The sequence below is a fragment of the Streptomyces sp. STAM6 genome (genome assembly GCF_054963715.1).
Genome location: NZ_JBUEFZ010000033.1, coordinates 1 through 57,671 on the forward strand (window position 1 = coordinate 1; position 57,671 = coordinate 57,671).

A 57,671-nucleotide genomic window follows, 5' to 3' on the forward strand; every position below is an offset into this window, starting at 1 on the left:
ACAGGCGCCCCGGAGCCGAACGAGCCCTCAAAAAAAGGGGGGAAAGGCTGATGCCGTATGTTCCGCGGGGGCCGATTGCCGTCGCCGAGCTCGATCTCGACGGCCTCGACGGGCCCGTTCTTTCGTTCCGGCCGGTGAGCCGGTCGGATTCCGGCGGGGTCGAGGGCGATGTCTATGCCCTCGTGCGTTTCCGCGGCCGTCCGGTCGGCACGGTGCTGGGCCGGGTGGCTCCGGGCGCCGATCCGGCCGCCGCGGTCACCGCGTTGGCCCGTGAGCGGCTCGCAGGCCGGCCCGAGCCCGAGCCGGAGACGCACGGCGACCCGCCTCGGACTTCCGTCGTCGTGGCCACCCGTGAGCGGGCGGGGCTGCTGGCCCGGGCCCTGGACTCCCTCGTGGATCAGGATCACCCCGACTACGAGATCGTCGTCGTGGACAACGCGCCGAGTACCCGCGCCACGCAGGAGTTGGTGGCGCGGAAGTACGCGGACCGCGTGCGGTACGTACGCGAACCCGTGCCGGGGCTCGCGGCCGCGCACAACCGGGGGGTGGCCGCCGCCGACGGCGCGGTCGTCGCCTTCACGGACGACGACGTGGTCGCCGATCCGCACTGGCTGACCGCCCTGAGCGCGCCGTTCGCCGACGACCCGCGGCTCGGCTGCGTCACGGGTCTGATCCTTCCGGCGCAGCTGCGTACGCCCGCGCAGATTCTTCTGGAGAGCCACGGCGGTTTCGCCAAGGGTTTCGCACCGCGACGGTACGACCCGGATCGCCCGCCCGCGGACGAGCCGCTCTTCCCGTTCACCGCGGGTTCCTTCGGTTCGGGCGCCAACATGGCTTTCCGGACCGGCGCCTTGAGGGCGGCGGGCGGCTTCGACCCGGCGACCGGTACCGGCACACCCGCGCGGGGCGGCGACGACCTGTACGCGTTCGTCAGCGTGCTCGCCGCCGGGCACCGGCTGCTCTACACCCCCGACGCCCTGGTGTGGCACCACCACCGCGAGACCTGGCAGGACCTGCGCGATCAGGCCTACGGGTACGGCGCGGGTCTCACGGCGTACCTGACCGCTCTGGTCGCCCGCCGCCCGGCCCTGCTGCCCGCGCTCCTCGCGCGTCTTCCGCGGGGCCTCGCGCACGCCCGTGCGATGACCGCGCGGCGGGGCGGCTCGGACCCGGGTGTTCCCGGCGAGCACGGCGGCCGGAGCCATCCGTGGCCGCGCAGCCTGTCGCGGCTGGAGCGGCGCGGCATGCTCTACGGGCCGATCGGCTACGTCCGCGCCCGTCTGCGCGTCAGGGGACTGATGGAGGAGGCGAGATGAGCCCGCGCATACCCGTCCTGCTGTACCACGCCGTGATGGACGATCCGCCGGCCTGGATCGCCGAGTTCACGGTCGCTCCCCGGGAGTTCGGGGCGCAACTGGACGCCATCGTGGCCAGCGGCCGTACGCCCGTGACGGTTTCGGCGCTCGTGCGCGGTCTGGCGGGGCGGGACACGCTGCCGCCCCGCCCGGTCGTCCTCACCTTCGACGACGGTTTCGCCGATCTGCCCGGGCCGACGGCGGAGGCGCTCGCCTCCCGGAATCTGCCCGCCACCGCGTACCTGACGACCGGGGCGATCACGCCGGGCCGGTCGAGTCTGCTGCCGCCCGCCCCGATGATGGCGCTCGCGCAGGCACCGCTGCTGGAGCGGTACGGCATGGAGGTGGGCGCGCACACCGTCACCCACCCGCAGCTGGACACCCTTCCGGCCGGCGAGGTCCGCCGTGAGCTGCGCGAGGCCAAGGCGGTCCTGGAGGACGTCCTCGGTCACGAGGTGGCGCACCTGGCCTATCCGCACGGATACAACAGCCGGGCGGTGCGCCGGGCCGCCCGGGCCGCCGGTTACGCGTCGGCCGTCGCCGTGCGGCACGCGCTCAGCTCGGAGTCCGACGAGGCGTTCCGCATCGCGCGGCTCATCCTGCGCCGTACGCACACCGTCGCCGACGTGGAGGACTGGATGGCCGGCCGGGGCGCGAAGGCCGCTCCCTATCCCGACTCGCCGGTGACGGTCGGCTGGCGGGTGTACCGGAGAGCCAGAGCGAGATTGCGGGGCCCGGAGTTCGCCGGCTGAGGAACCGGCGAACCCGGTCGAGAGCCGTACAAATCCCAAGCAGGTTCCTATACTTCGCTGAAGCGACCACATGTCGTGGGGGGAGTCGCACCGTGCAGCAGCAACGCCGGGCACCACGAGCGCACCACCCACCGGACGGCGACCGCGGGGTTTCCGGCCCGGGAGGCCCACGCCCCGGGGCGCCGGCCACGCCGGCCGCCGACGGGCGGGCCGACGGGGATCCGCTCGTCCCGGCCGGTGCGCCGCCGCCTGCCAGACCCCGCCGCCGGGCGCCGGGGCCGCGGTCGTTCTTCAGTGTGCTGCTCCTGCTCGTCGCCGCCGCGCTGTGGCTGTACGCGCTGCCGCGGACCGACTTCCGCGACATCGGGGACTTCGGGCTGCTCGACCGCTTCCCGGTGGCGTTCTACGCCGCTCTGGCCGTCCTCACGGCCGGGTTCCTGGTCGCCCTGCGGCGTGCCGGGACGGCCCCCTGGTGGCCCGCCACCTACACGGTGGCCATGCTGGTGGCGCTGAAGGCGCCGCCGGCCGTGCTGTACGACTCGGTGCGTTACGCCTGGGCGTCCAAGCACGACGCGGTGATCAGCCGGCTGATCACCGAGGGAACGGTCCATCCGTACACCGAGCTGTCGGGCGGCATGTCCGCCTATGACCAGTGGCCCGGCTTCTTCTCCCTGAACGCCGCGCTCGTACGGTCCTTCGGCGTGGAGACGGCCGCCTCGTTCATCAACTGGGCGCCCGTGGCGCTCGGGTTGCTGACGCTCCCTGTGCTGATGCTGATCTACCGCACGTTCAGCGACGACTGGCGCCTGGTGTGGACCGGGGTGTGGATCTTCCAGCTGGCCAACTGGGTCGGCCAGGACTACCTCTCGCCGCAGGGCTTCTCCTACCTGCTCTACCTGACGGTGTTCGCGGTCGTCGTGCGGCACTTCGTCCGCCCCGGCTCCGCCGGCCGGCTGCGCGACCGGGCCCGTCTCGATCCGGCCGCGGCGACCGTGCCCCCGCCCACCGGCGCCCGCCAGCGCGCCGTCTGCGTACTGATCGTCGCCCCCCTGATCGGCACGATCAACGCCTCCCACCAGCTCACGCCCGTGATGTTGTGCGCGACGCTGTTCGCGCTCTGCCTCACCCGCCGCTACCGCAACATCGGTCTGCTCGTCGTCACCGGTGTCATCATGCTGATCTGGGACCTCACGATGGGCCGTGTGCTGTTCCTGGAGACGATGAGCACCCTGCGCGAGTCGGCGGGCGACCTGCTCGGCAACTCCCGCGCCGGATACGCCGGGGAACCCACCGGGCCCGGGCCCGAGCTCGTCGGCAACGCCAACATCCTCATGGTGCTGGCGCTGGCCGTCCTCGCCGGCACGGCGGTCCTGCTGCGCCGCAGGCTGGTGCGCAGCGCCCTGCCGCTGCTGCTGGCGGCCGCCGCCCCGGTGCCGATGTTCGCCGTCAACGACTACGGCGGCGAAATGCTCTTCCGGGTCTATCTGTTCGGTCTGCCCGGCACCGCGTTCTTCGCCGCGGCCGCGCTGGTCCCCGCCGCCGGGGCGGTGGGCCGCGCCGCCAGGGCCGCCCGCCGGATCACGGTGGTCGCCCTGCCCGTGGCCCTGGCGGCGCTGCTGGCGGGCTTCCTGCCCTCGTACTACGGCAAGGAAGGCATGCACTACGCGCCGCCCGCCGAGGTCGCCCTGGTGCGGCGGGCCTACGACCGGGCGCCCGACGGGGCCCTGATCCTGGCCGCCACCGGGTCGTTCCCCGGCGCCTACACCCGCTACGACCACTACGAGCGCTGGTTCTTCACCGAGCAGGACGTGCCCGAGAACCTGAAGATGCTCAAGGACCCGGCCGGCTACCTCGCCCGGGGCATCCCGGAAGGACGCCCGGCCTTCGTGATCCTCACCCCCACCCAGGGCGAGGCGGTCATCGGCGAGGGCTATCTGCCGCCCGGCAGCTTCGACACCCTCAAGGCCGACCTCACACGCTCGCCGCTGTTCGGCGTCGTGGAGGAGAGCGACCACGGCCTCGTCCTGGAGTACCGCCCCCGGTGACACGACAACCACCCTCACGGTGACGAGGAGGTCGCCATGCAGCCGACCCGTACGCAGCTCAGAATCGCCACGGCGGTCTCCGGATGGCTGGCGCTCGCCGCCACCGCGCTCCCCGGCGGCTCACCGCTGCGCTGGATCCCGGTGCTCGTCTTCGTCACGCTCGGCCCCGGCCTCGCGCTGCTCCACCCCCAGCCGGAGGGACTGCGCCCGGGCGCCCGGCTGGAGGCGCTCGCCCTGGCCGCGCCGGTCAGCCTGTCCCTGGCGACGCTCACCGCCACATCGCTCTTCCTCGTCCAGGGGTTCTCCGTGACGGTGTTCCTGGTGTCGCTCGCCACCTTCGCGACCATCGTCTCCGCGCTGCCCGGAGTGCCGCTGCCGGCGGCGACACGCGGGGCGGCCGGACGTGCTCAACGTGGCGGGGAGCGATGACGGGACGGCACGCCGGGGGAACGCGCAAGGCGACCTGGACAGCGCTCGCCCTGGCCGTCGTGGGCGCCCTGCTCATCGGCCTCGGCATCTGGACGGCCACCCGGTCCGGCGACGACGCGCGCCCCACCGGCGTCGGACTGCCCGAGAACGCCGCCTCCGGCGGCGCCCCCGAAGGGCCCTGCGCCCCCGACGCCCTGCTGGAGCCGCCGTGCGGCGCCTGGTGGGGCGCCTACGTGCCGTACGCCGCGAACGGCTCCCTCAAGGACGCGGTGCACGCCTTCGAGAAGAAGATCGGCCGCAGGCTCGATCTGGTCTACAACTACCACGACATGTCGAACACCGAGCTCGACGGACAACTCCTCACCCCGGACGAACAGGAGCTCGGCCGCGACCGGCTGCTGATGCTGGCCTGGGAGTCCACCGTCTGGACCCGGCCCCACCACGCCGGCTGGACCGAACGGCAGCTCGGCTGGAAGAACATCGCCTCGGGCGCGTACGACGAGGAGATCATCGATCCGCAGGCCCGCCGCATCAAGGCGTACGGCAAGCGCGTCTTCTTCTCCTTCGACCAGGAGACCGACTTCCGCATCAAGGAAGGCGCGGGCACCCCCGAGGAATTCGTCGCCGCCTATCGTCACATCCACGACCGCTTCGAGAAGCTCGGCGTGGACAACGTGGTGTGGGTGTGGACGGTCTCCGGCTACCTCGGCCACGCGCAGCAGATGAAGGAGCTCTATCCCGGCGACGACTACGTCGACTGGATCGGCATGGACCAGTACAACTACTACCTCTGCCACAAGTCGACCAACTGGCTCGACTTCGACCGCAGCCAGCGGCCGTCCTACGCATGGCTGCGCGCCCACATCTCCGCCGACAAGCCGATCATGCTCGCCGAGTTCGCCACCGCGCCCGACCCGGAGCGGCCCGGTCGCCAGCGCGACTGGTACGCCCGTATCCCGGCCGTCGCACCGACCCTCCCGAAGGTCCGGGCGCTGGTCCACTGGAACCGGCCGGTCCCGGGGGAGGGCTGCGACCTCACCGTCAACGCGGGCCCGGGCCTGGAGGGCTACCGCCTCGCCGGCCGGGACGACTACTTCCAGCAGCCCGTCCCCTCCTTCTGAAGGCCCGGTCGTCCTCCGGGGCACCTGCCACGTGCGTCGACGGTCGCCCCCTACCTTCGGCCGGGGGAGCCCCACGCCGGCCCACGCGCCCGGGCACGGCGGGACATCGGCCCCGCCACCGCCACCGCCGCCACCAGGCAGAGGAGCAGGAACACGGGCACGGCGGCCCCGGCGAAGGCGTCCTGCGCCGCCCAGCCGGTCACCGCCAGCACCCATACGGCGCCCGCCACGAGCCGGCCGTCCACGCCCAGCGCGTGCAGCGCCACCGCCGCGAGGCCCAGGCAGAGGACCTGTAGCACCAGGGGCATCGCGGCCAGCACCCCGGCGGGGTTCGTCAGGCCCGCCACCTCCGCGAGGAACCGCGCCGGCGCGGCCGTTCCAGGACCGCCGGCGGGGGCCGGGCGGATGCCCAGCAGCAGCGGCGCCGAGTGCAGGGCGGCCACGCTGACCAGCACGGCGGCGCCGATGAGCGCGGGCCGCAGCCGCTGCAGGGACACCGCCGCGCCGAAGACGACGATCAGCAGGATGCCCGCCGTGAGCGTCACGGGAGGCAGCGCGTCCAGCAGTTCGGCCCCGGTCAGCCGGTCGCGCCCCAGGGTCTCCGCACGGGCGAGCGGAATCCAGAACAGCCCCGCCGCGAGCGCCATCAGCAGCCAGAGCCAGCCGGTCAGCCACCGTTCGTCGCCCACGGTCCGGTCGTCGACGGACTCCCGCACGAACACGGGGAGTCCGAACGCGGGAGTCGCCGTGTCGTGCCCACCGCGCAGATACGTGGTCTGGCGCGCCCAGTCCGTGCCGTGGTCCCGTTCCGCGCGGGCCGCCTCCGCCCGCCGCTCGGCGGCCCGGCGGGCCCAGCTCGTGCCGTACTCGACCCGCTTGGCCCGGCGCCGGCCGAGGAGCCGCGCCGTCCGGGACGGCTTCGGTTCGCGGCCCGCCAGCGCGCCGCGCAGCCCCGGCACCGACAGCAGGCCCATCAGGGTCATGGACAGCAGCATCGCCAGACCGGCGCCGGAGATCCCGGCCGGGGTCATCAGGGCTGCCGCGCTGCCGAGGACCAGGACGCACATGGCGCCCTGCACGACGGCGAGCACACCGGTGCGGCCCTGGACGCGCAGCACCCCGATGTACAGCTCGACGGCGACGCGGGGCAGGGCGGCCGCGGCCAGCAGCCGCAGCACCGTCGTGCCGTGCTCGGCGTAGCTGGGGCCGAACGGCGTGAGGATCTGCGGGGCGAACACCACCAGCACGAGCACCACCGGCACCAGCAGCAGTGCCATCCGGCGCAGCGCGCCGCGTACGCCCTCCGCGAGGCTCTCGGGGCTGTGGGAGGCGTGTGCGGTGAGCGAGGAGGCCATGTTGATGGCCATGAACTCCATCGTGCCGCCGACCGTGTACGCGGTGTAGAAGTAGCCGTTGTGGGCGGCGTCGAAGCGGACCGCGACCATCACCGGCAGCAGATTGATCATCGCCAGGCTGAACAGCGCCCCGACGGAGTCCCCGGCGAGGAACCGGCCCATCTCCCGCAGCGGCGGCGGCTCGCGGTCCCGGTCGGCGGCGGCCTGCCGGGGGATGAGCCGGCGGAAGATCAGCCAGCCGAGCGGCAGCACCGACAGCGCGATGGCGGCCGCCCACGAGACGAAGATGCCGAGGACCGGCAGGGCGGTGGCGAACGCCACCAGCAGCAGCAGCTTGGCCGTGGAGAACACGGCGTTGCCGACGGGCACCCACACCGCGGTGCGCAGCCCGGTCAGGACTCCGTCCTGGAGGGTGAGCAGCGCCCATGCGACACAGGCCGCGACGAAGAACACCCCGGCGGTGAGCCCGTGCAGCGGCGCGTACGAGGGGCCCCACAGGTCCAGGGTGAACAGGAACGCCGCGGCGGCCACGCAGACGACGGCCGAGCTGACGGCATAGGCCCGCCACACCAGGGGGCCGGTGGCCCGGCCCGCGCGGGGCACGTACCGCACGACCGCGCCGATCATCGTGGTGGCGGTGATCGAGGCGAGCAGCCGCATCGCGGCGATGGCGGCCGAGCCCTGGCCGACCGCCTCCTCGGAGTAGTAGCGGGCGGCGACCAGCCAGAAGCCCAGGCCGAGCGCGGCCGAGACGCCGGTGGAGAGCATCAGCGCGTAGGCGTTGCGGAACATCGAGTCGCCGCCCCCGCCGCGCGGCTCCTCGCTCACCGTGACGTCGTCCGGCGTGCCGGACCGCACGGTCGTATCAGCCACCGTTCCCGCCCTGCGGCGGCGCGGGCCGGGCGCCCGAGGCGCGCAGGACGCCGAGGATCGTGTCCGCCCGCAGGGGGTCGGCGGGCAGGGCGTGCCGGGCGAACCAGCGCGCGGGCTCGGGGGAGGGCGACGGGTCGCCGAACGGCTCGCCCGCGTAGTCGTCGAGGGGCGGGTCGTAGAGGTAGCCGGTGGTGACCCTGGCGCGGGCCAGGGCGGCGACGGCCGCGTCCCGGTCGGCGACCAGCAGGGGCACGCGGAACAGTGGCCGGCCGGTGGCGCCCGGGTCGCCCCACGGCGACGCCTGGAGCTTCTCGGCGCCGGCGCGGTGCGCGGCGAGGGTGGTGTCCAGGCGCCGCAGGAGCCGCTCGGTCCGCCGCAGCCGGGGCCGCCCCGGGGTGATCCGGTAGTCGTGCATGTCCACCCGTACCCACGAGTGGAAGGGTACGAGCCCGGGTGCGGCGGCCACCGCCTGTTTCAGTTCACCGGGCCGCAGCGGCATCCGGATCTCCTCGCGCTCCTCCTGTCCGAGCATCCGCAGCGTGGCGCGGGCGGCCCGTACCAGGCGCAGGCCGCGCACGGCCGCCTCGGCGTACGGCCGTGTGAGGTAGGCCAGTTCGGAGGTGAGCCTGGGCGGGTGCAGCAACGCGTCCCGGACACGGGCCAGTTCGGTCCGGAGGGCGGGGTCCCGGACGGTGAGGAAACCGCCGGTCTTGGCGCCCGTGTGCTTGGAGAGACTGAAGACGGACGCGTCCCCGAAGGTGCCGACGGGCCGGCCGGCGACCTCGCCGCCGATCGCGTGCGCCGCGTCCTCCAGCAGCGGAATGCCCAACTCGTCGCATTTGGCGGCGAGTTGGGGAGCGGGATCGGGATTCCCGTACAGATTGGTGGTGAGTACGGCGGACAGGCCGCGCCATGTCGCGTCGGGCACGGCGGCCATGTCGATCGACGCGTCCCGGGCGTTGAGCGGCGCCTGTACGGGGCGCAGGCCGGCGGCGAGCACCACGAAGAAGATGACATCGTCGTTGACGGGCGACATGAGCACCCGGCCCCCGGGCGGGCACCAGTGGCGCAGCGCCACATACAGTCCGAGCCGGCACGACGGTACGTACAGGCACTGTCTGCCGAGGCGCGCGCCCATCAGCTCTTCCAGAGCCACGTAAACCATGTGATTCCCCCCTGAGCCCCGGGCCAATGTCGCCCAATCCGGACGACCCCGTCAAGAAGGCGGAAGGGCCCATCCCTTGACGGAATGGGCCCTTCCGGAGCGTCCTTCGCACAGGCGGCGACGGTGGCTCACTCCTCCAGGGTCAGACCCTTGCGGAGCTTGCCCAGGGTGCGCGCGAGCAGCCGGGAAACGTGCATCTGCGAGATGTTGAGCTCCTCGCCGATCTCCGACTGGGTGAGCCCGGCGACGAAGCGCAGGGAGAGGATCTGCCGGTCGCGCGCCGGGAGCGAGGCGATCAGCGGCTTGAGGGACTCGATGTACTCGATGCCCTCCAGGCCGTGGTCCTCGTAGCCGATGCGGTCGGCCAACGCGCCCTCGGTGTCGTCCTCCTCGGGCTGGGCGTCGAGCGAGCTGGCGGTGTACGCGTTGCTCGCCGCCATGCCCTCGACGACCTCGTCCTTGGTGATGCCCAGTTTCTCGGCGAGTTCACCGACGGTCGGCGAGCGGTCCAGCTGCTGGGCCAGCTCGTCGCCCGCCTTGGCGAGGTCGAGGCGGAGCTCCTGCAGCCGCCGCGGCACGCGCACGGACCAGGAGGTGTCGCGGAAGAAGCGCTTGATCTCCCCGACGATGGTTGGCATCGCGAAAGTGGGGAACTCGACGCCGCGGGAGAGTTCGAAGCGGTCGATGGCCTTGATCAGGCCGATGGTTCCGACCTGGATGATGTCTTCCATCGGTTCGCTGCGGGAGCGGAACCGGGAGGCCGCGAACTTGACCAGGGCGAGGTTGAGCTCGACGAGCGTGTTGCGGACGTACGCGTATTCGTGGGTGCCCTCCTCGAGGGCCTCCAGGCGGGCGAAGAGCGTCTTGGACAGGGCCCTCGCGTCGAGTGGTTCGACCTCGGCGTACGGGGGGATCTCGGGCAGGTCGCCGAGCTGTTCGAGCTGCTCGGCCCGCGCGATGCGGTTGTTCGGGTCGATCTCGTGGGGCGCAGTTGCCGACGTCGCGCGGGGGGTGCGCGTCTCGTCGAGCCGGGGTGACATGGTCTCCTCCATCGTTCTCGGCATATGGCCGCCGATGCCCATACAAATGGCTGCGGTGTGCGGCGCCTCCAAGCCGGCCGTGTTGGTGTGTCCCTCTAGCCCTACCCGTTCCGCACGGATCGTTGCAAGTGTCAATTGTCTCATAGGTCCGGTTTGTGGGGGAGTCCGGCTACCCGTGGAGCGTTAATTGGGCGTAGTGTTCTACCGACTCAACGGCATCGGCGAAGAGGGGCGGCATGGACCGCGGGACGGTCGGCAGCGCGAATCAGGGCCGACTTCGGGTCGGGGTCCGGACGGAGGGCCGCAGCGAGGTTCTCACTCCGGTGGGTGAGCTCGATCACCACACGGCCGATTTGCTGCGCGAGCCGCTGGACGCGGCTCTCGATCAGGGGCGTTCACGCCTCGTGGTCGACTGCTCGCAGCTCGCTTTCTGCGACTCCACCGGGCTCAATGTGCTGCTCGGGGCCCGACTGCGGGCCGAGGCGGCAGGGGGAGGGGTTCACTTGGCCGGAATGCAGCCCGTCGTGGCCAGGGTCTTCGAGATCACCGGCGCGGACGCGGTCTTCACCGTCCACGACTCCCTGGAAGCGGCACTGACCGACTGACGGACCCGGACCCCTCCGCAGGGGGCTGACCGCCCCTGTCATGAGCGAGGGCGGACAAAGCGGGTGTCGTCCCCGGAGGTCCGGGCAGAAGAACCCCGCGGCACTGCTCAGAGAACCCATGCACTCTCTGTGTCGAAGTAATGGCGAACTGGTGAATCGGTGAGGTGAAGCGCTGATGGGCACCACCCAGCAGCATCCGCCGAGCGATCTCGGCCCCGAGCCCGAAGGCTCGGCCGCCGGCGTCGGCGCCCCCGCTGCGGCGTCCGCTGCGCGCCCCACCGCGTCGGCCGCGCCCGGCGCGGACGGCTCACGCCCTGTCGGAGGGGCGCACGCGGCCTCGGCGGGCGGCACGCGGGAACCGCATGTGCGGCGGCTGTCCCTGGGGAGCGCCAGCGGGATCGTTCCTCTTGCCCGTGACTTCACCCGGCAGGCCCTCTACGACTGGGGCTGGCTGCCCGCCGCCAGCGCCGACCGGCGTGCCGCCGCGGAGGACGTCCTGCTGGTCGTCTCCGAGCTCGTCACCAACGCCTGTCTGCACGCGGAGGGCCCCGAGGAACTCCGCGTCTCGCTCACCTCGAAGGTGCTGCGGCTGGAGGTCGAGGACCGAGGGACCGGGCAGCCTGCGCCGCGCACCCCGCACAGGGCCGGACGCCCCGGCGGGCACGGCATGTTCATCGTCCAGCGCCTCTGCCTGGACTGGGGCGTCCAGCGGTCCGCCGACATGCCCGGCAAGACCGTCTGGGCGGAGCTCGCGGCCCCGGCGTAGCGGTCACGCGAGTCCCGCGGGGCTTTTGAAGCTGTTGTGGAGCACGGCGATAGGCCGTGCTCTTTGTCTTCCCTCGGCAAGGTCCCCGGCGTACCTTGAGCGCCCAATCTGATGTGCCGTCAGTAACTGGACGGCTTCCGGTGAGGTGATCTCGAGGTGTCGAACCAGAAGCGGACAGCTCTCGCGCTGACGGCCGCGGTCGCCTGGACGGCGGTCCTGACGTCCGCCCCCGTCGCCCGGGCCGCCGTCGTGGACGTCGACTACGCGTGCCGGACGCCGATCGGCCCCAAGGGCGCCGTCTCGCCGATCGACATCACGAGCGTGAAGAGCGGCGGCGCTCACCGGCTCACCATGACCTTCCGGAAGGGCGTCTCCTCCAGCCCGGTGGAGCTCGGCAAGGGCGCCATGAACCCCAGCGCCGTGATCGAGGTGGGTGGCGCGGACAGCGGAACGGTCACCGTCTCCGGACCGTCCAACGAGGCCGCGATACCCGCCAACACCCCCATCAAGATCAGCGACTTGTCGGGGACGTACACCCCGAGGAAGAGCGGGAAGGTCACCTTCACCGCCGGGGTCCTCACCATCAAGGCGCTCGGCACGACCACCACGTGCACGCCCAGGAACAACCCGAAGCCGTCACTGGAACTCGACGTCACCGGCAGCGCCTCCCAGGCGGCCCCCTCGGGCGGGGAACTCCCCAGGACCGGCCCGCTCGACTCGGCCGTGGCGCTCGGCACGCTCGGCGGCACGGTACTGCTCGTCGGAGCGGCCGGGGTGCTCTGGCTGACGCGCCGGGCGTAGGCGCAGGCCGTGCGTGACCGCGCCGTGGCCGCCCTCACGGTCCTGCTCTGCGCCCTCACGGCGCCCGCCGCTGCCGTCGTCCCCGCAGGCGGTCCCGGCACCGGCGCGGAGTGGACGGCGGAGCCCGCGGCCGGCGGCGGCAGACCGCGGCTCTACCTGGAAGGGCCGCCCGGCACGGTCCTGGAGGACCGCGTGTCGCTGACCAATCCCGGCGCCCGCCCGCTCACCCTCCGGCTGCGAGCCGACGGGCCCTGGATCGCGTTCGCGTCGGACCGCGTCACCGTCCCGCCCCGCACCCGCGCCGACGTGCCGTTCTCGGTGACCGTGCCGCCGGACGCGCCGCCCGGTGACCGGCCCGGCGCCCTCCGGGTGAGCGCCGCCGGGCGGGAAGTCGCCGTGCCCCTCCGGCTGCGCGTCGGCGGCCCCCGGCTCGGCGCCCTCACCGTCGAGGACGTCCACGTCGCCGCGGAGGCCGTCCACTACACGCTGGTCAACCGTGGCAACACCGTGTTGCGGCCACGGCTCGCGGTACGCGCGAACGGGCTTTTCGGCAAGGTCCTGCACCGTGCCCCTCGGGTGCTGCCGCAGCAACTGTGGCCCGGGCAGCGGCTGGAGCTCACCGAACCGTGGCCCGGCCGCGACCGGCCCGCCCTGGACCGGGTCACTGTCCGGCTGATCGTCACGGCCGACGGCGCCGCGCAGGCGGGGGCCGGCACGACCGCGGCCGTCGTCCCCGGGCCGCGGGAGCTGACCACCGCCGGGGCGGCGCTGCTCGCGGCGACCGGGGCGGTGGCGTGGTGGCGTCTGCGTCGCCGGGGCCGGTGCGCGACCGCCACGACCGCCGCGTCGACGAACCTGCCCTCCGGCGGCACGAACGCGCCCGCGTCGCCGACGGCCGCCCCCGCACAGGGACGCCGACCGGAACACGGAACGGAGCTGCCGGGGACGCGGTTGGGGGCCGGTGGGGGCGGGCTGCCACCTGTCGCCGGCAAGGCCGGGCCGGAGCGGCGGACGCGGGGACTTGAGGCGGAGAGGGGCGGGCCGGGGCGACGCGGGCCGGCACCTGCGGCAGGGGGGAGCGGGCCGGGGCGGGGCACTCAGGGGCCTGCGGCAGGCGGGAGCGGGTCCGGGCGGCGCGGGCCTGTGCCCGAGGCGGACCGGGGCAGCGCGGGGCGGCAGGGGCCGGGGGCCGAGACGGGTGGGAGCGGGTCGGTAGGGCCCGCACAGCGACGCCGGGCGACGGGAGTGGTCGAGTGAGCGGCACGGGCGGACGCGGGCGGCACGGGCGGGAGCGCGGACGCGGCTTCGGCCTCCCGGCGTGGGCGGCCGCGCTGACGGCCTGTGTACTGGCGCTCCTTCCCGCACTGCCACCGCCGGCCGGCACCGGCGCCGCCGCGGCGGAGAAGAAGCCCACCGTCGCGCTGTCGCGGCAACAGGCGGGAAAGGGCGGGGACATCACCGTCAGCGGTACCGGCTGGCGGCCCGGCGCCCTGCTGATGCTGCTCATCTGCGGGCGGTCCACACCCGCCACGGGCGTCATCGGCGGCACGAACTCCTGCGCCAACTCCGAGGGCCGTGCCGTCACCACGGACGCCCGGGGCGCCTTCAGCAAGCGGGTCCCGGTCGCCGAGCCGCCCACCCCCTGTCCCTGCGTGGTGCACGTGGCGACCGTGACCGGTGAACAGGCCACCGCCGACGCCCCGTTCACGGTGGCCGGCCACCCGGTGGCACCGCTGCCGGAGCGCACCGGCGACGGCCGGCTCGCCGTCCTCGCCGCCCTCCGGCTCGACGGGTCGAGCGGCCTCCTCGTCTGGTTCGGCGCCCCGCCCGAGCGCCGGCTCGTCCTCACCGTCGGCAATCTCGGCACCGCCCCGGTGAAGGACCCGGTCTTCCACGTGGGCACCGCTCACGGCGTCTACGCGCCGCAGTGGGAGGAGCGGCAGTGGCGCGGCACCGTCGCACCGGGCGGCAAGGCGCAGGTGGAACTCCCCGTCCAGCTCGCGGCCGGAGCCCACGGCGACTACCAGGTCTCCGTCAGATACGGCGGGAAGGTCCTGGCCGAGCAGCCGTGGGGCGTCGGGCGGCCCTGGGGCGTGACCCTCTTCTGGGTGCTGCTGGCCGTGGTCGTGCCGGCCGCGGTGTTCCGGATCGGCATGGCGGTCGTCGACCGCGTCCGGCCGGGGCGCCACCGTGCCGCGCCCGCGGCGGGCGCCGAGCCCGCGGCCGGGGCCGCGCCCGCCGCCGTCCCCGGACCGGCCGCCACCCCCACGGCGCTGCCGTGGTTCACCCCGGACTCCGCACCGTCAGAGAACCGACCGACGACGAAGGGACATTCGTGAGCACGCAACGGAGGATGAGCGCGGCCGGTGTCGCGCTGATGCTCGGCGGCGCGGGGATCCTGCTGGGCGCGGGACCCGCACAGGCCGCCGAGGTGTCGTACAGGACGGAGTGCATCCCGCCGCCCATCTCCGGTCTGCCGCCGGTGCAGGGCACCACCAAGGTGCGGATCACCGCCCCGGCGGAGGCGAAGGTCGGTGACGAGATCGAGGTGGTGTGGAAGACGGTCGAGGCCGCGTCGAAGAACCCCGACGTCCTCGACCTGGACAAGGACACCGTCAAGCCGACCGGCACGATCAGGGTGGCGGGTGCGCAGACCGCCGATCTCGCGATGGAGGGTCCCCGGCAGAATCCGCCGATCCCCAAGAACAGCCCGATGGTGCTGCCCGACATGAAGGGCAGACTGAAGCTGACGGCGGCCGGGGAGATCACCCTCACCCCCGGTGCGTACGCGATCAACGTCTCGAAGCCGATCTCCACGGACACGAAGTGCGCGCCCAAGGAGACGGTCCGGCCCGGCGCGACGATCAAGGTGACGGCGGACGGCGGCACCTCGGGCGGCACGACGGCCTCCGGCGGCACCACGACGTCCGGCGGCACGTCCTCCGGCGGCACCACGACGTCGGGCGGCACGACCACCACGGGCGGCGGCAGCGGGGGCACCACCACCTCGGGCGGCACGTCCTCCGGCGGCACCACGACCTCCGGCACCTCGTCCGGCGGCACCACGACCTCCGGTGGTACGACATCCGGCGGTACGACCGGTGGCGGAGGCGGGCAGACCGACTTCGAGGGCAAAGAGGTCAGCGTCCACTACTCCTGCAAGACGCCCATCGGCGACAAGGAGGCCACCTCACCGGTACGGATCAACGCCAGGAAGACCGGCGGCGGCTACGACCTCACCGTGAAGTTCTCCACGTCCGTCATGAACAGCCCGGCCGACATCCCCAAGGACTCCGTGAAGCCGTCCATGGAGGTCGGGCTCGGCGGCGCGGACAAGGGCTTCGTACACGTCGAGGGCCCCCTGAACAAGGAGCCCATCAAGTCGGGGGCGCCGATCGCGATCCCTGATCTCACCGGCACCTACAAGCCGGGTGCCACCGGGAAGACGACGCTCAGCCCGGGCGTCCTCACGGTCAAGGCGCTCGGCACGACGACGACCTGCACGCCGCCCGCCGGCGTGGCGGTCTCCCTGGAGCTCGACACCTCCGCGCAGCCGGGCGGCGCCGCCGGCGGTACGTCCTCCGGCGACAGCGGCGGGGCGAGCGGCGGGGCGGGCGGCACGTCCTCCGGCGGGGCCGGGGGAGGCCTCGCCGACACGGGCGCCGAGGACAGCGGTGCCCTGCGGGCCCTCGCCCTGGTCGCCGGCACGGTGATCCTGCTGGGCGGCGCGGTCTTCACGTTCACGCCCTGGCACCGGCTCCGGTGACGGCGGAGGGCCGCCGCACCGGAGACGGTGCGGCGGCCCTCCGGGGGTACGCGCGGGGCGGACGGCTGTCAGCGCACGGTGCCCATCAGCGCGTTGACCTTCTTGCGGTACGCGTAGATCGCGACACCGGCGATCACGGCGGCGACCGCCTCGAAGGCGACCACGCCGACGCCGTCCAGCTTCACCTCGGCCAGGCCGAGCAGACCGGTGACGCAGTCACCGGCGGTGACGGCCAGGAACCAGACGCCCATCATCTGGGAGGCGTACTTCTGCGGGGCCATCTTGGTGGTGACCGACAGACCGACCGGCGACAGGCACAGCTCGGCGACGGTGTGCATCAGGAAGATGAGCACCAGCCACCCCATGGTGACCTTGGTGTCGGTCCCCGCGGTCTGGCTCAGCGGCACGCAGAACACGAAGAACGAGGCGCCGACGATGACCAGGCCGATCGAGAACTTCACGATGGTGCTGGGCTCGCGGTTCCGACGGGCCAGGGCCATCCACATCCAGGCGAACACGGGGGCCAGGAGCACCACGAAGAACGGGTTCAGCGACTGGAACAGGACGTTCGGCATCTCCCAGCCGAACAGGCTGCGCTCGGAGTTCTTGTCGCCGAAGAGCGACAGGGTCGAACCGCCCTGGTCGTAGATCATCCAGAACACGGCGGCGGCCACGAAGAACCAGATGTAGGCGCTCATCTTGGTCTGCTCTTCGGACGACAGGTCCTTGTCCCGCTTGATCCGCGCGAGGACGGCGACGGGGATGACCAGGCCGGCGATCGTGATCGGGTACAGCGCCCACTTGATGGTGAACATGTCCATCGCGACCACGGCGCCGTAGAAGACGGCGGTGACGAGGAGGCCGATGACGACCTTGGTGAGGACCTTGTTGCGCTCGGTGGCCGTGAGCGGGTTCGGGACGACGCTGCTCCGCGGGTTCAGCGTGCGGCCGGCCAGCAGGAACACCAGCAGTCCGAGACCCATGCCGACCGCGGCGAGCAGGAAGCCGAGGTGCCAGTTGACGAGCTCGCCGACCATGCCGATGCCGACCGGCGCGAGGAGGGCGCCCAGGTTGATGCCGATGTAGAAGACCGTGAAGCCGCTGTCCCGGCGGGAGTCGTCCGCACCCTGGTAGAGGTGGCCGACCATCGTGGAGATGTTGGCCTTGAGCAGACCGGAGCCGACGGCGACCAGCAGCAGGCCGGTGAAGAACGCGATCTGGCCCGGCAGCGCCAGCGACACATGGCCTGCCATGATCACGGCACCGGCGATGGCGACGGTCTTGCGGGCGCCCCAGACGCGGTCGCCGAACCAGCCGCCCGGCATGGCCATCAGATAGACCATGGCCACGTACACGGAGTAGATCGCCGTCGCCGTGGTGGCCTTGAAGGCGAGGCCGCCGCCCTGGCTTCCGATCGCGGCGTCCGTACCGCCGGAGACCAGGTACAGGACGAGGAGCGCACGCATGCCGTAGTAGGAGAAACGCTCCCACATCTCGGTCATGAACAGCGTGGCCAGGCCGATCGGGTGGCCGAGGAACGTCTTCTCGTGAGCCGGGCTCGCCGAGGCGTTCGTCAGGCTGGAAGCCATGTCGATCCTTGTTGTGTCGGGACGCGCTCTGCTTCGTGAGCCGTCACGCGCCCGGTGGGGGGTGGCCGGCACCGGCACGAGTTCCGCCCCCCACCCACGCCCGAGGGGGTTCGCTCCGGGGTGACGGAGACGAGAGGGCAGTGCGCACCGAGACACCCCGGAGCGCGACATCGCGCCACGGGGGCCGACCCACGGTCATTCGCTGACGCGGGGCCGGCGGGCCGGCCTCGCGCAGAAAAGGGACCCTCGGTGCTTGAAGCAACCAAAGGGTCCCGCGTAGTACATCAGGCGTCTTGCCACCATACGACACGCCAGGGTCGCATATGGAAGGACTTGAGATATGGATCACAGGTTTTGCAGGAACCGGTGGCCCACTTTCGAAGGTGTTACCCAGGATGTCATCCCATACGCGCAGGCTTTGACGATCATCGGTCGATCGCACGACGAGCCGCTGCCCCCGCGGACTACCATCACCCCATGACCCGTGTACTGCTCGCCGAGGACGACGCATCCATCTCGGAACCGCTGGCCCGCGCCCTGCGGCGGGAGGGGTACGAGGTCGAGGTGCGGGAGGACGGACCCGCCGCGCTCGACACCGGACTGCAGGGCGCGGTGGACCTGGTCGTGCTCGACCTCGGGCTGCCCGGGATGGACGGCCTCGAAGTGGCCCGGCGGCTGCGCGCCGAGGGGCACACGGTGCCGATCCTGGTCCTGACGGCCCGTGCCGACGAGGTCGACACCGTTGTCGGGCTCGACGCGGGTGCCGACGACTACGTCACCAAGCCGTTCCGCCTCGCCGAGCTGCTCGCCCGCGTCCGGGCGCTGCTGCGGCGTGGCGCCGCCGAGCCCGCCCCGCAGCCCGCCACCCACGGCGTGCGCATCGACGTCGAGTCGCACCGTGCCTGGATGGGCGAGGAGGAGCTCCAGCTCACCGCCAAGGAATTCGACCTGCTGCGGGTCCTCGTCCGGGACGCCGGCCGGGTCGTCACCCGCGACCAGCTGATGCGCGAGGTCTGGGACACCACGTGGTGGTCCTCGACCAAGACGCTCGACATGCACATCTCGTGGCTCCGCAAGAAGCTCGGTGACGACGCGGCGAACCCGCGCTACATCGCCACCGTCCGCGGTGTGGGCTTCCGCTTCGAGAAGAGCTGACGGAGCCGTGTCACCCGCCCGGAGGGCACCGTGCGCCGCCGACTGATCAACTCCACGCTCGCCGTGGTGCTCGTCGTCATCGCGGTCTTCGGGGTCTCCCTCGTCATCGTCGAGACGCGCACCATCAGCAGCACCGCACAGGAGAGCGTGGACACCGAGGCGGTGCGCCTGGCGAGCATCGTCGACAGCCGGCTCGTCGGCGGGGAACCGGTCAACCCGGACATCCTCGCCGAGCAGAGCGGCGCCAAGCGGTACGCGGTGATCCGGATTCCCGGCCGGCCCCCCATCGAGGTGGGCGAACGTCCGCAGGGCAGCGTCATCCGCGGCACCGCCGACGGCGAGCGCGGTGAGACCGTGACCGTGGAGGAGCCGCGCTCCGCCGTCACCGCCGAGGTCGGCCGCACCCTGCTGATCATCGGCGCCGTGGCGCTGCTCGCGGTGGTGGCGGCCGTCCTCCTCGCCGTCCGCCAGGCCAACCGGCTCGCCTCGCCGCTCACGGACCTCGCCGAGACCGCCGAACGCCTCGGCTCCGGCGACCCGAGGCCGCGGCACAAGCGGTACGCCGTGCCCGAGCTGGACCGGGTCGCCGACGTCCTGGACGCCTCGGCGGAGCGGATCGCCCGCATGCTCACCGCCGAGCGGCGCCTCGCCGCCGACGCGTCCCACCAGCTCCGTACACCACTGACCGCGCTGTCCATGCGGCTGGAGGAGATCTCCGCCACCGACGACCTGGCGACCGTCAAGGAGGAGGCGACGATCGCGCTCACCCAGGTCGAGCGGCTCACCGACGTCGTCCAGCGGCTGCTGACCAACTCGCGCGACCCCCGCACCGGCTCCGCCATCGCCTTCGACCTCGACGAGGTCGTCAAGCAGCAGATCGAGGAGTGGCGGCCCGCCTACCGCAGCGCCGGCCGGGCCGTCGTGCGCTCCGGGAAGGTCGGCATGCGGGCGGTGGGCACCCCGGGGGCGGTCGCCCAGGTACTGGCGGCGCTGATCGAGAACTCACTGATGCACGGCGGCGGCACGGTCGCCCTGCGCACCCGGGTCACCGGCAACCAGGCCGTCGTGGAGGTCACGGACGAGGGCCCCGGCGTCCCCGCGGACCTGGGCGCCCGGATCTTCGAGCGCACCATCAGCGGCCGCAACTCCACCGGCATCGGACTGGCCGTGGCCCGGGACCTGGCCGAGGCGGACGGCGGACGGCTGGAGCTGCTCCAGCCGCAGCCGCCGGTCTTCGCGCTGTTCCTCAGCCGGGAGGCCGGGAGCCGCAGGGACAAGGACGACGAGCCGCCCACGGTCCGCTAGGGGGCGTGTTTCGGAGGTCCCGTCCGGCCGCGGGCGTCCGGCACGCACGCACCAGACGCCCGTGGCCCCGCCCTCCGGGCGGACGACGCTGTTGTCGACAACCCCTAGCGGGCGCCCTGGCCGGCCGACGCGGTCGTCGACTCGTGCCGGCGCTGCTCCAGGAACGACTCCGCCGCCGGTACGGTCTCGCGGAGCGGCAGCGCCCGGAAGACCCAGGTGCGGTACGACCAGAAGCGGAACAGGGTCGCCACCCCGATGCCGAAGAACTTGAAGAAGTTGCTCTGCAGCGGGGAGTCCCAGTCGAAGCCGTACGTCGCGGCGTACAGCACACCGTTCTCGATCACCAGCCCGGCCAGGCTGAACAGCAGGAAGAGCGACAGCTCCCTGGTCCGGCCGCTCTTGTCGCGGTCCCGGTAGGTGAAGTAGCGGAAGCCGACGTAGTTGAAAGCGATCGCCACCACGGTGGCCAGCAGGCTGGCCCGGACCACGGGGATCTCCGTGGTGTGGCGCACGAGGTTGAAGACCGCCATGTTGACCAGCAGTCCGAGGCCGCCGACGACGCCGAACTTGGCGACCTCCCGGACGAGCTGGTCCAGCCGCACCCGTAGGCCCTGTCCGGCCGGCCCCGCGGGGGCCGCGGGCCCCGGCGCCGCACCTCGCCCAGCGCCCTGATCCGGCCTGCTCGACCGCGCGGGGCCTGGTGCGCCTCGTTCACTCATGGTGATCTTTCAGCCCCGTCCGGTCGATACGGTCAACCCAGCCATGCTAACCACCACCCGTGCGTGGCGCGCGGGCACGAGAGGAGTGGTGTAAGCAGCACCGTGACGGGTCTCCGCGGGCGCCGGATACTCTTGGAGGGTGACGTTCCCGGTAGTCGGCATGGTCGGTGGCGGTCAGCTCGCCCGTATGACCCACGAGGCGGGCATCCCCCTCGGCATCAAGTTCAAGCTCCTCAGTGACACACCTCAGGATTCCGCGGCCCAGGTGGTGAGCGATGTCGTCATCGGCGACTACCGCGACCTGGACACGCTGCGTGACTTCGCGCGTGGCTGCGACGTGATCACTTTCGATCACGAGCACGTCCCGACCGAGCACCTGAGGGCCCTGGAGGCTGACGGCATCCCCGTCCGCCCGGGGCCCGACGCTTTGGTCCACGCCCAGGACAAGGGCGTGATGCGGGCGAAGCTCGACGAGATCGGCGCTCCGTCCCCGCGCCACCGCATCGTCGCGGACCCCGCCGACGCGGCGGCCTTCGCCGCCGAGGTCGGCGGCTTCCCGATCATCCTCAAGACCGTGCGCGGCGGGTACGACGGCAAGGGCGTGTGGTTCGTGCGCTCCGAGGACGAGGCCCGCGACCCGTTCCTGGCGGGCGTCCCGGTCCTCGCCGAGGAGAAGGTCGACTTCGTGCGCGAGCTCGCGGCGAACATCGTCCGCTCGCCGCACGGCCAGGCCGTGGCCTACCCGGTCGTGGAGTCGCGGCAGGTCGACGGCGTCTGCGACACCGTGATCGCCCCGGCGCCCGACCTGCCGGACGAGCTGGCGGGCCAGGCCCAGGAGCTGGCGCTGCGGATCGCCCAGGCGCTCGGCGTCGTCGGCCACCTCGCCGTGGAACTCTTCCAGACAACCGACGGCCGCATCCTCGTCAACGAGCTCGCCATGCGCCCCCACAACTCGGGCCACTGGACCCAGGACGGTGCGATCACCTCGCAGTTCGCCAACCACGTCCGCGCCGTGCTCGACCTGCCGCTCGGCGACCCCCGCCCGCGCGCCACGTGGACGGTCATGTGCAACGTCCTGGGCGGCGACTATCCCGACATGTACGCGGCGTATCTCCATTGCATGGCCCGCGACCCGCAGCTGAAGATCCATATGTACGGCAAGGACGTGAAGCCGGGCCGCAAGGTCGGGCACGTCAACACCTACGGCGACGACCTGGACGACGCGCTGGAGCGCGCGCGCCACGCCGCCGGCTATCTGCGAGGAACGATCGTTGAGTAATCCACTCGTGGGCATCGTCATGGGCTCGGACTCCGACTGGCCCGTCATGGAGGCCGCGGCCCAGGCCCTCGACGAGTTCGAGATCCCGTACGAGGTCGATGTCGTCTCCGCCCACCGCATGCCGCGCGAGATGGTCGCCTACGGCGAGCAGGCCGCCGACCGCGGTCTGAAGGCGATCATCGCCGGCGCCGGCGGCGCGGCCCACCTCCCGGGCATGCTGGCGTCCGTGACGCCGCTGCCGGTCATCGGCGTTCCCGTCCCGCTGAAGTACCTCGACGGCATGGACTCGCTGCTGTCGATCGTCCAGATGCCGGCGGGCGTCCCCGTCGCCACGGTCTCCGTCGGCGGCGCGCGCAACGCCGGCCTGCTGGCCGCGCGCATCCTGGCCTCCTTCGACGCCGACCTGCTCGCGCGCATGCAGGAGTTCCAGCAGGAGCTGAACGACCAGGCCACGGAGAAGGGCAAGCGGCTGCGCGCCAAGGTCGAGGGCTCGGCGGCGTTCGGTTTCGCCAAGTGACGGCGGCCGGTTACGGCGAGGAGGCCCGCGAACTGCTGGCCTCCTTCCCCGTGGTGGACGGCCACAACGACCTGCCGTGGGGACTGCGCGAGAAGGCGGGCTACGACCTGGACCGCCTCGACATCGCGGTGGACCGGACCGGAACGCTGCACACCGACATCCCCCGGCTCAGGGCGGGCGGCGTCGGCGCCCAGTTCTGGTCGGTGTACGTCCGCAGCGACATGGCCGGTGACGACGCGGTCAGCGCCACCCTGGAGCAGATCGACTGCGTCGACCGGCTGCTCGCCCGTTACCCCGCGGACCTGGCGCCCGCGCTGACCGCGGACGACGTGGAGAGGGCACGGTCCGAGGGCCGTATCGCCTCCCTCAAGGGCGCCGAGGGCGGCCACTCCATCAACAACAGCCTCGCCACCCTGCGCGCCCTCTACGCGCTGGGCGTGCGGTACATGACCCTCACGCACAACGACAACATCGCGTGGGCGGACTCGGCGACCGACGAGCCGGGCGTCGGCGGCCTGTCGCCGTTCGGCCACGAGGTCGTCCGGGAGATGAACCGCCTCGGCATGCTGGTGGACCTCTCGCACGTGGCGGCGACCACCATGCGGGACGCGCTGGACACCTCCGATGCGCCGGTGGTCTTCTCGCACTCCTCGGCGCGCGCGGTCTGCGACCACCCGCGCAACATCCCCGACGACGTGCTGGAACGCCTCCCCGCGAACGGCGGGGTGGCCATGGCCACCTTCGTCCCGAAGTTCATCCTCCCCGCGGCGGTGGACTGGACCCGGCGGGCCGACGAGAACATGCGGGCGCACGGCCTGCACCACCTCGACACCACGCCGGCGGCGATGCGCGTCCACGCGGAGTTCGAGGCCGGGAACCCGCGACCGATCGCGACCGCGGCCACGGTCGCCGACCACCTCGACCACATGCGCGACGTCGCGGGCATGGACCACATCGGCATCGGCGGCGACTTCGACGGCACGGCCTTCACCCCCTCGGGGCTGGACGACGTGTCGGGCTACCCGAACCTGATCGCGGAACTGCTCGCGCGCAAGTGGTCGCACCCCGACATCGCGAAGCTCACCTGGTCCAACGCGGTCCGGGTGCTGCGCGACGCCGAGTCGGTGGCGAGGGGTCTCTCCTCCCGCGCCCCGTCGATCGCGACGCTCGCCGCGCTGGACGGCTAGGCCCGGGGCAGCGGTGACCGGGGCGCATGCTCCCCCGGTCACCCGAACGCAGTACGTCACCGTGAGGTGACCGGCGGTGCGTGCGACCGTGGGCGTGCCGGCTCACAGCCGCCGTCCCGAGTGGAGCTCACCCCATGGCAGACCTGCAGGATCACCCGTACGCCACCCCCTCCGCCGTCGGTGAGCTCGACGATCCGCCGAGCACCGCCGAGGCACCCGCCGCCTCCGAGACCGACATCGAGCGGGCCCGCGTACTTCTCGCCGCCCAGCTCGTGGTCGACGGCCACAACACCCTCGCCCAGGAACTCGACCGGACGCACTGGCACGACCTGGAGCACGGGGCCAGCGGCCTCGACACCGACATACCCCGCATCCGGGCGGGCGGCGTCGGCGCCCAGTTCTGGTCCCTGCACCTGGCGCCGGAGCACGCGGCGGCCACCCCCGACCGCCTCATCGCCGGCACGCTGGACCGGATCGACGCGGTACGGACCCTGATCGCGGCCTGCCCGGAGGCGCTGCGCCTCGCGCTGAGCGCCGCCGAGATGACCGCGGCCCGCGACTGCGGCCGGATCGCGTCCCTCCTCGGCCCCGTCTCGGGCACCGCCCTCGGCGACTCGCTCGGCACCCTGCGCGCCTACCACGCGCTCGGCGTGCGCAGCGTCGGCGTGGCCGGCGCCGGCTGGACGGCCGGCCCCTCGGGACTCACCCCCTTCGGGGAGGAGGTCGTCCGGGAGATGAACCGCCTGGGCATGCTCGTCGACCTCTCCGGGGCCTCCGCCGACACCATGCGCAGGGTCCTGGAGATCAGCAAGGCCCCGGTGATCCTCTCCCGGTCGGCCGCGCAGGCCCTCACCCCGCACCCGGCCAACGTCCCCGACGACGTACTCCGACTCCTGCACGCCAACGAAGGCGTCTGCATGGTCAGCTTCGCGCCCGACCAGGTCGCCCGCACCGGCCCGGCCACCCTGCGGCACGTCGCCGACCACGTGGAGCACGTCCGCGCGATCGCCGGAGCGGAGTGTGTGGGCGTCTCGGGTTCGTACGGCACCGCGACGCACGCCCCGCACACGGTCGGTCTGGAGGACGCTTCGTGCTATCCGAACCTGATCGCCGAACTGCTGCACCGTGACTGGCCCGAGACCGATATCGCCGCCCTGACCTGGGGCAACGCGGCACGCGTCGTACGCGAGGCGGAATACGTCGCACGCTGACCAGGGGAACACCCGGCGGCCACTCCCGGCACAGACGGAACGGATGCCCCGCCGGACGGCGTACACCCGGAAGCCCGCCTCCACCGCTGTCGTCGGCGTCCAGCGGGCGGGCGGCCGGCTCCAGCACTCGGGCCTGCGCGGCGTCCAGGTCGCCGACCGCGTCTCCGGCGGGCGCAGCCCGGCGACCCGCCGGAAGGCGAGCCGCTCCGTCAGGCGCGGGGGCGCCCCATCGCGCGGTACGTCCAGCCGGCCGCCCGCCAGGCGGCGGGGTCCAGCGCGTTGCGGCCGTCCAGGATGACGCGGGACGCCACGGCCTCGCCCAGCGCATGCGGGTCCAGCTCGCGGAACTCGCGCCACTCCGTCAGGTGCAGCACCACGTCGGCGCCGCGCACGGCCTCCAGCGCGCTGTCCGCGTAGGCGAGCGTGGGGAAGAGGCGGCGGGCGTTGTCCATGCCCTTGGGGTCGTAGACCGTGACCTGGCCGCCCTGGAGGTGGATCTGGCCGGCGACGTTCAGCGCGGGGGAGTCCCGCACGTCGTCCGAGTCCGGCTTGAACGCCGCGCCGAGCACCGCGACCCGCTTGCCGAGGAACGTCCCGTCCCCGAGGGCCTCACGCGTCATGCCGACCATCTGGCCGCGCCGCCGCATGTTGATGGAGTCGATCTCGCGCAGGAACGTCAGCGCCTGGTCGGCGCCCAGCTCGCCGGCGCGCGCCATGAAGGCCCGGATGTCCTTGGGCAGGCAGCCACCGCCGAAGCCGATGCCGGCCCGCAGGAACTTGTTCCCGATCCGGTCGTCGTAACCGATGGCCTCGGCGAGCCTGACCACGTCGCCCCCCGCGGCCTCGCAGACCTCCGCCATCGCGTTGATGAACGAGATCTTGGTGGCCAGGAACGAGTTGGCGGACGTCTTCACCAGCTCCGCGGTCGGGAAGTCCGTCACGACGAACGGCGAGCCCTCCTCCACCGGTGTGGCGTACACCTCGCGCAGCAGCTTCTCCGCCGCCGCGCTCTCCACGCCGACGACGACCCGGTCGGGGTGCAGCGTGTCCTGGACGGCGAAGCCCTCGCGCAGGAACTCAGGGTTCCAGGCGAGCTCCGCGTCGGCGCCGACCGGCGCCCGGTCGGCGAGGAGCCGGGCGAGCCGCTCCGCGCTGCCGACCGGGACGGTGGACTTGCCGACGACCAGGGTGGGCCGCTTCAGGTGCGGGGCCAGCGAGCCGAAGGCGGCGTCCACGTAACTCATGTCACAGGCGTACTCGCCGTGCTTCTGCGGAGTGTTCACACAGACGAAGTGGACGTCACCGAAGTCGGCGACCTCCTCCCACGAGGTGGTGAAGCGCAGCCGCCCGGTGGAGCCCTCGATCCCCGCGACGTGCCGCAGCAGCAGCTCCTCCAGGCCCGGCTCGTACATCGGGACGCGGCCCGCGGACAGCATCTCGATCTTCTCCGGCACGACATCGAGGCCGAGGACCTCGAAGCCCAGCTCCGCCATGGCCGCCGCATGGGTGGCGCCGAGATATCCGGTGCCGATCACGGTGATCTTGAGGGCCATGCGGTGCTCCATTGACGTATGGGTGGGAGTGCCCGACGAGCATAGTCGGGCCACCGCGCGGGCACCTTGTTCGCTGTCAGCAAGCTCACGTATGCCTGGCACCGCCCCGCCCACTAAAATTTGGGTTACTTAACGGTAGTTAGCAGCAGCTCAGGGGAGTGAGAGATAGTGGCGGGAACGCCTGACTTCGATCTGTACCGCCCGTCCGAAGAGCACGACATGCTCCGGGACACCGTCCGCTCGCTCGCCGAGGCCAAGATCCTTCCGTTCGCCGCCGCGGTGGACGAGGAGGCCCGCTTCCCGCAGGAGGCGCTGGACGCCCTGGTCGCCTCCGACCTGCACGCCGTGCACGTCCCCGAGAACTACGGCGGCGCCGGCGCCGACGCGCTCGCCACCGTGATCGTCATCGAGGAGGTGGCCCGCGTCTGCGCGTCGTCCTCCCTGATCCCGGCCGTGAACAAGCTGGGCTCGCTGCCGGTCATCCTCTCCGGCTCCGAGGAGCTGAAGAAGAAGTACCTGGGCCCGCTCGCCAAGGGCGACGGCATGTTCTCCTACTGCCTCTCCGAGCCGGACGCCGGCTCCGACGCCGCGGGCATGAAGACCAAGGCCGTCCGTGACGGCGACCACTACGTCCTCAACGGCGTGAAGCGCTGGATCACCAACGCCGGCGTCTCCGAGTACTACACGGTCATGGCCGTCACCGACCCGGAGAAGCGCTCCCGGGGCATCTCGGCCTTCGTGGTCGAGAAGGGCGACGAGGGCGTCTCCTTCGGCGCCCCGGAGAAGAAGCTCGGCATCAAGGGCTCCCCGACCCGCGAGGTCTACCTCGACAACGTCCGCATCCCCGCCGACCGCATGATCGGCGAGGAGGGCACGGGCTTCGCGACCGCCATGAAGACCCTGGACCACACCCGCATCACCATCGCGGCCCAGGCGCTCGGCATCGCCCAGGGCGCCCTGGACTACGCCAAGGGGTACGTCAAGGAGCGCAAGCAGTTCGGCAAGCCGATCGCCGACTTCCAGGGCATCCAGTTCATGCTCGCCGACATGGCGATGAAGATCTCCGCCGCCCGCGCGCTCACCTACCAGGCCGCCGCCGCCTCGGAGCGCGGCGACGCCGACCTCACCTACCTGGGCGCCGCGGCGAAGTGCTTCGCCTCCGACATCGCCATGGAGGTCACCACGGACGCCGTCCAGCTCCTCGGCGGCTACGGCTACACCCGTGACTACCCGGTCGAGCGCATGATGCGCGACGCCAAGATCACCCAGATCTACGAGGGCACGAACCAGGTCCAGCGCATCGTCATGGCGCGCAACCTGCCGTAGCGGCGCTTTCGCGGTTCGGCGACCCTTTCGAGTGGTCCGGAAGCGGAGATCGTCTTCCGGACCACTCGTGTCTGTCATCACGGGTCCGTCCCGGGCGTCGTCCCCCGATGGGCCGGTCGTCCAGCCAGACGCGCTGCCCCTGGCCGTCGACCGACAGCGCGAAGCGCTGCCGTTCCGGCTGCCCCATGCCGTGCCGGGTGAGGAACGCGTCCCTCAACGGAGCGTTCTGCGGCATCGCACGCTCTGCGGCACGATCCGGGCGGTGGGCGCCCGTTCCGTTGCTACGTGTACAGCGGCAGGTCGGTGGTCGGAATGGTCCACTCGTGTACGGCGAGGACGTCACCATCGGCAGGGTTGGAGCGGGACACGACTTCGACGGCGGCGATGAGCGAACGCGGATCGAAGGAACCCGGTACGTCCATGTCTGCCTCTGCGATCACCATGACGTCGGGGTGGCGCATGATTCCTTCGGGCTCGTCCTCCACGTCCGGAGTCCCTGTGTGGGCCACCAGTTCGACCGGTATGACGCGCTCCAGACGGCGGCTGACCTGCGCAGTCGTCACCTCATGCGGGCCGACAGGCGCCCTCATGTCGTGCACGATCCCTTCCGTGGGGCATCGCATCGCGGTCAACCGGGTCGCGGGTGTCCGCGACCCGGTCCGACCGGTCACGGTACGAGGTCGATCTCGGCCCACACCGTCTTACGGGGCACCGGTCCCGGGGTGACACCCCAGCGGTCCGCCAGCGCTTCGACGACCAGCAGACCGCGCCCGGATTCCGAATCGGCGGCAGGGGCGGTGAGATCCCCGGGGCCGGGCGGCAGGCAGTCGCCGCGCGTGTCGGTCACCTCGATCCGCAGGCGCCTGCCTCCGTCCTCGACGGCGAGATCCAGTCGGAAGTTCCTGCCTCGCACGCGGCCGTGCACACCGGCATTGGCGGCCAGTTCGGCGACGACCTGCGCGGCCCGCTCGAAGGGGAGGCCCCAGGAGGCCAGATGGGCCGTGGTGAGTGCGCGGGCCAGCCGTACCCCTTGTCGCGTGGGGGAGAGCAGCAGGCTGAACTCCCGGGCAGGAGTGGAGGTTTCGGTTCGGGTGATTTCCGGATTCACGTGACTCAGCGTGGCCGGGCGCTGCTTACGCTGAACAGAGCGGCGCGTGTACGGACAGTGACTGTCCAGGTCGGACGTGGCCTTGTCCATCGGGTACGGCGCCGAGCGTGCACATCACGATCAAGGGCGGAGGCGTGGCACATGACGGAGGGTTCCGACGAGCCGGACCGGGACGTGGACCTGGAGGACGACTCGGGAGCGGTGATCGCCGCCGTCGGCCGGCAGGTCCGGCTCTGGCGCGAGGCCGCCGGGATGCGCGCGGCGGAGCTGGGCGCGGCCATCGGGTACGGCGAGAACCAGGTCTACAAGGTCGAGACAGGCAAGCGCATCCCGAAGCCCGAGTTCCTGGACAAGGCGGACGAGGCCCTGGGCGCGGGCGGCAAGCTCGCGGCGATGAAGCAGGACGTGGCGGAGGCCAGGTACCCGAAGAAGGTCCGGGACCTGGCGAAGCTGGAGGCGGATGCGGTCGAGCTGGGTGCGTACGCCAACGGCGTGGTGCACGGTCTGCTCCAGACCGAGGAGTACGCGCGCGTGCTGTACGGGGGGCGGCGGCCCGCCTTTTCCGAGGATCAGGTGGAGCGTTTCGTGGCCGCGCGAATGGCCCGGCAGTCGATCTTCGGCCGGCAGCCGGCACCGCTCCTGACGTTCGTCCAGGAAGAGGCGACACTGAGGCGGCCCACCGGGGGCAGAATGGTGCTGCGCCGCCAACTCGAACATCTGCTGGAAATCAGCGCGTTGCGGCACGTCGAGATCCAGGTCATGCCGACCGAGACTGAAGAGCACGCGGGCCTCGACGGATCGCACAGGGTGCTCAAGCTGAGCGACGGTACAGCTGTGGGCTATAACGAAGTTCAGCTCACCAGCCGCCTGATCAGCGACCCCAAGGAGGTCCAAATCCTTGAAATGCGGTACGGGTTGATCAGGGCTCAGGCGCTCACGCCTCGACTGTCGCGCGCCTTCATCGAGAAACTGCTGGGAGAGACATGAGTGCCAATCCCTCGGCCGGAGCTCCCTCCGGGCTGACCTGGGTCAAGAGCAGCTACAGCGGGGCCGACGGCCCGGACTGCGTCGAGGTCGCGACCGCGACCGACCTCGTCCACGTCCGCGACTCCAAGAAGGTGCCGGGTCCGCAGCTCGGGTTCACGCCCGCCGCGTGGGCCGACTTCGTGACGTACGCGTCCACGTGCGCGTCCATAGGCCGCTCCTGATCACCGCGTGACGAAAAGGGGCCCGCACCACCGTCGGGCGGTGCGGGCCCCTTTTCGGTTACGGCTCCGTCGGCCAGAGCACCGCTTGGGCCACGATGACGCGCTCGCCGTCGAACGTCACCGCCGGGCCCTCGTGCAGCCGGTAGCCCAGCGCCAGAGCCTCGCTCACGCGGTGGCAGAACGACGCGTCGTCCGGGCCGGTCAGGACCCGGTAGGCGGGGAGCCCGTCCGGGGGGCCGGACGGGTGCGGTGTCCGTTCGGCGCTCACTTCTCGGTGACCGTGACCTTCTCGTCGTTCTGGATCTGCTTCACCAGCTGCTGCACCTTCGCCTTGTCCCAGACCAGGTTGCCGCCGCGGCTGCCGTTGATCGGAATGTTCATCGAGGTGCCGTCGCCGCCGCTGATGCCCTTCATCGCGAAGAACATCTCGCCCAGGTCGAACAGCGACATGTCCTCGTCCACGATCAGCGTGTCCAGGCCCGCGCCCATCGTCGGGTAGAGCTTGAAGGGGTTCAGGATCGTGCCCGGCGTCGCCGCCTGGCTCGCCAGCGCGGACAGGAACTTCTGCTGGTTCTTGGTCCGGGCCAGGTCCGACTCGGCGAACGCGTACCGCGTCCGGACGAAGGCCAGGGCCTGCTCGCCGTCGAGGGTCTGCTTGCCGGCCTGGAAGTCGGCGCCGGACTTCTTGTCCTTGAAGCCCTTCTCGATGTTCATCTCGACACCGCCGAGCGCGTCCACGATGTTCGCGAACCCGGCGAAGCCGATCTCCGCGTAGTGGTCGATGCGCAGCCCGGTGTTGTGCTCGACGGTGCGGACCAGTAGCTCGGGGCCGTCCTCCGCGTACGCCGCGTTCAGCTTCACCCGGCGGCCCTGCGCCGGGAACGTCTTGCCGGACTCCGAGCCCACGAACTTGGGGATCTCCACGTCCGAGTCGCGCGGCAGCGAGATCATCGTGTTCCCGCTGGAGCACGCCGCGAGGATCATCATCGAGTCGGTGCGCTTGCCCTCGGCGGAGCCGGTGTGCAGCTTCTTCTTCTCCTCGGCCGTCATGCCCTCACGGCTGTCGGAGCCGACGATCAGATACGTCGTGCAGTCGCCCTCCTGCGGCCGGTCGATGACCTTGGAGAGGTCCACCTCGCGGCGCATCTTGCCGTCGGCCCAGAAGTAGGTGCCGATGGTGGTGCCGAGAACGGCCACCAGGACGACGATCGAACCGATCTTTATCCGACGGCGCCAGTCGGGCGCCGGCCGCGCGCCGGGAGCGGCGTATCCGTCACCGGGGAGGCCGCCCCCACGGCCGCCGCCGCCACCGCCGTAGACCTGACCCGTGTTGTAGCCGCTGTCGTAGCCGGGTGCCTGGCCGTAGTCCTCGTACCCCTGAGACTGCTGCTGGGGGACCGGCGGGCGCTGCGGCGCGGCGGGACGCTGCACATGGCGCATCACCCGCGCACCGTCGGGCTGGGCGTCACGGCTGCCGCGGCCGTGACGCGCGTTCCGGTCGTCGGACCATCCTTCAGGCCAGTCATTCATGCGGACCAGTGTGCAGGCCACCCCCGGTCGCCTTACAGGGCGGGTGGGATTTCGGGGCGGGCCTGTAGCCAACCTGATGCAATGCGGGCCGTGACGGACTCGGGCATAGGGTGGAGGGCATGACAGATCAGGCCCGCCCCGAGGGCAGCACGCTGGAGGGAAAGCCGACAGCGGCGTCCCGTACGACCCTCAGCCACATCATGACCGGCAACGACACCAACCTCCTCGGTACGGTGCACGGCGGCGTGATCATGAAGTTGGTGGACGACGCGGCCGGAGCCGTCGCGGGCCGTCACTCCGGCGGGCCCGCCGTCACCGCCTCCATGGACGAGATGGTCTTCCTGGAGCCCGTCAGGGTCGGTGACCTGGTCCATGTGAAGGCGCAGGTCAACTGGACCGGACGGTCCTCCATGGAGGTCGGGGTCCGGGTGCTCGCCGAGCGCTGGAACGAGTCGACGCCGCCCACCCAGGTCGGCTCCGCCTACCTCGTGTTCGCCGCCGTCGACGCGGACGGCAAGCCCCGGCAGGTGCCGCCGGTGATACCGGAGACCGAGCGGGACAAGCGCCGCTACCAGGAGGCGCAGATCCGGCGCACGCACCGGCTGGCCCGCCGCCGTGCGATCAAGGAACTGCGCGACAAGCGCGCGGCCGAGGGGATCGACGACTGACGGACCCGACGGCGAGCCCGGCCCGCGTGGCCGGGCTCACGCGTGTTCAAGGACACACCACCTGGTCGCCGGTGAGCGTGCCGAATTCGCCCTGGAAGGCATTCGCGGCACGCACCGGCACCACCCCGGTGTAATCCGTACCGGCCGTCACCTTCAGGGTCGCGCCCTGCCCCGTCACCGTCCGCAGCTCGGACCCCGGCAGCGCCGTGGCCAGCGACGTCGCCGAGCGGTCCCAGCGCGGGTCGAACCAGACGATCGTCCGGGCGACGTCCCGCCGGTCCCAGTTGACCGGGGTCCTCGTCGTGTTGAAACCGGTCGCCCGCAGGGCCGCGTCCACCCGGGCGCCCAGACCGCGCACCCGCGTGCCGTTGTAGACCTGCACCCGGATCTGCTGCGGCGAGACGGGCACCCGCTTCGTGCGGGAGACGCTCTGGGGCAGCTGACCCGTCAGCGGCTTGTCGTCCCGCAGCGCCTGGAACAGCTTCTTCGCCTTCACCGAGTCCCACTTCACCGTCGAGCCGATGCCCTTCACGGGGAAGGACGGGTTCTTGATCGGTACGGAGGTGAACTCCGACGACGCCGCCGAGAAGCCCCGCATCGCCTTCGCCAGGGCGAGAATCTCCTCCGCCCCGAACCCCGCGTCCGCCCGGACGGAACTCAGCACCGAGGCGCTGACCCTCTGGAACGTCGCCGGGTTCAGCAGCGTGCGCTGCTCGGTCGCCCGGTCGATGAGCGCCGCCACGAAACGCTGCTGGCGCTGCATCCGGCCCAGGTCGGACGCCCCGTCGATGTGGCGGGAGCGCACGTACCGCAGAGCCTGGCCGCCGTCCATGAAGTGGGTGCCGGCCGACAGGTGCAGCCCGGTGTAAGGGTCCTTCATCGGCTTCGTGGTGCAGATCCGCACGCCGCCGACGGCGTCGACGGTCCGCATGAAGCTGGTGAAGTCGACCTCCAGATAGTGATCGACCTTCACCCCGGTCATGTGCTCCACGGTCCGCACCGTCAGGCCGGGCCCGCCCTCGGCGTACGCCGCGTTCAGCTTCACGGGATGCTTGGCGTGGCGCCTGCCGGTGGTGGCGTCGGTGTGCTCGGGGATCTCGGCGTACGAATCCCGGGGCAGTGACACCATGCTCGCCCGGCTGCGGTCGGCGGAGACGTGCACCAGCATGATCGTGTCGGTGCAGCGGCACGGGGCACCGCCCAGCCGGTACTTCACCTTCTCGGCCGGCGTGATCTTGTCCCGGCCGTCCGTGCCCACGACCAGGATGTTCGTGCCGTGGCCGCCCTCCGGGCGGTTCTTCATGTCCCGGAACGGGTCGACCCGGCCGATGCCCGTGTCGAGACTCGTCACGACCGCGTGTCCGATCCCGCCGGCCCCCAGTACCAGCACCGAGAGCGCCGTCGCCACGCGCGTGCCCCACCTCGGCCGCTCCCGCCGCCCTCCCCCCTGCCGCGGCCGCTGCGGTCGCGGCACCGGTGGCCGCTGCCCCTGTGGTCGCTCCGGCCACTCCTGCCGCGCGGCCCGCTCCGGCGCCCGTCTCGGCTGCCCGTGGGCGGGCGGCCGGGGTCGGACGGGGCGGCGGGGCGGCGTGGGCACGAAAGGACACCTCCGCGGGCGAAAGAGGGAATCATGAGCACAGTAGGCCCATACGATCAGCGGCCGAGCCCGGCGCCCCGGGCGGCGCGCACCCGTGTCCCCCATTCGCGGTAACGTGGCCACGATGAACGCCACGCCCCCCGTCTCCGTGATCATGCCGGTCCTCAACGAGGAGCGGCACCTGCGCAACTCGGTCCGTCACATCCTGGAGCAGGAGTACGACGGCGAGATGGAGGTGGTGATCGCGCTCGGCCCGTCCACGGACCGCACCGACGAGATCGCCGCCGAGCTGGTGCGCGAGGACCCCCGGGTCCACACCGTGCCGAACCCCACGGGCCGCACACCCGCGGCGCTGAACGCCGCGATCAAGGCGTCCCGTCACCCGATCGTGGTGCGGGTCGACGGGCACGGGATGCTCTCGCCGAACTACATCGCGACAGCCGTCCGCCTCCTGGAGGAGACCGGCGCGCAGAACGTCGGCGGCATCATGCACGCCGAGGGTGAGAACGCCTGGGAGGACGCGGTCGCCGCCGCGATGACCTCGAAGATCGGCGTCGGCAACGCCGCGTTCCACACGGGCGGTGAAGCCGGCCCGGCGGAGACCGTGTACCTCGGCGTCTTCCGCCGTGAGGCACTGGAGCGACAGGGCGGGTACAACGAGGAGTTCATCCGCGCCCAGGACTGGGAGCTGAACTTCCGCATCCGCGAGGCCGGTGGTCTGATCTGGTTCTCGCCCGAACTGCGGGTCCAGTACCGGCCCCGGCCGAGCGTGCGCGCGCTGGCGAAGCAGTACAAGGACTACGGCCGGTGGCGCCATGTCGTCGCCCGCTACCACCAGGGCTCCATCAACCTGCGCTACCTCGCGCCGCCGACGGCCGTCTGCGCCATCGCCGCGGGCATCGTGGTGGGTGCCGCCGTCTCCCCGGTCGGCTATGTGATCCCGGCCGGCTACCTGGCCGCGATCACCGCCGGTTCGGTCCCGGCGGGCAAGGGCCTGTCGCTCAAGGCGCGCCTCCAGATCCCCGTGGCGCTGGCGACGATGCACATGTCGTGGGGGTACGGCTTCCTGACGAGCCCGCGCTCGCTGGCGAAGAAGGTCATCGCGAGCCGCCGCCCGGCGGTCACGGCGCCGACCGCCTGAGCTCCGCCACAAGCCGAAGGGGCCCGGCCGCTCGCACAGCGGCCGGGCCCCTTGGACGTGAGCGGCGGAACTACTCCTTGCCGGACCAGCGGTACGGCCCGTAGACGTCCATGCAGTCCTCCTCGTCCGCACTCACCGCCTCGGTCTCCTCCTTGTTCACCTTCGGCGGGGTCACGGCGCTCTTCGGGTAGGTGTCCCCGGTCCGCCAGTCGGCGCCCGCCACGACGGTGACGCCCGAGACGGCCGTCGACTTCTTGACCGAACCGGCCGGAATCCCGAGGGCCTTGGCGACGGCCTGCGCGTCACCCTCCAGCCCCGCGCTCGGGAAGTACACGACGGTCTTCGCCTGCGGATTGGTCTTCGCATCCGCCACGGCCTTCGTGTACCCCTTGGCGCCCAGCACCCCGGCGATCTCCGTGGCACGTCCCTTCGCCGAACCCAGCTCCGGGGTGTACGTGCCGTTCTGGACCCTCACGGCGGTCTCGGCCGGCGCCGCCGCCGCGTCCTTCGGCTTGGGCTTCTCCTTCGGCTTCGACGTCGGGCCCTTGCCGTCGACCGGCACGTCGTCGCGCAGCATGCTCCACAGCTCGTCGGCCTTGCCCGGCGCCGGCAGGACGTGGTTGGCGTCCTCGAAGTCCGGGATGCGCGGCATCGTGAGCATCGTGATCCGGTCCAGCGGTACGTCCTTGAGCGCCATGCCCAGGTCGAAGAGCTTCTTGACCGTGCCGATCTCCTCCGAGACCTCCAGCGACTTGGTCGCGGTCTCGGCGAGGTCCATCACCTTCCCGGTGTCGGTGAACGCGTTCTGCTGCTTCAGATTGCGGATCACCGAGTTCATGTACATGTGCTGGGCCTTGGCGCGGCCGAAGTCACTCTCGAAGGCGTGCCGGGTGCGCAGCCACTGCAGCGCCGTCTCGCCCGAGATGGTCTGCTTGCCGGCCTTGGCCAGCTTCAGGCCCGAGCCACCCTTGACCGCCGCCGTCGGCCGGTCCCACACCGGATGCTTCACACAGACCTCGGCGCCACCGATCGCGTCGGACATCGCCACCACACCCGCGAAGTCGACCATCAGCCAGTGGTCGATGTAGACGCCGGTGAGGTTCTCCCAGGTGGCCAGGGTGCAGCCGGGGCCGCCGCGGCCCAGCGTCTCGTTGATGAGCGTGTTGGTCCGGGCGTACGTCTTCTTCGTTTTCGGATCCACGCACGCCGGGATGTCGACCCGGGTGTCACGGGGGATCGAGACGACCGAGGCGTTCTTGCGGTCGGCCGAGACGTGCAGCAGCATCTGCACATCGGCGAGCGGCGGGGCGTCCTTCTTGTCCCGGGCACCGCCGAGGTCCTGGTTGGCCTCGGAGGCACGGCTGTCGGAGCCGATCAGGAGGACGTTCAGCGGCGTCTGGCCCGCGGCGTTGGGCGCGGTCTTCTCCGCCCCGGTGTCGCTGGCGCTGCGCTCGCCCTTGCGGATGTTGTTGTTCAGGTGCTGGTAGTAGAGGTATCCGGCGCCGGCCGTGCCGAGTATCAGCAGCGACAGAACCGAAGCGACCCAGCGCAATACCTTCCGTTTACCGGATTTACCACCTTTGCCCGGCTGTCCGCCTCTGGATCGGCGGCGTGCACCGCCGCGGCGGTGACCACCACCACCCGCGCCGGAGTCGGAGTCGGACTCCGACCCGGATCCAGTACCGGATCCAGGCCGTTCCACCGTGGCCGCGCCCGTGCCGCCACCCGGGAGATTCTCGTCCCAGCCCGCTTCACGGGCATGCGGAACCCGCTCCCGAGTCCCCTCCCCACGCACGCTGCTCTGTCCCACCCCTGGTTCCCCCTGTCATTCAGGCCTGCGTCACTTCGCGCAGACCTTCTTGTCGGCCTCTACCTTCTGCACACCCTCCGGCGCCTTCGCCGGACCGGTGATGGGCACCCCCGCGCCCTTGAAGTCTCCGCCGAGGACCAGCGTCATCGCCTGCAGCCCCTCGGCGTCCTTCGTCCCCTGCTTCAGCGCCGTCGCGGGCAGCCCCATCATGTCCGCGAGCTTGCGCGCCTGGTCGGCCTGGTTGGGCGCGAACTCCAGCGTCGTCTTGGCGAGTTGCTGCGGGGCGTTGCTCTTGTTCGTGGACCTGAAGACGCCCATCTCGTTCTGCAGCCAGGTGAGCGTCGACTGCGCCGCGCCCGTCTTGCCGCTGCCGTTGTAGACGTCGACGCGCACCTCGGAGGCGTCCGCCCTGGGGCCCTTGAGCAGCGCCGCCTGGGCGGTCTTCGCGTCCTTCTCCTTCTTCTTCACCTCGGTGAGCGAGATGTCGTTCTGCATCATCGAGAAGAGGGGGTTCGCCTTCGCCTCGTTCACGACGACGGTCGCCTTCACCCTCTCCGCCGGGTTGTCGATCACCGGGAGCGTCGTGAAGGTGATGTTCTTCGGGTTCACCTTCGCCAGCTCCGCGCCGAGGTCCTGGAGCTTCTTGATGCTTCCTATCCCCGTGTCGACGGTGAGCGCCTTGGTCGCGGCCTCCGCCAGGTCCAGCATCTTGCTCGGGCTGGTCAGCGTCTCGCTCGACTTCATCTTCCGGATCATCGAGCTCAGGAACTGCTGCTGCGTCTGGATCCGGTCGAGGTCGCTCTCGTTGCCGAAACTGTGCCGTGTACGGACGAACGCGAGGGCGTCCTCGCCCTGCAGGACGTGCGTGCCCTTGGTCAGCTTCAGGTGGGAGTCGGGGTCGTTGACGTCCTTGTCGACACAGACCTCCACCCCGCCGATCGCCGTGGTCAGCGTCTTCACCGCGTTGAAGTCGGCCATCATGAAGTGGTCGACGGTCAGCCCGGTGATCTCCTTGACCGTGCGCATGGTGCAGCCCGGGTCGCGCTCGGACTGCCCGAGGCTGGTGTTGAAGCGGACGTTCCGCTGGCCCGGGATCACCTTCGTGCCCTCTGCGGTCTTCGTCTCGCAGTCCGGAATGTCCGTCATCAGGTCGCGCGGGATGGACAGCGCGGTGGCGTTCGTCCGGTCCTTGGAGACATGGAAGAGGATCGTCGTGTCGGCGTGGCCGGGGCTGTTCTTGTCGCCGTAGCCCTCGTTGCCGTCGCCGGTCCGCTTGTCCGTACCGATGACCAGGATGTTGATGGCCTGGTCCTTCTTGAAGCCGCCACTGCCCGCACCCGCGATGTCCACGGTGTTCAGGTTGTTGTTGAGGTGCTCGTAATAGGCGTACGCGCCCACCGCCGTCGCCACGACCACGAAGGCCGTCACGCCGCCGGTCCACACCAGCACCTTCTTCTTGCGGGACTTCTGCGGCTTGCGCTTGCGGCGCCCGGCCGCCGGCGGCGTGCCCCCGCCGCCCGGACCCCCCGGGCCACCCGGACCGTCCGCACGGCGCCGGCGCTGGCCCGGCACCTCCGCGGTTCTGCGGCGGGCGGAAGGGGACGCCTGTGCCGGCGTTCTGGAGGCGGTGGTGGCGCGGCGGCCGGTACCGGGCGACGTCGACTGCCCAGCGGATTGGTCCAGTCGCAATTCGTAATTACCAGTCTGCGGGTTGAGTACCCACTGGTCGGCGGGGTCGATGTCGTCCGCCCGTCCACGGCTGTGCGCGTCCACGGTTGTTTGAGTCCTCCGTCGGTGCCACGCGAGGCGCCTCCCCCGGCAGGCGCTCGGTCTTTCGATCCTTGAGTGCGCGACCTCGCGGTCGGAGCACCGGATCGCGTCACACTATCCGCCCAGTTCAGCGTGGGGCGACGTCCGTGACAAATTCCACGCCCCTTACAACCGGGCATTCCACCCAATCTTCATGGACTGCCCGCTCTCTGCTCCGCCATCGCTTTACCCGCACCTGCCCGAGGCCGCATTGGTGCCGGTGAATGTCGGTGTCGCCCCGTCCGGCTTCTGGCGGATCGACCCATCGTTCGACTTGTTTCGTTTGTCCGGTACGACGATGACCGGGGCGTCGTCGCGCAGCCGTTTGAACAGGCTGCTCGCCATCGGCTGAACGAGCTCGTCGCGGTTCGGATTCCCGCTGTACGGCCGGCGCGGAACGGTCAGGAACTGCACCCGCTCCGTCGGCACGCTCCGCATCGCCCTGGCCAGGTCGTACAGGTCCTTGAGCGAGTCGAGCCCCGGATCGGTCGTGAGGGACTTCGTCGCCGCGTCGAGCACCGGATACAGCCGGGTCGGATTCAGCAGAACGCCATTGCTCTGCACCTTCTCCACCAGCGCCGCGAGGAACTGCTGCTGGCGGTCCATGCGTTCGGTGTCGCTGCCGTTTCCCAGCGATTTCCGCGCCCGTACGTAGCCGAGGGCCTGCTCACCGCGGAGCGTCTGCGCACCGGCCTTCAGTCTGATGTGCGCGTCCGGGTCGTCGATCGGTTCCCGCACACACACGCGCACACCCCCGACGGCGTCCACCATGTCCTTGAAACCCCGGAAATCGATCACGATGTGGTGGTCGACCCGGATGCCGGTCAGCTTCTCGACGGTACGAATCGTGCACGCCGTACCCCCGAATCCGAACGCCCAATTGAATTGGGCGAATTGCGGTCTCGTGCGTGTTCCGTTGGCCTTGCGGCAGCTCGGGATGTCGACCATCAGATCGCGCGGCACCGACACGGCGGTCGCGCCGCGCCCGTTCGCCGCGAGGTGCAGCAGGATCGTCGTGTCGGAACGCTGCGGGCCCTTGTTCCGGCCGTACTCGCCGTTGCCCTTCCCGGCCCGGGTGTCGGAACCGATCAGCAGGATGTTCCGCGCACCCTGCGCGACGGACCTGGGCCGCTCCTTCTCGTACCGCTCCAGCTCGGCGGCGGCCGTCGTGTCGGTGGTGATGTTGTCGTCGAGCTTCTGGTAGAGCCACCACCCGGCACCGGCGGCGCCCAGCACGATGACGGAGGTGGCGAAGGCGACCCGGCGCAGCCAGTGCCGCGACCGCCGGTCGCCACCGGGATCGCCCGCGGCGCCGGTGATGTCCCCGCCGCCTGCGCCCCCGCCGTGGCCGCCCCCGTTCAGGGGGCCTCCGCCGTGCCCGGCCCCGCTCCGCGGGGGCCGCGCACCGTCGTCGCCCCGGCGGTCCGCGCCGGGCCCACCCGAACCGGGGTGAGCCGCGTCGGCCCGCGGCCCCGGGTCCCGGGCGACCACGGTGCGGTCCCCGGGCTCCGCGCCGGAGGCGGCGCGCCGGGCGGCCGCGGTGGTGTCGTTCCGCTGCGCGGACGCACTGCCGGACGCGTTCCCACCGGGCTGCCCCGTCCCGGCGGCGCCGCGGGCGGCCGCCTCTACGGCGGGCCCCTCCGTGGCCCGGGCGCCGCGCCCGGGCTGCCCCGGCTCGGCCGCGCCGCGTGCGGCCGCGTCCTCGTCCGGGGGCTTCGTGGTGGGTGTGCGGGGGCCGGGCTTGGCTTTTTCGGCGTTCGTCGGGGTGGGCGGTGCGCCCGGGGTGGGTGCGGGGCTGTCGTGCCGCCTCGCGGTGGGTGTGTCGGGGGCGGCACCGGCTTCGTGTCCGGCGGGCCGGGCGGGTTCGGCTTCGCGTGGCTGCCCGGCGGCTCGTGCGGCGCGGGTGTCCGCGCGCTTCGGCCCGGGCGTTGCCGGCCCGCCCGCTCGCGCCGCGGTGGGCCCGTTGCCCCGGCCGGGCGCGGGTGCGCCCTTGGCCGGGGGCTTCTTCTGGCGGCCGGTCAGGTCCGGGGCAGGCGTGGCGGACGGACCGGACGGGGAGTCCGGGGCGTCGGGCGTGCCAGCGCTGTCCGTCACGTACGAGTCCGTCCTTCATGGGCCCGGGGCAGTCGATCGCAGGGATAGACGGCGGAACCAGGCGCTTGGTTGTTCGAACGGTGATGGTCCTTAACGCCGATCATCCATCGGCGCCGAGCCCGAGTCCCGGGGGACCGGGCGCTCCGTCCGCCGGACGGGTGGACTTCAGCGCCCGGTGCCCACGGAGCGGGTGATGCGCTCGCTCTCGATCCGCTTCTCCAGCGCCTCCGGCGCCAGCTGGTCCCGGTTCCGGCACAGCACCACCGACGCGCCCGCCGCGAGCGGCGCGTACAGCCCCGCCGACAGTCCCTCCCAGGTGTCGTACGGCAGCGCCGACAGCAGCCGCGCCCCGGGCCGCAGGTCCAGGCGCTCCGCGTCCGCGCGGGCCCGCTCCACCAGCGCGGCGGCGGTCAGCTCCGTGCCGGCCACCACCAGCGCCGGGGCGTCCGGGTCCACCGGAACGTACGGGGCGAAGCGGTCACCCTGCGTCGGTACCTCGACGGCGTAGTCGTCGTAACCCTCCGGCGGCGTGCCGAAGCGCCTCCCCAGCGGGGCCAGCGAGAGCGCCAGCCGACTGCCGCCGCAGGCGCGCCCGTCGTCGAGCCGGTCGGGGCCGGCGACGACGTGGTCGGCGTCCGCCGGGTCGCCCCCGACCTCGGCCACGACACCCACCGAGGAGCAGGCGAGCAGCCAGACCGCCGTCTGCCAGTGGGCGGGCAGCAGCAGCGCGAGCCGCTCGCCGGGCTCGGCGGAGACCCCGTCCTGGAGGAGGTTCGACGTCTTGGCCACCCAATTGGCGAAGGTGGCCACCGACAATTCGACGCGCTCACCGGTGGCGTCGTCGTAGTACGTGATCAAAGGGCGGGCCGGGTCCGCGGCGAGCGCGGATCGCAGCAGGTCGGCGGGGGTGCGATCGCTGGCATTCACCCGCGCAAGAGTACGCGCGGCGGCGGCTCCCACGGGGCCGTACCGGTGACGGTGTCCACCGGACGGACCGATGCCCCGTCAGATTCCCGGCGGGCGTCAGAAGTCCGGATTGCCGAGGATCACCCCATGCGTGCCTTCCTTGCTTCCGCGATCGGCGTCGCGTGCGGCGCCGCACTCGTGCTCCCGCTGTCCCTGCCCGCCACCGCCTCCCCCGCCGCTCCTGCCGCCCCGGCCGCGGGGGAGGCGTCGATCCCCGGCTCCACGCAGTCCCTGCCGCTGACGCCCCTGCCGGCCGAACGCGCCACCGGCGCCGCCCAGCAGGGCCTGATCAAGCGGAACGTCAAGCCGTTCTCGCTGGTCGGCGTGGTCTGGGACGACCCCGACGACGAACTGCACGGCTCCGTCCAGGTCCGCACCCGCGCCACCGGCACCGACACCTGGTCCGGCTGGCAGGACGTCGAGACCCACAACCACGAGCACGCCGCCGACCCCGGTACGCCCGAGCGGGACTCCGCCTCGGTGCGCGGCTCCACCGCTCCCCTGTGGGTCGGCAACTCCGACGGGGTCGAGCTGCGCGTACGCGCCGAGGCCTCCCGCTCCGGCGCGACCGGCGCCTCGCTGCCGCGCGGCATGCGGATCGAGCTCGTCGACCCCGGCGACGAGCCCACCGCCGACGACTCGGCCGCCCGCGACGTCGCCGCCACCAACGGCCCCCTCGCCGACGACGATCCGGCGCAGCAGGGTCCCGAGGCCCCCGACGGCGCTGCCGACGAGGTGGTCGACGCCACCTCCGGCACCGCCACGGACACCGCCTCGGACGGCGTGGTCGACGGTACGGTCGGCGGCGCCGTCGACGGGGCCGACACCGGACAGGTCGCCACGCCCGCCCTGACCGCCGAGGAGTCGGCCAGTTCCGCCGTGAACGCCGACCTCGCGCCGCTCGGCGCCCTCGAGATCGCCGAGCTGTCCAAGGCCGAGACCGAGGCGTCGCTGGGCGAGGCGATGGGCGCCAAGCCGTACATCGGTCCCCGCCCGAAGATCATCACCCGCAAGGGCTGGGGCGCGGACGAGAAGCTGCGGGAACGCGACTTCCTCTACACCAACTCCGTGCAGGTCGCGTTCACCCACCACAGCGCCACGGGCAACAACTACACCTGCAAGCAGGCCCCCTCCGTTCTGCGCAGTATCTACCGCTACCACGTCCTGAGCAGTGGCTGGCGGGACATCGGCTACAACTTCGCCGTCGACAAGTGCGGAAACATCTACGAAGGCCGGGCAGGAGGCGTGGCCAAGCCGGTGCAGGGTGCCCACACACTCGGCTTCAACACCAACAGCATGGGCATCGCCGTCCTCGGCACGTACAGTCAATCCACCCCGCCTGCCGCCGCGGTGACCGCCATCGCGAAGCTGACGGCGTGGAAGCTCGGGCTGTACGGAAAGGACCCGCGAGGCAAGTCCACGCTCACGTCAGGCGGAGGAAACCGGTACAAGAAGGGCACGAAGGTCAAGCTGAACACCATCTCCGGGCACCGGGACGGATTCGCCACCGAATGCCCCGGAGCACGCCTCTACAGCAAGCTCGGTACGGCCCGGAGTTCGTCGGCCAGGCTTCAGGGCCGGTGACACCGGCATCCGCACCGAAGGGTCTGCATACACTGTCCGGTCGTATCGGTCATATGACCGATGACCATCGACCGGCCCCAGCAGGAAGCAGAGACGACAGGTGACAGAAGCGATCCTCCTGGTCGGTGGCAAAGGCACTCGGCTGCGGCCGATGACGGTGCACACGCCCAAGCCGATGGTCCCCGCGGCCGGCGTGCCGTTCCTCACGCACCAGCTGGCCCGGGCGCGGGCCGCGGGGGTCGAGCACATCGTGCTCGCCACCTCGTATCTCGCCGAGGTGTTCGAGCCCTACTTCGGAGACGGCTCGTCGCTCGGGCTGCACATCGAGTACGTCACCGAAGTGGAGCCGCTCGGTACGGGCGGGGCCATCCGCAACGTCGCCTCCCGCCTCCGGTCCGCGCCGGACGACCCGGTCCTCATCTTCAACGGGGACATCCTGACCGGCCTGGACATCCGACAGCTCGTCGCCACCCACGACGCCTCCGGCGCCGACGTCTCCCTGCACCTGACCCGGGTCGAGGACCCGCGCGCGTTCGGCCTCGTCCCCACGGACGCCACCGGGCGCGTCACGGCCTTCCTGGAGAAGCCGCAGACCCCCGAGGAAATCGTCACCGACCAGATCAACGCCGGCGCGTACGTCTTCCGACGGTCCGTCATCGACACCATCCCCACCGGGCGGCCGGTCTCGGTCGAACGCGAGACGTTCCCCGACCTGCTGGCCTCCGGCGCCCACCTCCAGGGCATGGTCGACTCCACGTACTGGCTGGACCTCGGCACCCCGCAGGCGTTCGTCCGCGGCTCCGCCGACCTGGTGATGGGCCGTGCCCCGTCCCCGGCCGTACCGGGCCGCTGCGGCGACCGGCTCGTCCTCCCGGGCGCCACCGTCGCCGCGGACGCCAAGCTCACCGGCGGCACGGTCGTCGGCGCCGGCGCGTTCGTCGGGGAAGGCGCCCGGATCGACGGCAGCGCCGTCCTCGCCGACGCCGTCGTGGAAGCCGGCGCGGTCGTCACCGACTCGCTCATCGGCGAGGGCGCCCGCATCGGCGCCCGGACCGTGCTGCACGGCGCCGTCATCGGCGACGGCGCCCACGTCGGCGCCGACAACGAACTGCGCGACGGTGTCCGCGTGTGGTGCGGAGCGCGGCTGCCTGACGGGGCCGTCCGCTTCTCCTCCGACCAGTAGGACCCCTGTCCTCGGCCACGAGGAGCCGGAAACTCGGCCATGAACAGCCGGAAACTCGGCCATGAGGTGCCGGAAACACCGATGGGCCCCTGGAGACAGGGGCCCACTTCCGTGCCCGGGCCCCGTGTCGACCCGTCGGCCGGTCTACTCTCTTAGTGACCCCGACCCGAGGACCGCACCGTGGCAGGCCGCTACGCCCCCCGCCCCACCCGCACCCAGCTGCGCGGCGGCGACCTCGCCATACCCGCCGCCCGGTCCGCGTCCTCGTCCGCCGCGTGCGGTCCCTCCCGGACCCGGAGCTGGACACCGCCCTGGCCCCTGGACCTGGGGCTCGTCCTCGGCCCGCTGCGGCGCGGCCCCGCCGACCCCACCTTCCGTACCGCCCCCGACGGCTCCGTCTGGCGCGCCGGCCGCACCCCGGCCGGGCCCGGCACCCTGCGGATCGCGGCCCGCGGCGGGACCGTCGAGGCCGAGGCGTGGGGGCCCGGCGCCGACTGGCACCTCGACCGCCTCCCCGAACTGCTCGGCGAGCGCGACGACCCCGACGCGTTCACGCCCCGGCACCGGCTCGTCGCCGCGACCCTGCGCCGCCGGCCCGGTCTGCGGCTGACCCGCACCGGGCTGGTCATGGAGGCGCTGATCCCGTCGATCCTGGAGCAGAAGGTCACGACGGACGAGGCGTACCGCGCCTGGCGACTGCTCGTGCGCCGGTTCGGCGAGCCCGCCCCCGGGCCCGACCCGCGGCTCTACGTCATGCCGGAGCCCCGTACGTGGGCCATGATCCCGTCCTGGGAATGGCACCGCGCGGGCGTCGACTCCAAACGCTCCTCGACGATCCTGCGCGCCGTGCGCGTGGCCCGCCGCATGGAGGAGGCCGCGGCCATGGACGGCCCCGACGCGCAGCGACGCCTCGAACTGATCCCCGGCATCGGGCCGTGGACCTCCGCCGAAACGGTCCAGCGCAGCAACGGCGCCCCCGACGCGGTCTCGGTCGGCGACTACCACCTCCCGAGCATCGTCGGCTTTGCCCTGGCCGGCCGCCGGGAGGCCGACGACGACGAGATGCTGGAACTCCTGGCCCCCTACGCAGGCCAGCGCCACCGCGCGGCCCGCCTGATCCTCCTCAGCGGCCACACCCCACCCCGCCGCGCCCCCAGAATGACCCCGGGCAACATCGCCGCGCTCTGAGCCCTCGGCCACCGACGGCCTGCCGTGGCCTGCGCCTTCTTCCGGCCCCGGCTGGGAACGTCCGCGAGGCGGCACGGAGACTCCCGGACCACGGGTGCTTGCTGGAGCAGTGCGCCGGAAGATGAGCATCCGCTCCGTTCCGTGAGGTCGTGCCGTGCCGGCAGGCCGACGAACGTCCCTGCGGCGAAGGTCATTCGTGTCCGTCGCGTCGGCGAGCGGCGAGGATCGCGACGTCAGGAACGCGGTGGCGGGCACGCCGCAGACCTGGACCCATGCCGGGTTGACGTACACATGGCGCAGCTGGGCGTCGAGCACGACGACGGGGGCCAAGGTCCCCTCGACAAGCTGACGCGACAGAAGGCCGTCTTCCTCCGGAAAAGGCCACTGCGGCGTGGGGCTCTCACCGTTCACGGGTTCCCTCTCACTGTCTCCACCGGAGCCGATGCATACCCCGTCGAGGGGGTGACCGCTCGCGGTGCGGTGGGGGCGCATGAACGTGGACGTGGGGCGTGACGCAGACCAGAGGCCCGAGGAGCCCCTGCGGCATCGGGGACGAGTGGGCACAACCGGACCACCGGGCCGCAGGCGAAAGGGTGGCCGGGGCGGAGCCCCGGTTTCGGGAAGGGGCGGGGGAGCGCCCGCCGCGGGCGCGACCGGGTCCGGGCGGAGCCCCCGGGAGGGGTGATCCCGACCGCGGCGCCGTCGGGGTCACCGCACCTCGACGAACGCCCCCGCATCCCGCGCATCCCGCGCCCGCGCCTCCCCCGCCGGCCGCCCTACGGCCACCGCACCCATCGGGTCCCACCCCGACGGCAGGGCGAGCGCCTCGCGGACCACGTCCCGGCAGAACATCGTCGAGGACACCCACGCCGACCCGAGCCGCTCTCCCGCCAGCGCCACCAGGAAGTTCTGCACGCCCGCCCCCGCGGCGACCACGAACATCTCGCGCTCGGCCGTGTCGCGCCGCTCGTCGCCGTAGCTGTGGGCGCCGTCCATGACGAGGCAGGGCACGACCAGGTACGGCGCGTTGCGCAGGACGTCGCCGCGCCGGACGCGTTTCGCGATGAACTCCGCCGACCTGCCGTCGCGGCGCAGGTCGGCGATCCACGCCTCACGCATCGCGTCGAGCAGCCGGGTCCGCGACTCCTCGGACTCCAGCAGCACGAAACGCCACGGCGTCGTGTGGTGCGGCGCGGGCGCCGTGACGGCCGCGGCGACGGCACGCCGTACCGCACCCGGGTCCACGGGGTCGTCCGTGAACTCGCGGACGGTCCGCCGCAGCGTCATCGCCTCGCGCACCGCCTCGGAGGTGCCGAGCCGGAACATGTCGTCCGCGGCCGAACGCACCAGCGCCCGGGCGCCCTCCGCGCCGTCGTCGACCAGGTGCGGCAGGCCCCGCACCACGGCGACCGGCAGGCCCTCGGCCTTGCCCTTGACCAGGTCCCCTGCGGCGGCCAGCTCGTCGGCGCTCGCCACGACGGTCGCGACGAGCGGATTGCCGTACGCGTCGATGCCGCCGCGCAGGTCGTCCAGGACCCGTACGCCCGCCGCGCCGATCGCCACGTCGGTGAGCCCGCTGCGCCACGGGCGTCCGGAGGTGTCGGTGACGACGACGCCGACGTCCACACCGAGCGTGTCGCGCAGCCCCGCGCGGATGGCGCGTGCCGACGCGTCGGGGTCCTCCGGCAGCAACAGCACCGTGCCGGACGGTGTGTTGGACGCGTCCACCCCGGCCGCGGCCATCACCAGGCCCTGCCGGTTCTCGACGATCCGCAGCGTGCCGCGGCGGGCCACCACCCGTACCGTCTCGGCGTCGATCGCGGCCTCGCGGTCGGCGGCCGTGACGATCCGCCCCTCCGCCTTGCTGACGATCTTCGAGGTGACGAGCAGGACGTCCCCGTCGGCGAGGCCCGGCTCGGTGGCCGCGATCAGCTTGGCGAGGTCGTCGCCCGGCCGGACCTCCGGCAGCCCGGGCAGTGCCCAGACCCGGTACGAGGGCGACGTCATGCACGCACCTCCTCGGCGAGCGCCAGCGCCTCGCGGGCCATCGCCGTCGTCGCGTCGAGGTCGGTCATCATCAGGGGTACGGCCTTGCAGCGGATGCCCGCCGCCTCGACGTCGGCCACCGTCCCGGCGTCGACGGTGTCGACGAGCCAGCCGTCCAGCAGCCCGGAGCCGTAGTGCTGGGCCACCGCGGCGGCCGTGGCCTCGACGCCCACCGCCGCGAGCACCTTGTCGGCCATGCCGCGCACCGGGGCGTCGCCGACGATGGGGGAGAGACCCACCACGGGCACGCCCGCCTCGGCGATGGCCTCCCGGATGCCGGGCACGGCGAGGATCGTGCCGACGCTGACGACCGGGTTGGACGGCGGGAAGATCACCACGTCGGCCTCGGCGACGGCCTCCAGCACGCCGGGCGCCGGCTTGGCCCGTTCGGCGCCGACCGGTACGACGGCGTGCGCGTCCACGGAGGCGCGCATCTTCACCCAGTACTCCTGGAAGTGCACGGCCCTGCGCTCGCCGTCCACCTCGACGGCCACATGGGTCTCGACACGGTCGTCGGACATCGGCAGCAGCCGTACGCCCGGCTGCCAGCGGGCGCACAGCGCCTCGGTGACGGCGCTCAGCGGGTAGCCGGCGCCCAGCATCTGCGTACGGACGATGTGGGTGGCGAAGTCGCGGTCGCCGAGCCCGAACCACTCGGGGCCGACGCCGTACGCGGCGAGTTCCTCCTTGACGTGGAAGGTCTCGTCCGCGCGCCCCCAGCCCTGCTCCTCGTTGATGCCACCGCCGAGGGTGTACATGACCGTGTCGAGGTCGGGGCAGACCTTCAGCCCGAACAGATGGATGTCGTCACCGGTGTTGCCGATGACCGTGATGTCCGCGTCGGGCGCGGCCTGCTTGAGGCCGCGGAGAAAACGGGCACCACCGATGCCGCCGGCCAGAACCACAATGCGCATACGGACAGTGTGTCAGCCGGAGGATGATCGTTCGGGGGGTGGTGGTCGGGCGGCGGGAGGGGGCCGTCAGACGGTGACCGTCTCCTGGGCGCAGGACCGCGTCGTGTGCATCGGCATCTCCGTCAGGCCCGGGTAGTAGATGTGCAGGCTGACGGCCGGTTCGAGGGAGTCGTTGACGACGTCGTGCGCGTAACCGGGCGCGAAGACACGCTGCGCGCCGGCGCCGAGCGTCAGTGCGCCCCTTTCCGTACGCTCCGTCAGTTCGCCGTCCAGGACGGTCATGACGCCGGAGGAGCCGCCGTGGTCGTGGAGGCCCGTGCCCTGGCCGGGAACCCAGGACAGCAGCCAGACCTCGTAGCCGCCCGGGGTCTCCTCGGCCCGGGCGGAGCCGAGGGCGTGGGGAACGTTCCGCAGCCGGTGGTACCAGCGGGTGGTGGCGTCGTACTGGACGAGAGGGGCCCACTGGGCGCGGTCGGCCGCGATGGAGCGGGCGAGCCCGACGAAGTCGGCCACGGTGACCGGGTGCTGCTTGGCGGGCTGGAGCAGGTGCTGGACGGCGAGGATGTCGCCGGCGATCTGGAGGTCGCTGTCGCTGTTCATGGGGTGGGGGTTCCTCGGCAGAGAACAAGACGTGCGGTCACGCGGAAACGCGATGAGGAAGAAACGCTGGAGCTCTACGGCATCAACAGCAACAGCGACAGCGACAGGAGGCAGCGCGGCGGAACCCGTTGGGGGTCGCGGAGGGCGCTGAGGTCACTGGCATGCCAACAAAGGTGACCGCCCTGGTATCCGTCTGTCAACTCAATGCCCGATTTGGTGGCAATGTTTCACCTCATCCGGTTACTCCGGTCGGAGAAAGGTTTATGCGCTCGTAAGTCGGGACACATGGCGCAGCAACCACTCGCGCAAACGTCCGCGTGCTCTCGTGACCGGACTGTGATCCGGGTCGCTTCACCGCCAGGATCGCAACAAGATCGAAGTCGCGTACGTCCTTCCTTGAGAGGCGTCGAAAGGGAGGGTGCGGGCAGGCCGGTGGGTATGTGTCTCGTTTTTGGTGATTTGAACACTTTCCGCATAGCCTTGGTTCCGCAGAGTGAATACCGGGCCCAATAGCAGATCCCCGCTTGACTGGCTCGGAGCAGCACACTTGTAATTTCACTCGTGTCGTTCGGCCGGAATGACGACAAACGGCCACATCACGGGGACGCAAAGTACAGACGAGGGGCGCAGATGACCGAGTTGTTCCAGGAACTGCTGGTCGAGGACGCGGACGAAGAACTCGGCTGGCAGGAGCGCGCGTTGTGCGCCCAGACCGATCCCGAGTCCTTCTTTCCCGAGAAGGGCGGATCCACCCGGGAGGCCAAGAAGGTCTGCCTGGCCTGCGAAGTCCGTTCGGAATGCCTCGAGTACGCGCTGGCCAATGACGAAAGATTCGGAATCTGGGGCGGTCTGTCCGAGCGTGAGCGTCGCCGACTGAAGAAGGCCGCTGTCTGAACGCCGTCCGACCAAACGGCACACACACGCACGTAAAGACCGGTCCGTCGACTGTGCTCTGTCCACAGGCGGCGGACCGCTGTCGTGCCAGCCATTAGTGTGGGGCTCCGTCCGAGACGCTCCCACGCCCCCCGCGGGGCGACCCCCCGGCCGGAGGGCCCGTACCTCGATGTCCGCCACCACAGCCGCGTTTTCCCCCGCCTCCCCCGCGCATCAGCCAGAGTTCCCGCGGCACGTCGTCACCGCCGTCCTGGTCTCCCACGACGGGGCCCGCTGGCTGCCCGACGTCCTCGCCGGCCTGCTCGGCCAGGAGCGCCCCGTGCAGAACGTCATCGCGGCCGACACCGGAAGCGCCGACGACTCCGCGCGGCTGGTCACCGAGGCCGTCGGCGACGAGCGGGTGCTGCACCTCGCGCGCCGTACGGGGTTCGGCGCCGCGGTCGACGAGGCGGCCCGCACCGCCCCGGTGCTCGGCCCCGACGACCTGCCCTATCTGAAGCGGCCCAGCGGCTGGGACCCGGTCAGCCGGACGTGGCGGGACGACGCGTACGACATGCCCGAGCTGCCGTACGGCGAGCCCGTGCAGTGGCTCTGGCTCCTCCACGACGACTGCGCCCCCGAGCCGGGCGCCCTCGCCGAACTGCTGCGCGTCGCGGACGGCGACGAGGACGCCGCGATCGTCGGCCCCAAGCTGCGCGGCTGGTACGACTGCAAGCAGCTCCTCGAAGCCGGCGTCTCCATCGCCAACAGCGGCCGCCGCTGGACCGGCCTCGACCGGCGCGAGCAGGACCAGGGCCAGCACGACCAGGTCCGCCTCGTCCTCTCCGTCTCCAGCGCCGGCATGCTCATCCGCCGCGACGTCTTCGAGGAGCTCGGCGGCTTCGACCGCCGACTGCCCCTCATGCGCGACGACGTCGACCTGTGCTGGCGCGCCCACAGCGCCGGTCACCGCGTCCTCGTCGCCCCCGACGCCGTGCTGCGCCACGCCGAGGCCTCCGCCCGCGAGCGGCGCAGCGTCGACTGCGTGGGCCGCTCCGTCGCAGGCCCCCACCGCGTCGACAAGGCCGGCGCCGTCTACACCCTGCTCGCCAACGCGCGCGGCGCCGCCGTGCCGTACGTCCTGCTCCGGCTGATCGTCGGCACCCTCCTGCGCACCCTCGCCTATCTCGTCGGCAAGGCACCCGGCCAGGCCGTCGACGAAGTCACGGGCCTCATCGGCACCCTGCTGCGGCCCGAGCGGATCATCGCCGCCCGCCGCAGACGCTCCCGCCGGGCCGTGGACCCGCGCGAGCTGCGGCCGCTGTTCCCGCCGCCCGGCGCCACCGTCCGGGCCACCTTCGAGCAGGTGGCGTCCAACTTCGGCGGCAGTGACGCCGATTCCGGCGGCTCGCGGCACGGCGCCGTGGAGTCCGGACCGGGCGGTGACGACGCCGACTACCTGGAGATCGAGCAGTTCGCCCGCCTGAAGAAGATCGCCCGCAAGCCGGGCCCGGTCCTCTTCGCGCTCCTGCTCGTCGTGTCGGTCGTGGCCTGCCGCGGCCTGTACGGCGGGGGTTCCCTCGCGGGCGGCGTCCTGCTGCCCGCACCCGGCTCCGTCGGCGAACTGTGGGGGCGGTACGCCGACGGCTGGCACCCGCTCGGCACCGGCGGCACTCAGAGCGCCCCGCCCTACCTCGCCGTCCTCGCCGCACTGTCCGCGCTGTTCCTCGGCTCGACCGGGCTCGCGCTCACCGTGCTGCTGGTCTGCTCGGTCCCCCTCGCCGGCGTCACGGCCTACTTCGCCTCACGCCCGCTCGTCGAGTCCCGGCTCCTGCGCGCCTGGGGCGCCGTCGCCTACGCCTTCCTGCCCGCCGCGACCGGCGCCCTGGCCACCGGACGCCTCGGCACCGCGGTCCTCGCCGTCCTCCTGCCGCTGATCGCCCGGGCCGCCGTCGCGGCCCACGGCCTGCGCGGCGGCGGCACCGGTGCCCCCCGCGGCAGCTGGCGCGCCACTTGGGCGTACACCTTCCTGCTCACCTTCGCGATGGCGTTCACCCCGGTCGTCTGGCCGCTCGCGGTCGTCCTCGGCCTGGCCGTGCTCGCGCTGCGCCGGGACGACATCACCGCGTACGGGCTGCGCTTCCTCGCCACGATCGGCACCCCGCTGCTGGTCCTCGCCCCCTGGTCGCTGTCTCTCCTCACCGACCCGGCCGCGTTCCTCACCGAGGCCGGACTGGAGTCCGCCGCCGGCAGCGCGAGCGCGCTGGACCTGCTCGGCATCAGTCCGGGCGGGCCCAAGACCGTCGGCGGCCTGGTCCTGATCGGCGTGGTCCTCGCCGCGCTCGCGGCCCTGCTGCGCGCCGAGCGGCAGTTCGCCGTCCGCGCCGCCTGGGTCGCGGCCCTCACCGGCCTCGTCTTCGCGGTCCTCACCAACGGCTCCGGCTGGGCCGGCCCCGCCACCCTCGTCTACGGCATCGCCTTGCTGGCGGCCGGCATGCTCGGCGCCGAAGGCGGCCGCACCCGCGTCGCCGCGCAGAACTTCGGCTGGCGGCAGCCCGTCGCCGTCCTCATCGCGCTCGCCGCCGCCGTCGGCCCGCTGATCTCCGCCGCCGGCTGGATGCTCGGCGGCGCCGGCGGACCGCTGGAGCGCGTCGACCCGGTCCAGGTCCCGGCATTCGTCGCCGAGGAGAGCGACACCCGCGACCAGCCACGCACCCTCGTGCTCGGCGGCACCTCGACCGCCAAGGTCTCCTACACCCTCGTCCGCGGCTCCGGCGCCCGGCTCGGCGACGCCGAACTGGCCGCCGCGGGCGGCAGTGACCCGCGCCTGGACAAGGTCGTCGCCCACCTGGTGGCCGGCTCCGGCGCCGACCAGACCGACCAGCTCAGCGGCTTCGCCATCCGGTACGTCCTGGTCAGGGACGGCGCCCCGCGCCAGATGAGCCGCGTCCTGGACTCCACACCCGGCCTGAGCCGGCTGAGCCAACTGGACGGCAGCGCGCTGTGGCGGGTCGACCGCCAGGTCGCCCGCGCCACGATCGTCCCCGGCGGCGACGGCAAGGGCGAGCGGCTGCCGGTCGCGTCCGGCCCCGTGGAGGCCCACACCGACATCCCCAAGGGCGGTGCCGGCCGCGTCCTGCGGATCGCGGACCGCGCCGACGACGGCTGGCGGGCCACCCTCGACGGCCGCCCCCTGAAGAAGACGGTCGTCGACGACTGGGCGCAGGGCTTCGAGCTGCCCGCCGAGGGCGGCCGCCTCGACCTGACGTACGAGGCCCCCTTCACCCACTCGGCGTGGATCTGGGCGCAGAGCTTCCTCGCCGTCGTGCTGCTGGTGCTGGCCCTGCCGGGGCGGCGCCGGGACGTCGACGACGACCTGCCGGAGGATGAGCCCGCCGTGTCCGCGCAGGACCTCGAGGGCGACGGCCGGCGAGCCCGCCGCCTCCGGGCGGCGGCGGCCGCCGAGGCGGAGGCCGAAGCCGCGGCGGGACCGGTTCCCGACGCCGATCCGTACGCGCACGCGCAGCCCGGGGCGCACACCCCTCCGCAGGAGCGGACGCCCGCCGAGCGGGCGCCCGGCGGGCAGCCGTACGAGGAGCAGCCCTACGGCGAGCAGCAGCAGGCCGCCGGCCACGGCGGGGTGCCGCAACAGCCCGCGTACGGCGAGTGGGACGACCAGCAGGCGTACGCGTACCAGCAGCAGGCGTACGACCAGGCCTACCAGGCCGATCCGTACCAGCAGCAGTACCCGCAGGAGCAGTACGGGCAGCAGCAGTACGACCCGTACCAGCAGCAGTACGGCCAGGAGCAACAGCAGTACGGCCAGGAGCAGCAGCAGTACGGCCAGGAGCAGCAGCCGTACGGCCAGGAGCAGCAGCCGTACGGCCAGGACCAGCAGCAGTACACGCAGGGGCAGTACGGCCAGGACGGCCAGTACGACCAGGGCGCGTACGACCCGTACGACTACGAGAACGAGCAGCGTCCCGACGGGAGCAGCAACCAGTGAACCGCGCCACCCTCTCCCTCGTCGCGGCCGTCACCGCCCTCGGCGCCGTCACCGGGATCGCCGCCCTGACCGCCCCCGACGGCGCCGCTTCCGACGGCGCCCCCAAGGCGGCGGCGCGGCTGCCCGTGGAGCGCACGAGCCTGCTCTGCCCCGCGCCCAGCACGTCCGAGGTCGCCGAGACGGTGTACACGTCGTTCACCCCGGCGGGCACGCCGGCGGCGGCCGGCGGGGAATCGCCCCCCGCCGGCGGGGAAACCGCCCGGGCCGAGCTGAAGCCGTCCGCGGCGGCGGCGAACGACACCACGGCGGACCCGAAGAAGGCCGAGGAGAAGAAGCCGGACGCGCCGAAGAAGGCGGCCGCCGCCGACAAACCCGTCGTCACCCTCGCGCAGCCCGGCAAGCCCGTGTCCGCCGAGGCGAACGGCGCCGAAGCGCCCGCCCTGGTCGGCACCGCCTCCGGCCGGCTCGCCCCCGGCTGGACCACCCAGCAGACCACCACCGTCCCGGCGGGCGGCTCGCGCGGCCTGCTCGGCATCAGCTGCACGGCCCCCGACACCGACTTCTGGTTCCCCGGCGCCTCCACCGCCAAGCAGCGCCAGGACTACGTCCACCTGACCAACCCGGACGACAGCGCCGCCGTCGTCGACATCGAGCTGTTCGGGCCGAACGGCGCCCTCAAGGCGCAGCTCACCGAAGGCATCCCCGTCCCGGCCCGGTCCAGCGTCCCGGTGCTGCTCTCCACGCTGACCGCCGATCCGGCCGCGGAGGACGTCACCGTCCATGTCACGACCCGCAGCGGCCGGGTCGGCGCGGTGGTCCGCTCCGCCGACGACAAGCTCGGCAGCGACTGGCTCCCCGCGTCCACCGACCCGGCCGGCACGCTGGTGCTGCCGGGCATCCCGGCGGACGCCACCTCGGTGCGGCTCGTGGCGTACGCGCCGGGCGAGGACGACGCCGACGTGAAGGTCCGGCTGGCGAGCCCGACCGGCACGATCACCCCGGCCGGCGGCGAGGGACTGCACATCAAGTCCGGGATGACGGCGTCCCTCGACCTGAAGGACGTCACCCGCGGCGAGGCGGGCTCCCTGTTGCTGTCGCCCGCGCAGAGCGGGCGGGCCACGCCGGTCGTCGCCGCGCTGAAGGTGGTGCGGGGCAAGGGCGACAAGCAGGAGGTCGCCTTCATCCCGGCGACCGGCCCCGTGGGCGAGCGGGCGACCGTCGCCGACAACCGCGCCCAGGGCACGACCCTGTCGCTGACCGCCCCCGGCGAGACCGCCGAGGTGAAGGTCTCCGTGTCGGCGGGCACCCAGGGCGGCGCGCCGACGAGCAAGACGTACACGGTGAAGGGCGGCACGACCCTGGCGGTCGCACCGCCGGTGCCGGCCGGGCTGAAGGGCTCGTACGCGCTCACCGTGGAGACCGTGTCGGGTGGCCCCGTGCACGCGGCCCGGACGCTGGCCGTGCCGGAGGACGGCATCCCGATGTTCACCGTCCAGGCGCTGTCGGACGACCGCGGGACGGTGGAGGTGCCGTCGGCCCAGCAGGACCTGTCGGTCCTGGACTAGCGACACCGCACCGGTGGTCTCGGCCCGGCGGTCCGGGCGAGCGTCCCGGCACTGGCGGGCCGGGGGACGGCTTGCCCGCGTGGGCCGGACGGCCTGCCCCGCGTGGGCCGGACGGGGCCGGACGGCCTGCCTCGCGTGGGCCGGACGGGGCCGGACGGCCTGCCCCGCGTGGGCCGGGGCCCGGGCCCCGTAGGTCGCTCAGTCCTGGCCGTACCGGGGGTCGACGGACTCGGGCGACAGGCCCAGCAGCTCGGCCACCTGCTCCACGACCACCTCGTGGACCAGCAGGGCCCGCTCGTCGCGGTTCTTGGCGCGCAGCTCGACCGGCCGCCGGTAGATCACGATCCGGGCCGGCCGGTCCCGGCCGGCCGGGACCGAGTTGCCCAGCGGAACCGTCTCCTCGGGGGCCGCCGGTACCTCCAGGACGTGGAAGTCGACCTCGGCCAGCTGCGGCCAGAGCCGCTCCAGCCGCTCCACGGAGTCCTGCACCAGGTCGCGGAAGGTCTCCCCGCGGCTCGCCGAGAGCGGCACCTGCGGCGGGGCGACGGGCCCACGCATACCGCGGCCGTGGCGGTCGCGGCGGCGGGGCCGTGGCTCGGTCGGTCGGGGCGGCACGGGAGTGTCCATCACTGACGCAGGGTAACTCTCCGGGGCGCACGACGATCGGGGCCGCGCGCGGGGTGCCTTCTCCGGAGTGGATCACCGCCCGGTCCGGTGTCCCCCGCGTGTCACGCAGATGTCCGCAATCGAGCATTCCAGCCAAGCTTGGGCTCGATTCAGCGCGTTCCCACGATCAACACCGTCGTCGAGAATGACCGGATTCATACGACGTAATGTTCGACCGGTCGGCCGCCCGATCCGGGCGTCACGACCTCCCGCGCAGGTCAACCGAGTTGCTCCGAAGGCCCTTGTGCGGGACATCACACCGCGACACGGGCGAGTGACCTGGTGGAGAGTCGTCGCGGCCCGCTCAAGAGTGCGGTACCGTCCAACGTCGTGAGCCCTGTACGTCGCTGTTCGCGCACCGCGTGCGGCCGCCCTGCCGTCGCGACACTGACGTACGTCTATGCCGACTCGACTGCGGTCCTCGGCCCGCTCGCCACCTACGCCGAGCCCCACTGCTACGACCTGTGCGCCGAGCACAGCGAGCGCCTCACCGCGCCGCGCGGCTGGGAGGTCGTCCGCCTCTCGGACGCCTCCGCCCCCGCGCGCCCCAGCGGTGACGACCTTGAAGCGCTCGCCAACGCCGTCCGCGAAGCGGCCCGCCCCCAGGAGCGGGCGGCCCAGGCCGGCGGCAAGGGCGGCGGACGCGGCGGGGACCCGGTGGAAGTCGGCCGCCGCGGCCACCTCCGGGTGCTGCGCTCCCCGGACTCCTGACCGGGCACTTCGCGTTCCGGACCTGCGGGTAGTTTGTGTACCTCTACACAGGGCTTGCAGGAGGTTGGGCAGTGGCTGCTGATCTGTCGCAGATCGTGAAGGCGTACGACGTCCGCGGGGTGGTGCCGGATCAGTGGGACGAGCCGCAGGCGGAACTCTTCGGTGCCGCCTTCGTCCGGGTGACCGGCGCCGACGCCATCGTCGTCGGCCACGACATGCGCCCGTCGTCGCCCGGCCTGTCGGGCGCCTTCGCCCGCGGCGCGGCCGCCCAGGGCGCCGACGTCACCCTCATCGGCCTCTGCTCGACCGACCAGCTGTACTTCGCCTCCGGCTCGATGAACCTGCCGGGCGCCATGTTCACCGCGTCGCACAACCCCGCCCAGTACAACGGCATCAAGCTGTGCCGGGCCGGTGCGGCGCCGGTCGGCCAGGACACCGGCCTCGCCGAGATCCGGACGCTCGTGGAGAACTGGTCCGAGGCGGGCGCCCC

49 protein-coding genes (1 of these 49 running past the window's edge) are annotated in these 57,671 nt (G+C 72.2%); 30 read left to right on the forward strand and 19 right to left on the reverse strand.

Annotated elements, in window-relative coordinates:
* The first annotated feature begins 50 nt into the window (after positions 1–50).
* From ACY34K_RS27785 to ACY34K_RS27805, 5 genes are all read left to right on the forward strand, one after another.
* Positions 51–1,316, forward strand: coding sequence for a glycosyltransferase family 2 protein (locus ACY34K_RS27785; RefSeq protein ID WP_462751892.1), 1,266 nt, complete (start codon positions 51–53; stop codon positions 1,314–1,316).
* On the forward strand, positions 1,313–2,107 hold the full coding sequence (locus ACY34K_RS27790; RefSeq protein WP_462751894.1) for a polysaccharide deacetylase family protein: 795 nt from the start codon (positions 1,313–1,315) through the stop codon (positions 2,105–2,107). Before ACY34K_RS27785 ends, ACY34K_RS27790 begins: the two co-directional genes overlap by 4 nt.
* Positions 2,108–2,403: 296 nt before the next feature.
* Positions 2,404–4,152 (forward strand): hypothetical protein, encoded by a 1,749-nt coding sequence (locus ACY34K_RS27795; RefSeq protein ID WP_462751896.1) that lies wholly within the window; start codon positions 2,404–2,406, stop codon positions 4,150–4,152.
* A gap of 36 nt (positions 4,153–4,188) precedes the next feature.
* Positions 4,189–4,581 carry a hypothetical protein gene (locus ACY34K_RS27800; protein ID WP_462751898.1) on the forward strand — a complete coding sequence of 131 codons (393 nt, stop codon included), beginning with the start codon at positions 4,189–4,191 and terminating at the stop codon, positions 4,579–4,581.
* The gene (locus ACY34K_RS27805) at positions 4,578–5,702 is read left to right on the forward strand and encodes a glycoside hydrolase family 26 protein (protein ID WP_462751900.1); all 1,125 of its coding nucleotides are present in this window, start codon (positions 4,578–4,580) and stop codon (positions 5,700–5,702) included. The genes ACY34K_RS27800 and ACY34K_RS27805 overlap by 4 nt, the downstream gene beginning before the upstream one ends.
* 50 nt (positions 5,703–5,752) lie before the next feature.
* On the opposite strand, the gene ACY34K_RS27810 is transcribed toward ACY34K_RS27805, so the two are convergent.
* The 3 genes from ACY34K_RS27810 to ACY34K_RS27820 form a co-directional block, all read right to left on the reverse strand.
* A complete protein-coding gene (locus ACY34K_RS27810; RefSeq protein WP_462751902.1) occupies positions 5,753–7,930 on the reverse strand; it encodes a lipopolysaccharide biosynthesis protein in 2,178 nt (725 codons plus the stop codon).
* Complete coding sequence (locus ACY34K_RS27815; protein WP_462751983.1) at positions 7,923–9,068, reverse strand: DegT/DnrJ/EryC1/StrS family aminotransferase; 1,146 nt, start codon at positions 9,066–9,068, stop codon at positions 7,923–7,925. The genes ACY34K_RS27810 and ACY34K_RS27815 overlap by 8 nt, the downstream gene beginning before the upstream one ends.
* A 155-nt stretch (positions 9,069–9,223) precedes the next feature.
* Positions 9,224–10,147: an RNA polymerase sigma factor SigF gene (locus ACY34K_RS27820; RefSeq protein WP_462751904.1), complete on the reverse strand. Its 924-nt coding sequence runs from the start codon at positions 10,145–10,147 to the stop codon at positions 9,224–9,226.
* A 224-nt stretch (positions 10,148–10,371) separates the two neighbouring features.
* Here ACY34K_RS27820 and ACY34K_RS27825 point away from each other — a divergent pair, with 224 nt between their 5' ends.
* From ACY34K_RS27825 to ACY34K_RS27850, 6 genes are all read left to right on the forward strand, one after another.
* Positions 10,372–10,740 carry an STAS domain-containing protein gene (locus ACY34K_RS27825; RefSeq protein WP_462751906.1) on the forward strand — a complete coding sequence of 123 codons (369 nt, stop codon included), beginning with the start codon at positions 10,372–10,374 and terminating at the stop codon, positions 10,738–10,740.
* Between the two features lie 175 nt (positions 10,741–10,915).
* Positions 10,916–11,506, forward strand: coding sequence for an ATP-binding protein (locus ACY34K_RS27830; RefSeq protein WP_462751908.1), 591 nt, complete (start codon positions 10,916–10,918; stop codon positions 11,504–11,506).
* 156 nt (positions 11,507–11,662) lie between these two features.
* Positions 11,663–12,307 carry a peptidase gene (locus ACY34K_RS27835; RefSeq protein WP_462751910.1) on the forward strand — a complete coding sequence of 215 codons (645 nt, stop codon included), beginning with the start codon at positions 11,663–11,665 and terminating at the stop codon, positions 12,305–12,307.
* 9 nt (positions 12,308–12,316) lie between these two features.
* Positions 12,317–13,564: a COG1470 family protein gene (locus ACY34K_RS27840; protein WP_462751912.1), complete on the forward strand. Its 1,248-nt coding sequence runs from the start codon at positions 12,317–12,319 to the stop codon at positions 13,562–13,564.
* A gap of 74 nt (positions 13,565–13,638) precedes the next feature.
* Positions 13,639–14,646: a hypothetical protein gene (locus ACY34K_RS27845; protein ID WP_462751985.1), complete on the forward strand. Its 1,008-nt coding sequence runs from the start codon at positions 13,639–13,641 to the stop codon at positions 14,644–14,646.
* A 14-nt stretch (positions 14,647–14,660) separates the two neighbouring features.
* Positions 14,661–16,073: a hypothetical protein gene (locus ACY34K_RS27850; protein ID WP_462751986.1), complete on the forward strand. Its 1,413-nt coding sequence runs from the start codon at positions 14,661–14,663 to the stop codon at positions 16,071–16,073.
* Between the two features lie 68 nt (positions 16,074–16,141).
* Here the strand turns inward: ACY34K_RS27850 and ACY34K_RS27855 are convergent, their stop codons facing one another.
* Positions 16,142–17,662 carry a peptide MFS transporter gene (locus ACY34K_RS27855; protein WP_462751914.1) on the reverse strand — a complete coding sequence of 507 codons (1,521 nt, stop codon included), beginning with the start codon at positions 17,660–17,662 and terminating at the stop codon, positions 16,142–16,144.
* 477 nt (positions 17,663–18,139) lie between these two features.
* Between ACY34K_RS27855 and ACY34K_RS27860 the strand changes: the two genes are divergently transcribed.
* Positions 18,140–18,817, forward strand: coding sequence for a response regulator transcription factor (locus ACY34K_RS27860; protein WP_462751916.1), 678 nt, complete (start codon positions 18,140–18,142; stop codon positions 18,815–18,817).
* Positions 18,818–18,847: 30 nt separating this feature from the next.
* Positions 18,848–20,122 (forward strand): ATP-binding protein, encoded by a 1,275-nt coding sequence (locus ACY34K_RS27865; protein WP_462751918.1) that lies wholly within the window; start codon positions 18,848–18,850, stop codon positions 20,120–20,122.
* Positions 20,123–20,226: 104 nt separating this feature from the next.
* Here ACY34K_RS27865 and ACY34K_RS27870 read toward each other — a convergent pair whose 3' ends face one another.
* Complete coding sequence (locus ACY34K_RS27870; protein WP_462751920.1) at positions 20,227–20,724, reverse strand: GtrA family protein; 498 nt, start codon at positions 20,722–20,724, stop codon at positions 20,227–20,229.
* A gap of 277 nt (positions 20,725–21,001) precedes the next feature.
* Between ACY34K_RS27870 and ACY34K_RS27875 the strand changes: the two genes are divergently transcribed.
* The 4 genes from ACY34K_RS27875 to ACY34K_RS27890 all read left to right on the forward strand — a co-directional run bounded on the left by ACY34K_RS27875 (position 21,002) and on the right by ACY34K_RS27890 (position 25,035).
* Positions 21,002–22,120: a 5-(carboxyamino)imidazole ribonucleotide synthase gene (locus ACY34K_RS27875; RefSeq protein WP_462751988.1), complete on the forward strand. Its 1,119-nt coding sequence runs from the start codon at positions 21,002–21,004 to the stop codon at positions 22,118–22,120.
* 19 nt (positions 22,121–22,139) lie between these two features.
* Positions 22,140–22,637 carry a 5-(carboxyamino)imidazole ribonucleotide mutase gene (gene purE, locus ACY34K_RS27880; RefSeq protein WP_462751990.1) on the forward strand — a complete coding sequence of 166 codons (498 nt, stop codon included), beginning with the start codon at positions 22,140–22,142 and terminating at the stop codon, positions 22,635–22,637.
* The gene (locus tag ACY34K_RS27885; protein ID WP_462751922.1) at positions 22,634–23,824 is read left to right on the forward strand and encodes a dipeptidase; all 1,191 of its coding nucleotides are present in this window, start codon (positions 22,634–22,636) and stop codon (positions 23,822–23,824) included. Before purE ends, ACY34K_RS27885 begins: the two co-directional genes overlap by 4 nt.
* Positions 23,825–23,958: 134 nt before the next feature.
* A complete protein-coding gene (locus ACY34K_RS27890; protein WP_462751924.1) occupies positions 23,959–25,035 on the forward strand; it encodes a dipeptidase in 1,077 nt (358 codons plus the stop codon).
* A gap of 209 nt (positions 25,036–25,244) precedes the next feature.
* Here ACY34K_RS27890 and ACY34K_RS27895 read toward each other — a convergent pair whose 3' ends face one another.
* Complete coding sequence (locus ACY34K_RS27895) at positions 25,245–26,588, reverse strand: UDP-glucose dehydrogenase family protein (RefSeq protein WP_462751926.1); 1,344 nt, start codon at positions 26,586–26,588, stop codon at positions 25,245–25,247.
* 168 nt (positions 26,589–26,756) lie between these two features.
* On the opposite strand from ACY34K_RS27895, the gene ACY34K_RS27900 reads away from it, so the two are divergent.
* A complete protein-coding gene (locus ACY34K_RS27900; RefSeq protein ID WP_462751928.1) occupies positions 26,757–27,914 on the forward strand; it encodes an acyl-CoA dehydrogenase in 1,158 nt (385 codons plus the stop codon).
* A gap of 281 nt (positions 27,915–28,195) precedes the next feature.
* Here the strand turns inward: ACY34K_RS27900 and ACY34K_RS27905 are convergent, their stop codons facing one another.
* Positions 28,196–28,504, reverse strand: a complete 309-nt coding sequence (locus tag ACY34K_RS27905) for a hypothetical protein (RefSeq protein ID WP_462751930.1) — start codon at positions 28,502–28,504, stop codon at positions 28,196–28,198.
* Between the two features lie 77 nt (positions 28,505–28,581).
* Positions 28,582–29,022 carry an ATP-binding protein gene (locus ACY34K_RS27910; RefSeq protein WP_462751932.1) on the reverse strand — a complete coding sequence of 147 codons (441 nt, stop codon included), beginning with the start codon at positions 29,020–29,022 and terminating at the stop codon, positions 28,582–28,584.
* 141 nt (positions 29,023–29,163) lie between these two features.
* On the opposite strand from ACY34K_RS27910, the gene ACY34K_RS27915 reads away from it, so the two are divergent.
* Positions 29,164–30,009, forward strand: coding sequence for a helix-turn-helix domain-containing protein (locus tag ACY34K_RS27915; RefSeq protein WP_462751933.1), 846 nt, complete (start codon positions 29,164–29,166; stop codon positions 30,007–30,009).
* Positions 30,006–30,230 carry a DUF397 domain-containing protein gene (locus ACY34K_RS27920; protein ID WP_462751935.1) on the forward strand — a complete coding sequence of 75 codons (225 nt, stop codon included), beginning with the start codon at positions 30,006–30,008 and terminating at the stop codon, positions 30,228–30,230. Before ACY34K_RS27915 ends, ACY34K_RS27920 begins: the two co-directional genes overlap by 4 nt.
* A gap of 58 nt (positions 30,231–30,288) precedes the next feature.
* Here ACY34K_RS27920 and ACY34K_RS27925 read toward each other — a convergent pair whose 3' ends face one another.
* Entirely contained in the window at positions 30,289–30,498 is a 210-nt protein-coding gene (locus ACY34K_RS27925) for a DUF1737 domain-containing protein (protein WP_462751936.1), read from the reverse strand.
* Entirely contained in the window at positions 30,495–31,760 is a 1,266-nt protein-coding gene (locus ACY34K_RS27930) for an LCP family protein (protein WP_462751937.1), read from the reverse strand. The genes ACY34K_RS27925 and ACY34K_RS27930 overlap by 4 nt, the downstream gene beginning before the upstream one ends.
* 119 nt (positions 31,761–31,879) lie before the next feature.
* Here ACY34K_RS27930 and ACY34K_RS27935 point away from each other — a divergent pair, with 119 nt between their 5' ends.
* Positions 31,880–32,428, forward strand: a complete 549-nt coding sequence (locus ACY34K_RS27935; protein WP_462751938.1) for an acyl-CoA thioesterase — start codon at positions 31,880–31,882, stop codon at positions 32,426–32,428.
* Positions 32,429–32,474: 46 nt separating this feature from the next.
* Here the strand turns inward: ACY34K_RS27935 and ACY34K_RS27940 are convergent, their stop codons facing one another.
* The gene (locus tag ACY34K_RS27940) at positions 32,475–34,025 is read right to left on the reverse strand and encodes an LCP family protein (RefSeq protein ID WP_462751939.1); all 1,551 of its coding nucleotides are present in this window, start codon (positions 34,023–34,025) and stop codon (positions 32,475–32,477) included.
* Positions 34,026–34,149: 124 nt separating this feature from the next.
* On the opposite strand from ACY34K_RS27940, the gene ACY34K_RS27945 reads away from it, so the two are divergent.
* Positions 34,150–35,166, forward strand: a complete 1,017-nt coding sequence (locus tag ACY34K_RS27945; RefSeq protein WP_462751940.1) for a glycosyltransferase family 2 protein — start codon at positions 34,150–34,152, stop codon at positions 35,164–35,166.
* 70 nt (positions 35,167–35,236) lie between these two features.
* On the opposite strand, the gene ACY34K_RS27950 is transcribed toward ACY34K_RS27945, so the two are convergent.
* The 4 genes from ACY34K_RS27950 to ACY34K_RS27965 all read right to left on the reverse strand — a co-directional run bounded on the left by ACY34K_RS27950 (position 35,237) and on the right by ACY34K_RS27965 (position 41,806).
* Complete coding sequence (locus ACY34K_RS27950; RefSeq protein WP_462751942.1) at positions 35,237–36,976, reverse strand: LCP family protein; 1,740 nt, start codon at positions 36,974–36,976, stop codon at positions 35,237–35,239.
* 30 nt (positions 36,977–37,006) lie between these two features.
* A complete protein-coding gene (locus ACY34K_RS27955) occupies positions 37,007–38,749 on the reverse strand; it encodes an LCP family protein (protein ID WP_462751943.1) in 1,743 nt (580 codons plus the stop codon).
* 222 nt (positions 38,750–38,971) lie between these two features.
* Positions 38,972–40,879, reverse strand: a complete 1,908-nt coding sequence (locus ACY34K_RS27960) for an LCP family protein (protein WP_462751945.1) — start codon at positions 40,877–40,879, stop codon at positions 38,972–38,974.
* A gap of 165 nt (positions 40,880–41,044) precedes the next feature.
* Positions 41,045–41,806, reverse strand: coding sequence for a TIGR03089 family protein (locus ACY34K_RS27965; protein WP_462751947.1), 762 nt, complete (start codon positions 41,804–41,806; stop codon positions 41,045–41,047).
* A gap of 126 nt (positions 41,807–41,932) precedes the next feature.
* Between ACY34K_RS27965 and ACY34K_RS27970 the strand changes: the two genes are divergently transcribed.
* From ACY34K_RS27970 to ACY34K_RS27980, 3 genes are all read left to right on the forward strand, one after another.
* Positions 41,933–43,429, forward strand: coding sequence for a peptidoglycan recognition protein family protein (locus ACY34K_RS27970; RefSeq protein ID WP_462751949.1), 1,497 nt, complete (start codon positions 41,933–41,935; stop codon positions 43,427–43,429).
* Positions 43,430–43,529: 100 nt separating this feature from the next.
* Complete coding sequence (gene manB, locus ACY34K_RS27975; RefSeq protein ID WP_462751951.1) at positions 43,530–44,612, forward strand: mannose-1-phosphate guanylyltransferase; 1,083 nt, start codon at positions 43,530–43,532, stop codon at positions 44,610–44,612.
* A 180-nt stretch (positions 44,613–44,792) separates the two neighbouring features.
* Entirely contained in the window at positions 44,793–45,800 is a 1,008-nt protein-coding gene (locus ACY34K_RS27980; RefSeq protein WP_462751953.1) for a DNA-3-methyladenine glycosylase family protein, read from the forward strand.
* A 708-nt stretch (positions 45,801–46,508) separates the two neighbouring features.
* On the opposite strand, the gene ACY34K_RS27985 is transcribed toward ACY34K_RS27980, so the two are convergent.
* The 3 genes from ACY34K_RS27985 to ACY34K_RS27995 form a co-directional block, all read right to left on the reverse strand.
* The gene (locus tag ACY34K_RS27985) at positions 46,509–47,807 is read right to left on the reverse strand and encodes a coenzyme F420-0:L-glutamate ligase (protein WP_462751955.1); all 1,299 of its coding nucleotides are present in this window, start codon (positions 47,805–47,807) and stop codon (positions 46,509–46,511) included.
* A complete protein-coding gene (cofD, locus tag ACY34K_RS27990; protein ID WP_462751957.1) occupies positions 47,804–48,760 on the reverse strand; it encodes a 2-phospho-L-lactate transferase in 957 nt (318 codons plus the stop codon). Before cofD ends, ACY34K_RS27985 begins: the two co-directional genes overlap by 4 nt.
* 66 nt (positions 48,761–48,826) lie before the next feature.
* A complete protein-coding gene (locus ACY34K_RS27995) occupies positions 48,827–49,360 on the reverse strand; it encodes a cysteine dioxygenase (RefSeq protein WP_462751959.1) in 534 nt (177 codons plus the stop codon).
* A gap of 630 nt (positions 49,361–49,990) precedes the next feature.
* Between ACY34K_RS27995 and ACY34K_RS28000 the strand changes: the two genes are divergently transcribed.
* From ACY34K_RS28000 to ACY34K_RS28010, 3 genes are all read left to right on the forward strand, one after another.
* Entirely contained in the window at positions 49,991–50,254 is a 264-nt protein-coding gene (locus tag ACY34K_RS28000) for a WhiB family transcriptional regulator (RefSeq protein WP_023588371.1), read from the forward strand.
* Positions 50,255–50,423: 169 nt separating this feature from the next.
* Positions 50,424–54,239, forward strand: a complete 3,816-nt coding sequence (locus tag ACY34K_RS28005) for a glycosyltransferase family 2 protein (RefSeq protein ID WP_462751961.1) — start codon at positions 50,424–50,426, stop codon at positions 54,237–54,239.
* Positions 54,236–55,804 carry a DUF5719 family protein gene (locus ACY34K_RS28010; RefSeq protein ID WP_462751963.1) on the forward strand — a complete coding sequence of 523 codons (1,569 nt, stop codon included), beginning with the start codon at positions 54,236–54,238 and terminating at the stop codon, positions 55,802–55,804. The genes ACY34K_RS28005 and ACY34K_RS28010 overlap by 4 nt, the downstream gene beginning before the upstream one ends.
* Positions 55,805–56,002: 198 nt before the next feature.
* On the opposite strand, the gene ACY34K_RS28015 is transcribed toward ACY34K_RS28010, so the two are convergent.
* On the reverse strand, positions 56,003–56,431 hold the full coding sequence (locus ACY34K_RS28015; protein WP_462751992.1) for a metallopeptidase family protein: 429 nt from the start codon (positions 56,429–56,431) through the stop codon (positions 56,003–56,005).
* Positions 56,432–56,752: 321 nt separating this feature from the next.
* Here ACY34K_RS28015 and ACY34K_RS28020 point away from each other — a divergent pair, with 321 nt between their 5' ends.
* Both ACY34K_RS28020 and ACY34K_RS28025 read left to right on the forward strand, forming a co-directional pair.
* A complete protein-coding gene (locus ACY34K_RS28020) occupies positions 56,753–57,181 on the forward strand; it encodes a DUF3499 domain-containing protein (RefSeq protein ID WP_462751965.1) in 429 nt (142 codons plus the stop codon).
* Between the two features lie 71 nt (positions 57,182–57,252).
* A protein-coding gene (locus ACY34K_RS28025; RefSeq protein WP_462751967.1) for a phosphomannomutase/phosphoglucomutase crosses the window boundary here: on the forward strand, positions 57,253–57,671 show its beginning. Its footprint extends 949 nt past the window's final position; only the first 419 of its 1,368 coding nucleotides appear in the window; the start codon lies at positions 57,253–57,255; the stop codon falls past the right edge of the window.

What these genes read in the sequence shown, in the direction of transcription:
- ACY34K_RS27785 (WP_462751892.1), top strand. Translation starts at nt 51, where the DNA reads ATGCCGTATGTTCCGCGGGGGCCGATTGCCGTCGCCGAGCTCGATCTC.
- ACY34K_RS27790 (WP_462751894.1), top strand. Translation starts at nt 1,313, where the DNA reads ATGAGCCCGCGCATACCCGTCCTGCTGTACCACGCCGTGATGGACGAT.
- ACY34K_RS27800 (WP_462751898.1), top strand. Translation starts at nt 4,189, where the DNA reads ATGCAGCCGACCCGTACGCAGCTCAGAATCGCCACGGCGGTCTCCGGA.
- ACY34K_RS27805 (WP_462751900.1), top strand. Translation starts at nt 4,578, where the DNA reads ATGACGGGACGGCACGCCGGGGGAACGCGCAAGGCGACCTGGACAGCG.
- ACY34K_RS27815 (WP_462751983.1), bottom strand. Translation starts at nt 9,068, where the DNA reads ATGGGCGCGCGCCTCGGCAGACAGTGCCTGTACGTACCGTCGTGCCGG.
- ACY34K_RS27820 (WP_462751904.1), bottom strand. Translation starts at nt 10,147, where the DNA reads ATGGAGGAGACCATGTCACCCCGGCTCGACGAGACGCGCACCCCCCGC.
- ACY34K_RS27825 (WP_462751906.1), top strand. Translation starts at nt 10,372, where the DNA reads ATGGACCGCGGGACGGTCGGCAGCGCGAATCAGGGCCGACTTCGGGTC.
- ACY34K_RS27830 (WP_462751908.1), top strand. Translation starts at nt 10,916, where the DNA reads ATGGGCACCACCCAGCAGCATCCGCCGAGCGATCTCGGCCCCGAGCCC.
- ACY34K_RS27850 (WP_462751986.1), top strand. Translation starts at nt 14,661, where the DNA reads ATGAGCGCGGCCGGTGTCGCGCTGATGCTCGGCGGCGCGGGGATCCTG.
- ACY34K_RS27855 (WP_462751914.1), bottom strand. Translation starts at nt 17,662, where the DNA reads ATGGCTTCCAGCCTGACGAACGCCTCGGCGAGCCCGGCTCACGAGAAG.
- ACY34K_RS27860 (WP_462751916.1), top strand. Translation starts at nt 18,140, where the DNA reads ATGACCCGTGTACTGCTCGCCGAGGACGACGCATCCATCTCGGAACCG.
- ACY34K_RS27875 (WP_462751988.1), top strand. Translation starts at nt 21,002, where the DNA reads ATGGTCGGTGGCGGTCAGCTCGCCCGTATGACCCACGAGGCGGGCATC.
- purE (WP_462751990.1), top strand. Translation starts at nt 22,140, where the DNA reads ATGGGCTCGGACTCCGACTGGCCCGTCATGGAGGCCGCGGCCCAGGCC.
- ACY34K_RS27890 (WP_462751924.1), top strand. Translation starts at nt 23,959, where the DNA reads ATGGCAGACCTGCAGGATCACCCGTACGCCACCCCCTCCGCCGTCGGT.
- ACY34K_RS27895 (WP_462751926.1), bottom strand. Translation starts at nt 26,588, where the DNA reads ATGGCCCTCAAGATCACCGTGATCGGCACCGGATATCTCGGCGCCACC.
- ACY34K_RS27905 (WP_462751930.1), bottom strand. Translation starts at nt 28,504, where the DNA reads ATGAGGGCGCCTGTCGGCCCGCATGAGGTGACGACTGCGCAGGTCAGC.
- ACY34K_RS27915 (WP_462751933.1), top strand. Translation starts at nt 29,164, where the DNA reads ATGACGGAGGGTTCCGACGAGCCGGACCGGGACGTGGACCTGGAGGAC.
- ACY34K_RS27920 (WP_462751935.1), top strand. Translation starts at nt 30,006, where the DNA reads ATGAGTGCCAATCCCTCGGCCGGAGCTCCCTCCGGGCTGACCTGGGTC.
- ACY34K_RS27930 (WP_462751937.1), bottom strand. Translation starts at nt 31,760, where the DNA reads ATGAATGACTGGCCTGAAGGATGGTCCGACGACCGGAACGCGCGTCAC.
- ACY34K_RS27935 (WP_462751938.1), top strand. Translation starts at nt 31,880, where the DNA reads ATGACAGATCAGGCCCGCCCCGAGGGCAGCACGCTGGAGGGAAAGCCG.
- ACY34K_RS27945 (WP_462751940.1), top strand. Translation starts at nt 34,150, where the DNA reads ATGAACGCCACGCCCCCCGTCTCCGTGATCATGCCGGTCCTCAACGAG.
- ACY34K_RS27970 (WP_462751949.1), top strand. Translation starts at nt 41,933, where the DNA reads ATGCGTGCCTTCCTTGCTTCCGCGATCGGCGTCGCGTGCGGCGCCGCA.
- ACY34K_RS27985 (WP_462751955.1), bottom strand. Translation starts at nt 47,807, where the DNA reads ATGACGTCGCCCTCGTACCGGGTCTGGGCACTGCCCGGGCTGCCGGAG.
- cofD (WP_462751957.1), bottom strand. Translation starts at nt 48,760, where the DNA reads ATGCGCATTGTGGTTCTGGCCGGCGGCATCGGTGGTGCCCGTTTTCTC.
- ACY34K_RS27995 (WP_462751959.1), bottom strand. Translation starts at nt 49,360, where the DNA reads ATGAACAGCGACAGCGACCTCCAGATCGCCGGCGACATCCTCGCCGTC.
- ACY34K_RS28000 (WP_023588371.1), top strand. Translation starts at nt 49,991, where the DNA reads ATGACCGAGTTGTTCCAGGAACTGCTGGTCGAGGACGCGGACGAAGAA.
- ACY34K_RS28005 (WP_462751961.1), top strand. Translation starts at nt 50,424, where the DNA reads ATGTCCGCCACCACAGCCGCGTTTTCCCCCGCCTCCCCCGCGCATCAG.
- ACY34K_RS28015 (WP_462751992.1), bottom strand. Translation starts at nt 56,431, where the DNA reads ATGGACACTCCCGTGCCGCCCCGACCGACCGAGCCACGGCCCCGCCGC.